The following is a 56,051-nucleotide window of genomic DNA, read 5'->3' as shown; positions in this document are numbered from 1 at the left end:
GGATTGCCTGGTCAGGGGCTCCCGGCGACACCTACGTCAATCGCCCGACCGCGCACACGAGTGGGAGCACCCACATGGTTGCTGCGTACATGGGTCTCACCTCCTCGCGTGAAGTCACGGTCGGGCGCACGCTATCAACCTCGACCGAATCGCGTCCAACCTTTTTCCTGCTGTCGACGTCCCCGTCACGCCACCGATTCCGTCGTCTCGCGGAGAAGTTCGTAGTCGGCGGGATCGACGACGCGAGTGCGACGCCGGTAGTCCCATGACGACCCCGGCCACAGCGCGTGATTGGACCCGTGGGCGTCGAGGTACCAACTGGTGCAGCCTCCCGTGCTCCACACACCGTGCGCGAGGCGCTCGCGCAGTTCCGCGCCGAATGCGTCCTGGGTCTCGGCGCGCACATCGAGGGCGCCGGCGCCGTGGGTGTCGACGAGGCGCATCGCGTCCAGCACGTGCCCGATCTGCGCCTCGATCATCACGATCACCGAGTTGTGGCCCAATCCGGTGTTGGGGCCGGAGAGGAAGAACGCGTTCGGCATCCCGGAGACCGTGACGCCCAGATGGGTTCGCACCCCGCCTCGCTGCCAGCGTTCGAGCAAGCTGACACCCTCGCGGCCCACCAGATGCATCCCATTGAGCGCGCCCGCAACGCGAAATCCCGTGGCGTACACGATCACATCGACGGGTCGGCGGGTGCCGCCCGCAGTGACGACACAGTCCGGGCGGATCTCGGTGATCGCGTCGGTGACGAGCGACGTGTTCGGCCGCATCAGGGTGGGGTAGAAGTCGTCCGACCGCAGGATTCGCTTGCAGCCGATCCGGTAACCGGGGGTGAGGGCGTCGCGCAGGGCGGCGTCGGGCACCTGATCCCGTAGGTGCCGGAGGGCGCGAGCCTGGGTGCGTGCCAGCAGACCCGGACGGCGACTCAGCCCGAGCGCGAGCGTTTCGGCTCCCCAGTAGGTGGCCGCGCGGAACATCCTGCGCGCCATCGTGCTCCGACGGCTCGCCGCCACCACCCCGCGCAACCTCCGACGTGGCAGAATCCATGCCGGCGTGCGCTGGAAGACGTGGAGTTCGCCCGCCCGCTCGGCGAGGTGCGGCGCCAACTGGATCGCGCTCGCGCCGGTCCCGATCAGGGCCACTCGCTTGCCTGTGAGGTCGACGTCGTCGCGCCACGCCGCCGTGTGCATGCTCGCACCCGCGAACGTCTCGGCGCCGGGGATACGCGGGATGCGCGGCACGTTGAGGGCTCCGGACGCGACCACCAGATGCTGCGCCACGAACTCGCGTCCGGACTTGTCGAAAACCTGCCAGCGGCAGGCGGTCTCGTCCCACCGTGCTCCGGCCACCGCGGTGCCGAGTTCGAGGTGGTCGCCCAGCCCGTGGCGGTCCGTCAGTTCGGTGAGGTAGTCCAGGACCTCGGGCTGCGGCGCATGCGACGACGTCCAATCCGGCTTGGGGGCAAACGAGTACGAGTACAGGACCGACGGGATGTCACACTCGGCCCCCGGATAGGTGTTCTGCCGCCACGTGCCGCCCACCGTGTCGGCCTGCTCGAGAATGACGAAGTCGCGCTCACCGCTGCGGGCGAGCCGCAGGGCCATGCCGAGGCCGGCGAATCCGGCGCCCACGATCAGCACCCGGGTATGACGAACCGCCTCCGACACGCTGCATCCCATCCGTGAGGTTTCCGTGCAGCGCCTCCCTCACCGCTTGACGTCAGCAGTGTGCAACTTGAACAGCGTTCAAGACAAATCGCCAAGACCGGTCAGGCCACCTCGTCCTCGCCGCCCGGGGCGACTTTCCGCAGGCCACGGTAGGCTTCCTCGGGAGTTTTTCGTCCGGCGACGACGGCCTCCACCTCGGCGGCGATCGGCATCTCGACGTCGTAGTCGCGGGCCAATTCCATCACTGTCGGCGCGGTCTTGACCCCCTCGGCCACCTGCCCCAGCTTCTCCACCGCCTCGTCGACGGTGAGCCCGCGCGCGATGGCCTCGCCGACGCGGCGGTTGCGCGACGCCGGGCTCATGCAGGTGGCGATGAGGTCGCCGACACCGGTGAGTCCGGCGAAGGTGCGCGGGTTGGCGCCCATCGCCTCCCCGAGTCGCGTCATCTCCGCGAGACCGCGGGCGAGGACCATCGCGCGGGTGTTGTCTCCGACGCCCAGCCCGTCGGCCATGCCCGACGCGATCGCCACGATGTTCTTGAGTACGCCGCCCAGCTCGCAGCCGAGGACGTCGGTGTTGCGGTATACGCGAAAGACCTTGGACGCGAACAGCGGTTGTAGCGCCGTCGCGACGTCCACATCCTGCGTCGCGACCACCGACGCGGCGGCCAGGCCGTCGGCGATCTCCCGGGCGATGTTGGGGCCGGCCAGCAGGCCTACCGGGTGGCCGGGCAGGCATTCGGAGATCACCTCGGTGGGCCGCTGCCGGGTGCCGGGCTCGAGGCCCTTCGCGAGCGAGAGCACCGGCACCCATGCGCGGACCTCGTTGGAGATCAGGCCCAGCGTGCTGCGGATCGCGTGCGACGGCACCCCCACCACCAGGACGTCGGCCTCGTTCGCGGCCTCGACGATGTCGGACGTCGCCCGCAGGCTCTCGGGCAACTCGTGGTCACCGAGGTAGCGCGTGTTGCGGTGCTCGGTGTTGATCTCGTCGGCCGTCTCGGGGTTACGCGACCACAGCAGCGTGGGGGTGTTGTGGGCGGCGAGCTTGGCCACGGTGGTGCCCCACGACCCGGAGCCGAGGACGACGACGCGGACGGGTCGGGCCATCAGTGATCACCTCGTGCTGGGACGGTCTCGGGACTCATGGATTCAGGTTGGCACTGCGGTTGGTCTCGCGTGGACGAATCGGGAACTCCGGCGACGTGCCGACCACGGTCCGGCGGCCCGTCCGATGCCACAGTTTCGTCGAGTCGATCGTGTGGTCCCGGCCGACGAGGTCGATGTGCCGAGCGGTGAGGCCGACGGAATCGGCACGGGCGAGGGCCTCCGCGTACGAGCAACTGGAGTGGGGGAGACCTGAACCGTCGGCGGCCAGGCGGGTTGCGATGTCGGACACCGACAGCGGCTGCGGTGAGGCCGCGTGGAACAGGGCGCCGCTGTCGTCGTCGGAGCAGGTGAGCGCGAGGTGGGCGATCAGTTCGCCGAGTTCGTCGACGGCGATGGTCGACAGCATCGCGGTACCGTCGTCGATCCACGCCCCGGTCCGCGCCAGGATGTGCCGAAGCCCGGGCAGGAACCAGCGATCGCCCAGTCCGTGGATGAATCCGGGTCGGACAGTGATCCCACCGTCGGCGCGGACCATCCGGTCGGCCGCAGCCCGGGTGGCGCTGAGCGTGGTGACGGGGTTCGGTTCGCGGGCGTCCTCGACGATGTCCCGGAACGGGCCCTGGCCGTAGACGCCGATAGTGCTGAGATTGATGACGGAGTCGACCGACCGGGCCGCGGCCGCCGTGAGCACGTTCCGCGTGCCGTCGTAATTGATCTGCTTGCAGAGGTTCTCGTCCGAACCGGTGTAGCCGGCCGCGTGAACTATCACGTCGATGCCTTCGAGCGCCGGGAGCAAGGTCGAGGGATCGCCGATATCAGCCAAGACATATCGGACATTTTCACGCGGGAAGTCCGGAGGTCGCCGGACGAGCGCGGTGACTTCGCCGCGAGACTGGACAAGTGCCCGTAAAGTGGCATCGCCGATGAAACCGGCTGCCCCGAACAGCGCTACGCGGGGGCGGGTTTCGTCCGTTTCGTCGTGCGGCGTCATTGCGTGTGTCCGGAGGGGTGTCGAACGGAGAGGGGACGGGCGGAGTGCTCAAGCAGGAGAGGGCGATCGCGACCAGGAAAGAGATCGTCCGGGCGGCGGCCACTCGGTTCGACGAAACCGGCTACGAGCGCGCCAGCCTCGCCGAGATCGTCGAGCTGTCGGGCTTCACCAAAGGTGCGCTGTACTTCCACTTCAAGTCGAAGGACGATCTGGCCGCCGCGATCATCGACGAGCAGCACGCGATCTCGATGAACGCGGTCACCGCGATCCGCGCGACGAATGCGCCGGCGCTCGAGCAGGTGGTGATGCTGTCGTACGAGATGGGCCGCGAGATCACTGAGGACCCTGTCGTTCGGGCCGGTATCCGTCTGACTCTCGAGATGAGTGCGGAGGCCGGGCCGTCGACGCCGTATCAGGACTGGATCGAGGGCCTTCGCCACGTGTTCGGAGCGGCTATCGAAGAGGGCGACGTCTCGGACACCCTCGATCCCGCGGAGCTCGCGCGCTACTTCGTCGCGGCATTCACCGGCGTCCAGCTCGTGTCGAACGTGCTCACCCGCCGCGAGGATCTCGGGGCTCGACTCGATCAGATGCTGTTGTTCATCCTGTCGGCGATCGTCGCACCTCGTCGCCGTCACAAGATCGACCGCTACATTCATACGCGATGGAGCCCGACGAACGCGTGACTCGGTTCGGCGGTCGGCGTCGGCACAGCCAGCCGTATCGTTCCCGATGCCTTGGTCTCGCCCCACTGCGCGAATTCGATGTCGACGCAACCGTCCTCGCCAGGTCTGAGTTCGGTGGAAACCGTCGTCGGCTCATCCAATTCGAGGAACCGACGGAACCGCAGCTCGAGCGATTCGACGTCTGCACACGACCAGCCGAGCCGTAGTCGTGCGCTCTGCCGGGCCGCCTCCAGGATGACGACGCCCGGCACATGATCGGATGGATGGTCGAACAACACCGGATGGGTCGGGTCGACCCGGAGCAGCCAGCGCCCACCCCCGTCCCCCGACGGGTGTGCGCCGAGCACGACCGCCCGCGCATCGGGAACGCACACCGTCGACGGCGGTACCGAAAGGGGTTGCGGGATACGGCCCACCGTGGGTGCACGGTCTCCGCTCCAACGGATCCGGGCATAGTCGTCCGGGGTGAGAACACCGGCGACGGCCATGCCGCTTCCCGCCACCACACCGTCGACGCGGAAGTCCACGTCGACACTGAATGCCGACAGGCGGCCACCCCGACGGGCGTGCTCGGTGACGCGGGCGTCGATTACGACCTCGGCCGCGGACGAGCCGATGGTCAACCGGTCGAGAATCGCCTCGATTCGCATCGTCTGCATCGTGAACAGGTGCCCCAGGGGAACTGCGTAGTGCATGTGCCCGAGATAGATGGCGCACTGACGGACCGTCTCGCCGAGGAGCATCGTGTCGTAGCGGTCGGTGCACGTTCGATAGAAGGCATGTTGGCGCGGCCATTGCGCACCCAGCCGAAACCGGCCGCCCTCCCCGAGGGGAATACCGTCCGTCAGGTAGACCTCGGACACGGACTGACGATGTACGAACCGCCTCGGCACCGTCGATTCAAAGCTCAACGCCTGCACCATGTCACGGACAGTAGCGGGGGAAATCGCCTGGCATGAGTGGTTTGAGCGGAAAATTTGTACCTCGATCCACAATCGGCGCGCCTACAGTCGGAGGGGTACGAGGCGGACCCGATCTTCGAGACGATAGCGAGCGCCCAGTGTCGAACGACCTCCCTCTGCGCGACGTATACGCCGAGCCCACGCTCGCCGACGTGCTGCCCTCGGTGCTCGCCGCACTCGGGGTGCCCGGTGAGAACGACGCACTCGGTCTCCCCGAGGGGGACCGCACCGTCGTGCTGCTGATCGACGGGTTGGGCTGGAATCTGCTGCGCCACAACGTCGATGCCGCACCGTTCCTCGCGGAAGCCACGGGGCGTCCGATCCGTGCGGGGTTTCCCACCACGACCGCGACCAGCCTCGCGTCGTTCGGTACCGGTCTGCCGTCGGGGCGGCACGGCGTCACCGGCTACGTTTCCGACGTCGAGGAGGCGGGCGGCCCGTTCAACTGGCTGCGCTGGCAGCGCGTCGGCGATCACCGCGACATGCTCGGACAGGTGGTGCCGGAACGGATCCAGCCGTCGCGCACGGTGTTCGAGCGGGCGGTGGCCGACGGCGTCCGCACCACCACGGTGCTGCCGCGCGAGTTCCACGGCACCGGACTCACCCGCGCCGTGCTGCGCGGCGCCAGCTTCGCCGGAACCGTCGCGTACGGCGACCTTCTGCACTCGACGGTGCACGCCGCGAACGCAGCGGAGCGGACCCTCGTCTACTGCTATCTCAGCCAGATCGACACCCTCGGCCACGTGTACGGCCCCGGTGCCGACGCCTGGGTGGCGCAGTTGACCATCGTCGACCGGTTCGTCGAGGACCTCGTCGCGCATCTCGGGTCCGACGTGAACCTGCTCGTGACGGCCGATCACGGCATGGTTCCCGTCGATGCGGCGGACCGCATCGACGTCGACGGCAACGCGGCACTGTCCGACGGCGTCGTCGCCCTCACCGGCGAGGCCCGCTGCCGGTACGTGCACGCCGAGCCCGGACACGCCGACGCCGTGCTGCGGCGCTGGCGCGGCGAACTGGGCGACCGCGCGTGGGTGGGCACCCGCGACGACGTCGTGGCCGCCGGACTGCTCGGCCCGGATCCGTCGGACACCGCCCGACGCCGGATCGGGGACGTCGTGGCGATCGCCCGCGGCGGCGCGGCGATCGTGCGCAGCCAGGCCGAACCGCGCATGTCGATGCTGGCGGGCCAGCACGGCGCCCTCACCGACGACGAACTCCTGGTTCCGCTGCTGCAGGTGTGATGTCGCTGCGGGCGGCGGCGTCGGACTCTAGGGTGGCGGGCGGGGTGGGCCGAGCCACCCCGTGCGGAACGGACGACTGGGGGCGGGATGCGAACGCGCGAGACGACGATCATCAGGCACTGGAAGGTCACCTGGCGGGCGTGGCTGGTGTTCTGGATCGCCCGGATCTTCGTCAAACCGCTGTTTGCGGCGTGGCCCACCACCGACCGTGGCGTCGCGGCGCTCGGGCACCTCGAGAAGGTGGTCGACCGGCTGCCCCGGCCCAAGGGCGTCACGATCGAACCAATGACGCTCGGTGGGGTGCCCAGCGAACGAATCAGCCACCACCGCAAGGCGTCCGACGCACTGGCCGGTGCCACGATCCTGTACTTCCACGGCGGCGGATTCGTGTTCTGTGGCTTGGCGACTCACCGCAGCCTGTGCGCGTTGCTCACCGCTCGGGCCGGCGTCCCGGTGATCTCCGTCGAGTACCGGCAGTTGCCGTACGGCGGGATCGGCACGTCCATCCACGACGCGATGGCCGCGTACACCGAACTGCTCGGCACGTGCGAAGACCCGTCGAAGATCGTCCTCGCCGGCGACTCGGCCGGCGGCTACCTGGCGATGAAGGTGGCGGAACTCGCGGCGACGCGCGGCATGGTGACCCCGGCCGCGGTGATCGGGTACTCGCCGCTGCTCAACCTGGCGCTCGAGAAGCACGACCCCGACTACATGCGCCGAGACGCCTACCTGCCGATGAGCCAGGTCGAGGCGCTCAAGGATCGGTGGGCAGGCGGCCCCGACCCCATCGTCGGCGCCGACTCCCCGATCGAGGCCGACCCGCGGGTGTACCCGCCCGCGTTCTTCAGCGTCGCGCAGTACGAGCTGATGCGCCCCGACGTCGAGGCGATGACCGCGCTGCTCGAGGACGCCGGTCAGGCTGTCGAGACGCACGTGTGGAGCGGTCAGATCCACGCCTACCCGGTGATGGGCACGGTGTTGAAGGAGAGCACCATGACGATCGCGCTGAGCCTCGACTTCGTCCGACGCGCAGTGGGTTACCGCGGTCGGCACTCCGCCTGACCTAGCGGTTCAGCGCCTCGATCTGCCCCCGCAGGTTTGCCTCGGTCTGCTTGATCGCGGTGGCGACGAACGGCTCGATCAGCTTGCCCAGCGCCCTGCCGGCCAGCCCGCCGGGCAGTTCGTAGCCGAAGTCGACGGAGAGTTCGGTGCGGTCGTCGTCGACCGGGGTGAACTGCCAGCTGGACCGGTTCCCGAATCCGGCGACCGAGGACAGCGTGATGAGCCGATCGTGCTCCCACTCGGTGATCTCGACCGTCGACTTCAACGCCTTGGGGCCGAGCTGCATCGTCGCGTCGTAGGTGGCGCCCAGCCCGTGGTCGAGCGACCCGATCGGGTCGAAGCGGCTGATCCCGAACATCCAGTCGGGCACGTTCCGGTAGTCGTCGATGTGCGCGAACGCCAGATCGACGGGAACGATGGCCACTGCCTTGTGTCGAACGTGGATCATGTGTTCTCCCTCCCCCTGAACTCCCCGGAGATCGGACGTTAGTACACCCCGGATGTGACCCCGGTCACCGGCGCCCCGAAAGCCGGAATTCGGCGATTTCCCGGGCATTGTCGATGGCGTCCGCCAGCGCCCGGTGCCGGTCGTCGGCGTGGTCGGCGCCGAGGACCGCGAACTTGTCGGCCGCGCCCATCGGCACCCACGCCGCGAGCGCGTAGAGGTGGTCGCCGGGCTGCTCGAGCACGTCGTACATGCGCGGCGGCGCGGGCGGCGGGTCGTCGCGCAGTTCCCGGATGCGGGTCAGCAGGATGTACAGCTCGGTGATCTTGTCGGTGAGGTGCTGAAGCTGCGCCTCCGAGACCCGGCCCGACGCGTCCACCGGCCACGACTCGATCTCGGCGTTGGGATACGGATCGTCGCCGAGCCACCTCGCGATCCGGATCCGCTCCTCGCCGACGCACTCGAGCGCGTATCGGCCGTCGCCGATCCCGATATGGGAGACGATCCGCACCGCGGTGCCGACATCGTTGCGGACGTCGCCGCCGCCCACCTCGTTGCCGCGCGCGATGAGCACGGTGCCGAACACCGGGCCCTCGGTCGCCGTGAGGCAGTCGCGCACGAGCGCCTGGAAGCGGGGCTCGAACACGTGCAGCGGCAGCCGTTCCCCGGGCAGCAGTGCGGAGCCGAGGGGGAACATCGGCAGAACGGTCATTTGACCAGAATGGGCCATCAGGGCATCCGGAGACGCGGAACCGGGATCGTGTCGGGCGGGGTGTCGCGGTCCAGTTCGACGATCAGATGGTCGGCCCACGCAACCAGTCCGGTGATGTCGAGGGCGTGCGGAGGGTTGTCCTCGAACGGGACGATGCGGTGCCGACCCTGCCGGAGCAGTGAGACGGCACCGGCCGGATTGCCGCGCATCTGATGGGTCACGGCGACCGCGAGCTGGGCCAGGCCCTGCCACAGCCCGCGTTCCTCGTGCGGCGCCTTCTTCCACGCCGCCTCGAGTACCTCGTGCGCGTGGAACGGCAGATCGTGGTCGAGTAGCCGCTGCGCCTCGGTGATCGCCTCGCCGGGATCCAGATCCAGGTCGTCGGGCATCGTCGGAAACCCCTCCTCGCCCCACTCCAGCGGCCGGCCCAGGCGATCCCGGGGCCGGGCATTGCGCGGCTTGCCGAGGGTGTCCCGATCGCGGTCGGCCATAGAAGCAATCTAGCGCCGATGAGGGTGGCGGGGGAGGGTAGTCGGCGCGGCCGGGTGCTGGTCCCGCTCCCGAACTCGTCTCCTGCCCGCGCAATCGCGTCCGCGGGAGGTCATTTCGGGAGCGGTGTGTCGACATCGGGGCAAAAGAAAAGACCCGGTATCGCTGGTGCGATACCGGGTCTCTCATTTGTAGCGGGGACAGGATTTGAACCTGCGACCTCTGGGTTATGAGCCCAGCGAGCTACCGAGCTGCTCCACCCCGCGTCGGTAATTACAGACTACACGAGGTTTCGGGTCCGATTTACCATCGAGGCGATCCGCGGCTGTGTTCCCGGTCACCGGTACGACGCCCCGCGGGGTTGAGCCACCGCCTTAATCTGCGGAGAGACTGCACGACGAGGGATCCGGAGGGATTCGCATGGCACTGCTCGAGAACAAGGTCGCCTTCATCACCGGCGCGGCACGCGGACAGGGGCGCAACCACGCGGTGCGCTTCGCGCAGGAGGGCGCCGACATCATCGCGCTCGACATCTGCGCGTCCGTGTCCGACGACGTCGGTTACCCGGCGGCCACGCCCGAGGATCTCGAGGAGACCGCCCGCCTGGTGCGCGCCGAGGGGCGCGAGATCGTCACCGCGATCGGCGACGTCCGCGACCAGGCCGACCTGCAGGCGGCCGTCGACGCCGGTGTGGAGCGCTTCGGTCGCCTCGACATCGTGGTCGCCAACGCCGGCATCTCGACGTGGAACCGCTTCTGGGAGATGCCCGAGGAGCAGTGGACCACGATGATCGACATCAACCTCAACGGCGTGTGGCGCACGCTCAAGGCGGCGGTGCCCGCGATGATCGACGGTGGCCGCGGCGGCTCGATCATCGTCGTCAGCTCCGCGGCCGGCATCAAGGCCAGCCCGGGCACGTCGAACTACACCTCCGCCAAGCACGGCTTGGTGGGTCTGACGAAGACCGCAGCGATCGAGTTGGGGGAGTTCGGCATTCGCGTCAATTCCATTCATCCGGGCGCGGTGGACACCCCGATGGGTCAGGACGCCAACGTCGGCAAGATCCTCTCCCAGTTCCCGCGCTACCTGGACAACTACAAGTGGCCGCTCGCCGGGCTCAGCAAGTGCAGCGTCGACGACGTCTCCGAGGTGGTGCTGTACCTGGCCAGCGATCGATCGCGCACCGTCACCGGTTCGCAGATGTCGTTGGATCTGGGCCTCACGTCCATCTGACGCATCCGGGGAGCGGCGCGGTCACAGGTTGCCGCGCCGCTCCTGCTCGCGTTCGATCGCGAGGAACAGGGCCTGGAAGTTGCCCTTGCCGAACCCGAGCGAGCCGTGGCGCTCGATCAGTTCGAAGAACACCGTCGGCCGATCGCCGATGGGTTTGGTGAAGATCTGCAGCAGGTAGCCGTCCTCGTCGCGGTCGACGAGGATGCCGCGGCGCTCGAGCTCCTCGATGGGGACGCGCACCTCGCCGATCCGGGCCCGCAGCGCCGGATCCTCGTAGTACGACGCCGGTGTCGGCAGGAACTCGACGCCCGCCGCCGACAGCCGGTCCACCGCCTCGAGGATGTCCGACGTCGCCAGCGCCAGGTGCTGCGATCCGGGGCCGCGGTAGAACTCGAGGAACTCGTCGATCTGGGACCGCTTGCGGCCCACGGCCGGCTCGTTGAGGGGAATCTTGATGCGGTGGTTGCCGTTCGCGACCACCTTGCTCATCAGCGCGGAGTACTCGGTGGCGATGTCGTCGCCGACGAACTCGGCGAGATCGGTGAACCCCATGACGTGGTGGTAGAAGTCCACCCACTCGTTCATCTTGCCCAGTTCGACGTTGCCGACCACGTGGTCGAGCGCCTGGATCACCTGCGGCACGGCGCTCCGGGTGCCGGTGCGCTCGACATAGCCGGGCAGGTACGGGCCCGTGTAGCGGGACCGATCGACGAGCGTGTGCCGGGTCTCGCCGTATGCGGCGATGCTCGCGGTGCGGACGGTGCCGTGCTCGTCGGTGACGTCGTGAGGTTCGACGAGGGTGCGCGCCCCCTGGCCGCGGGCGTGCGCGATGCAGCGGTCGACGTCGGTGACCTCGAGGGCGACGTCGTAGACGCCGTCGCCGTGTCGGCGGTGATGGTCGTGGAGGGGGCTGGACGGATCGACGCCGCCGGTGAGCACGAATCTGACGGCGCCGCTGCGCAATACGAAGGCGCGGTGATCGCGATTGCCGGTCTCGGGGCCCGAGTACGCCTCGAGTTCCATCCCGAAGACGGCTCGGTAGTAGGCGGCGGACTGCGTCGCGTTGCCCACCACCCACACGATCGCGTCCCACCCGACCACCGGGAACGGATCGGCGGACGGATCGTGCTCGACGAGTCCGAGCAACTGGCGCAGCGTGGCGTCGTCGAGCCGGGTGAGTGACTGGTCGACGGTCATGATCGGACCTCCCGTGACGGGTACGGGTCGATCACAGCGCGCTGTGTGCGCGTTGGCAACATCGGTCGGTACGGCTGGCCAGGCTGGGCAATTCGCGTGAGGGGAGGCGATGTCGACTGTGCAGTTTGTACAGCCGCCGAAGTATCCCGGTTCGGGGCAGGAGCAGGACACGGGCGGCTCGTGAGGTGCGTCGCCCAGGATCGAGGATTGCACTCGTGTGGACTACTCCGCGGCCTCTGTGGATATTTGCGAAAAGCCTCCCAAAGGGGATGTGTACGAGTTAGTTTCCTTTGATCACGGCCGCGAAGGGGTGTTTATGGGGTTCGCCGACTGGCTCACGGCGGGAGCGCGACGGATTCCGAGCAAGGATGCCGAGTTCATCTACGGGGAGGCCGATGGCCACCTCGGGCACTTCGTCGTCGTGTACGTCTTCGACACCACACAGTTTCCGGATGCCGAATTCACCCAGGAACGCGCGGTCGAGTGGGTCCGGGCGCGACTCGGCCACCACCACATGTTCACGCACCACATCCGTCGGATACCGCTGGGTCTCGATCATCCGTATTGGATTCCGGACCCCGACATCGACCTGAGCGCTCACGTGCACGTCACCGCGATCGACGAACCCGGATGGGCGCCCCTCGAGGCGCCGTTCTCCGAATTGCTGTGCTCGCGTATGGATCTCACGCGACCGCCGTGGGAGCTGCACTTCTTCACCGGTGTCAGCGGAATCGTCGACCAGCCCGGCCGGCTCACCGCGGTGGCGCTCAAGGCGCACCACAGCGTCGGCGACGGTTTGGGGGTGTTGCAGACCGTGGAGAAGGTCTTTTCGGACCGAACGGCCGCGCCGATCGCTGTTCGGCCGGCGCGGCTCCTCCGGACCCGGGTGTTCGCCAGGTCCGTGGTGGGTTTTCCTCGTCAGCTGATCCGGTTCGCGAAGGATGTTCCCGGCAACCGTGCAGTCGATCGAGCACTGAAAGAGGCGAAGGCGTCCGGTGCCTGGTCGGCGAACACCGAACAGCCGGGCATTCGATTCAACGGGAAGGTGAGCGGATCGGGCGCCATGGTGCCGATCACTCTGCCCACGGAGTCGCTTCGCCGCATCAGGGAAGCCGTTCCCGGTGCAACCGTGAACGACGCCCTGCTCGCCGTCGTCGGCGGTGCGCTAGCGCGCTACCTCGCCGAGAAGGGGGAGCCGCAGCGGGGTTCGATCGTCGCGATGGTCCCGCGCTCCATGCGCAAGCTGGAGGAGTGGGAGTCGGGGAACCAGCTGGCAATCATGAATGTCGATACCCACACCGACACCGAAGATCTGCTCGAGCGGGTGGCGCGCGTCGCCGAATCTTCGAAGTCCGAGAAGACCCGCACCTCGCACATCGCCGTTCGCAGGGCTGCGGCGGTAGTGGACACCCTGCCCCCGCTGATGATGCGAATGTTCATGTACGCGGGCAGGAAAGCCACGAATTTCGACCCCCAGCGCCCCCGCCACAGGCACACCATGATCAGCAACGTGGCATTCGGCGTGGCGAGCCTCACGCTCGAGGGCGCGCCGTCGGTGGCGGTATTCGGCGGGCAGCCGCCGGTGGACGGAGACGGCCTCCGTCACTTCCTCGCGGCCGCTGCCGGTGGTGACCTGACGCTGACGGTGATGGCCGATCGCGCGATGATGCCCGACACCGACAGGTACATCGCCCTGATCCGCGCGAGTCTCACCGAGTTCGAGAACGCGGCTGCGGGTCGGACGAATCAGGATCCATCGGACGAAATCGCCTCCTGACCGTATCCACGATCACCGTTCCAAGCTCACGCCACCGACTGGGTTTCGCCGTTAGTCTGATACCGAACGTGCACACCACACGCGCCGATCGGAGTGGACGATGTCACCAGCGAACGAGACCAGGCCCGTGATCGTGGGCGTCGACGGATCCGATGCCGCGATCCATGCCGTCAAGTGGGCGGCCGTCGAGGCACACGCCCGCAAGGTTCCGCTCGAACTGGTGCATGTCATCGACACGGAAAACGACTTCCCGTTCGTCGCCGACGACCTCGAGGAAGAAGAGGCTGCCGGACGGAAGGCTCTCGAGGCTGCTCGGGAGGCAGCCACCATCGAGGACTACACCGTCGACGTCCAGGTGGAACTGCTTCGGGGGCGGGTGAATCGGACGTTCGTCGACCTTTCGGAGAAGGCGAGTCTGCTGGTGGTCGGCTCGGTGGGCGCAGGTTTCTTCGAGCGCATGGTGCTCGGTTCGACGGCTCTCTCGCTCGCGCACCACGCCAAGTGCACGGTCGCGGTGGTGCGCGGCGCCGACGGCAGTCCCGTCCCGCCCATGTCCGGTCCCGTCGTCGCCGGCGTCGACCACTCGGACAGCGCCGACATCGTCGTCGGCACGGCGATGCAGGAGGCGTCTATCCGGCATGCCGAGATGACGGCCGTGCACGCGCGCCGCCGCCGCGGCACCAAAGAGGCCGACGAGGAGGCTCGCGGCCGGATCGAACGGTTGATCGCGACCCTGGGCGCCAAGTTCCCCTCGGTCCGGGTCGAGACTGTGATCGCGGAGGCCGGCCCCACCAAGCACCTCGTCGCGCTCAGCGCCACCGCCCGCTCGATGGTTATCGGCAGCCGCGGTCGCGGCGGCTTCGAGAGCGCACTGCTCGGGTCCACCAGTCAGTCGCTGCTGTACCACGCGCAGTGCCCGGTGATCGTCGCCCGCTCTCGCGTCACACCGTGACATCGCCATGGATCGGGGCGGGCACCGACTCGATGCGCTCGACGTCGACCTGATCACCCGCCTGCGGGACGAACCGCGGATCGGGATCCTGGAACTGTCCCGCCGTGCCGGGGTCGCCCGCGCGACCGTGCAGGCTCGGCTGCGTCGACTCGAGGAGGCCGACATCGTCGTCGGTTACGGGCCCGAGATCGATTTGCACACAGCGGGATACCCGGTACAGGCGTTCGTCACACTGGAGATCGCACAGGGCTCGCTCGGGCAGCTGACGGAGGAGCTCGAGGCGTTCCCCGAGGTGGTCCAGGCGTGGGCCACCACCGGCGTCGGCGACGTCTTGTGCCGGGTTGCCGCCGCGTCGCACGACGATCTCCAGTCGCTGCTGATCGAACTGCACCACTCGTCGACCGTCGCGCGGTCGATGTCGGTGGTGGTGCTGTCGGAGATCGTGCCGTTCCGAACGTTGCCGTTGCTCACGAAATCCGTTCGCGCGCAGGATCACGACAACGTCACCGGTCGGCGTGGCTGATCGGGTGCGCGGACGACGGTCCCTACGCTTCGCCGCGTGGACAGACGACGATTTCTCACCGTGTTGGCGGCCGGTGCCGCATCGCTGACGACCGGGTGCACCATCGCGCACGGCGAGGAGATCGCGGTGCCGTCGTCGGCCGTACCCGCGCCGCCTCCGCCTCCTCCGGCGCCGTTCCTGCTGTCGGGACCGCCGCCGTCGACCGCGCGGGTCGCACTGCCGCCCGGCGCCGTGAGCGCGATCCCCGGTCCAGGTAGCAACGTCGCCCTGACCGTGGACGACGGCACCAGCGCGGACGTGGTGGGCGCCTACATCCAGTTCGCGAAGGACACCGGTGCCCGGTTCACGTTCTTCGTCACCGCCGTCTACGACTCGTGGACCGTCCACAAGGATGCCCTGCGGCCGCTGGTGGAGAGCGGTCAGATCCAACTCGGCAGCCACACGTGGGATCACCCGGACTTGACCAAACTGTCGACTACCGCAGCCGCGTCACAGTTTCAGCGCACCAAGACGTTCCTGCACAACACCTTCGGCGTCGACGGCACTCCGTACTACCGTCCGCCGTTCGGGTACCGCAACCCCGCCGTCGACAGGATCGCCGCCGACCACGGCTACACCGTGCCGACGCTGTGGCACGGTTCGCTGTCGGATTCGGGCCTGATCACCGAGCAGTATCTGCTCGAGTGCGCGCGTAAGTACTTCGTTGCGCAGTCGATCGTGATCGGGCACGCCAACCACCTGCCGGTCACCCGCGTCTACGGCCAACTGGTCGACATCATCCGGGAACGGAACCTGTCGATGGTCACCCTCGACGACGTGTTCCTCCGGCGGGGGGCGACCGCCTAGCCGAGACCCGCGGCCAGGTCTCGGTAATACCCGGCCTGGGACGGGAAGTAGTCCGCGAACTCCGGCAGCGGCCGGGCGTCCCGCGCAGCGACCAGCATGTCGAGGTAGTACTCCCAGCCGGGGCCGACCTCGCTGACGGCGCTCCGCGCGATGTCGTGATGAGTGAGGATGACTTCGGTGGTGCCGCCTTTCTCGTGCAGGTCGGCGGACAGTCGCCAGGCGCCGGCGTCGTCGCTGGTGGACAGTGCCAGGTGCCGCGGTGGCTCGCACGCGTCGATGCGCATCTCGCTCCACGGAGCTTCGTCCTCGAACGACATCTGCACGCGGATCGTGTTGCCGGCACCCGGTTCTCCCTCCCACGGACCGAACCACGCTGCAGTGCGGTCGGATTCGGTGATGCTGGCCCAGATGTCGTCGATGGGTGCATCGAACGCGCGGGTGATGCGCAGGTCGACGCCGTCGGACGTGCGGACGAGCGTGCCGTGCGGTTGCGGATCCATCGGCTCTGCCTTTCCTGACGTGGAACTGCTGAACGGGAACCTACGGCACGCAATCGCGTTGCGGGCGTGCTCCGGGCTCCCGTTCGCGGCCTAGTCGCCCTCGCCCAGCTTGTCTTCGCCCCGACGACGGAAGAACCCGAACCCGGGAACCCCGATGATCGCCTGCCGCACGTCCTTGACGACGTCGAGGAGTTCGTGGATCTCCGGGGACACCGTGTCGAGCGTCGCGAGGATCGGCATCAGCGCCGCCATCCGGTCGGTCAGCTCGGGCAACTGGTCGAGCAACTTGACCGCGGCGTGCACCTCGTCCTCGCTGATCTCGTCGACGAACCGCGTCGCCAGCGGTGCTGCCGTCAGCGCCAGCGGCCGGTAGATCGCGAGTAGTTCGTCGGCGACGGCGGCCGAGCGCGCCGCGGATCCGACGACCACCTCGGTCTCGTTCGCCACCACCGCGGTGCGGTCGACCAGCGCGGCGCACGCGGCGATCACCGCGTCGGCCGCTGCCACGGCGCGGGCCGCGCCGTCGACCACGCCGGACACCTGCCGCACCAGGCCCTCCGCCTCGTCGAGCAGCGCGGACACGCGCGTGGGGAGGCCGACGATGAATGTGGTGGTGTCCAGGGACCACTGCAGGGACGACTGCGCCGCCTTCTGGACCGTCGAGACGAGCTGGAGCGGGCTGGGGAGAAGCGGCATCCTGCAATCCTGCCCGAACTTCGCGGACTGTCGGTGGTTGCTGGAAGGATCGGAGCCGTGGATGCCGAACACACCGTCGTCGATTCGCCTGTCGGGCCGCTGACGCTGGTCCGTAACCCGGAGGGCCTGTGCGGGCTGTACATGCACCTGCAGCGGCACCTGCCCGCCAGCGAGCGGTTCGGCCCGCGCGTCGATTCCGGCTTCGACGATGTCACCGCGCAGCTCGCCGGGTACTTCGCGGGCGAGCGCACCGAGTTCACGGTGCCCCTCGCGCCGCGGGGAACCGAGTTCCAGCAGCGGGTGTGGACCGCGCTGCGGACCATTCCGTACGGCCAGGCCTGGACGTACCTGCAGCTCGCGGAGCATCTCGGCAATGTCGCCGCGATCCGGGCCGTCGCCGCGGCCAACGGTCGGAACCCGATCGGCATCATCGTTCCGTGCCACCGCGTCGTCGGCAGCGACGGCTCGCTCACCGGCTACGCCGGCGGTCTCGAGCGCAAGCAATTCCTGCTGGATTTGGAGAGCCCGGCGTCCGTGGGAATTCAGGATGGACTCTTCTGACGCGGATCGAACCTCACGTTCCGGCAGCCCGGAGCGTCTACCCGGTGTGGGACTGAAACCGTTCGAGAACATCGTCACCGAGCACGGGCCGGTGGTGCTGCGAGTATGCCGGGCACTGCTCGGTCCCGTCGACGCCGACGACGCGTGGTCCGAGACGTTCCTGGCGGCGCTGCGGGCGTACCCCGATCTGGCGCCCGCCGCGAACGTCGAGGCGTGGTTGGTGACCATCGCGCATCGCAAGGCCGTCGATGTATATCGCGTGCGGCAGCGCACGCCGGTCCCCACCGACGACCTGCCGGACCGCGCGTCGGCGCGCGATCTGCCCGGCGCGTGGAACCACGAACTGTGGGACGCGCTGGCCGATCTGCCGTTCACGCAGCGGGCCGCCGTCGTCTACCACCACCTGGCCGGACTGCCGTACGCGGAGGTCGCGGCGATCCTCGGCAACAGCACCGACGCGGCCCGTCGCGCCGGCGCCGACGGTATCGCCCGCCTCCGCCGTACCTACCCAGCCGACACCGCACCATTCGCACAGGAAGGAGCCGTCCGATGAGCGTCCTCCCCACCCCGAGCGTGGATCCCTCGGATCTGAGCCGCCTGCACGCCCGCCTCGCCGCGGCCGCCGAGCGCGACGGACTGCTCGACCTCGCCTACCGGTCCGTCGACACCCCCGTCGGACGGCTGCTGCTCGTCGCCACCGACGTCGGCCTGGTCCGCGTCGCCTACCCGCGTGAGGACCACGACGCCGTGCTGGCGATGCTGGCCCAGCAGGTGAGCCCGCGCATCCTCGAGGCCCCGGCCCGGCTCGATGCCGCGACCCGGCAACTCGACGAGTACTTCGCGCACCGGCGCACCCACTTCGACGTCGCGCTGGATCTGCGGCTGTCGAGCGGCTTCCGACGCACCGTCCTCACCCGGCTGCCCGACATCGCGTACGGCAGCACCGCCAGTTACGCGCAGGTGGCCGAGGCCGCCGGCAGTCCGCGCGCGGTCCGCGCGGTCGGCACGGCGTGCGCCACCAACCCGCTGCCGCTGTTCGTGCCGTGCCACCGGGTGGTGCGCAGCGACGGCAGCATGGGTCAGTACGCGGGCGGCGCCGACACCAAGCGCGCACTGCTCACGTTGGAGGCGGCGTGAGCGCGCTCGCGGATCGCGTCGATGCCCTCGACTGGACGTCGCTGCTCGACGAACTCGACCGGTTCGGTGGCGCCCAGAGCGCGCGGCCGCTCCTCGACGCCGACGAATGTCGGGATCTCGCCGAGCTTTTCGACGACGACGCGCTGTTTCGTTCGACGGTCGACATGGCGCGGCACCGCTACGGCGCCGGCCGGTACCGGTACTTCGACTACCCACTGCCGCCGTCGATCGCCGAGATGCGGGCCCGGTTCTACGTGAAACTTCTGCCGGTGGCGCGGGAGTGGGCGTGGCGGCTTGGCCGACCGGCGCCGTGGCCCGACAGCCTCGACGAGTGGCTCACGATGTGCCATGTCGCGGGGCAGGTGCGGCCCACCCCGCTGATCCTGCGTTACGGGCCGGATGACTGGAACGCACTGCACCGGGACCTGTACGGCGAGTTGGTGTTTCCGTTGCAGGTGGTGATCGGACTCGACGAGCCCGGCGTGGACCACCAAGGCGGGGAGTTCCTGCTGGTCGAGCAGCGGGCCCGCGCCCAGTCGCGTGGCACCGCCGCCGTGCTGCGACAGGGGCACCCGTACGTCTTCACCACCAACGACCGCCCGGTGCAGTCGGTCCGGGGATGGTCCGCGGCCCCGATGCGGCACGGCGTCAGCACCGTGCGCAGCGGCACCCGGCGCACCCTCGGTCTCGTCCTGCACGACGCGGAGTGAGGCAGGCATGTACACATTGATCGGCAGGAACGGGAAGCCGTACGCGAGTGCCGCCCCTGGCACGTTGGGCGGTCACCGCAAGGACCGCATCTACGGCACGCTCGACTGCCCCGGCGCCGCCCGCGCCATCGGCCGCGGCGGCTACGTGACGCAGCGCGTGTTCTTCGCCGACGAAGACACCGCGATCGCTGCCGGCTACCGGCCGTGCGCGGTGTGCCTGAGGGAGAAGTACGACGACTGGAAGATGTTGCACGGGAAAGGGAAGAGGTAGATGTCGGCACTCCTGCCCCGACCGCGACGGACCGTCGCCGACGGCGCCGTGCTGGTCCCGGACTGGCTCGACCTCGGCGAGCAACGCCGTTTGGTGGAGGCGTGCCGAGGCTGGGCGCGCGGACCGGTGCCGATGCGGGCCGCGCGCCTGCCCACCGGACACGCGATGTCGGTGCAGACCGTGTGCCTGGGCTGGCACTGGCAGCCGTACCGCTACAGCCGGACCGCCGACGATGCCGGTGGCGAGCGGGTGCTGCCGGTTCCGGAATGGTTGGCGCAGTTGGGTAAACGCGCCGTCGCGGACGCGTACGACGCTGCGTCGGGTGCCGCGTACGAGCCCGATGCCGCGCTGATCAACCTCTACGACGACGCCGCCCGCATGGGCATGCACCGCGACCAGGAGGAGCGGGCGGATGCCCCGGTGGTGTCGCTGAGCATCGGTGACACGTGCACGTTCCGATTCGGCAACCCCGACACTCGGAACAAACCGTACGCGGACGTGGAACTGCAGTCGGGAGATCTGTTCGTCTTCGGTGGCCCGTCACGGTTCGCGTACCACGGTGTGCCCAAGGTCTTTCCGGGCACCGCGGACCCGGACTGCGGGTTGACGAGTGGTCGGCTCAACATCACACTGAGGGTCACCGGGTTGGAGGGCGAGCGATGACCGGCGCGATCACCCTGCCGTTCCGCCCGCCCTTCACCACCGCGCCCATGCTCGGCGCCCTGGCCGCGCACGCGGTCGACGGCCTCGAGCGCCACGATGGCGACACTGGGACGCACACCCGCGTGGTCCCCGCGCCGCACGGGCCGTCGGTAGTGGGCGTCCGGTTCGACGGTTCCGGCCACGTCGCGGCGGAGATTCGAGCAGCGCACCCCGACGACGTCCCGCACGTCGAGCTATCGGTTCGGCGCTGGCTCGACCTCGACGCCGATCCGCACGTCGTCGACGCTGCCCTTTCCCGTCACGCACTGCTTGCGCCGCACGTCGCGGCCCGCCCCGGGTTGCGCGTGCTGGGTTCCGTCGACGGGTTCGAGACGGCGGTTTTGACAGTGCTGGGGCAGCAGGTGTCGCTCTCGGCGGCAAGAACATTCGGATCACGCTTCGTGGCCGCGTTCGGCACCCCGACCGAGTTCGACGGGTTCGTCGGCTTCCCCGAACCCGAGACACTGGCCGCTCTCGATCCGTCGATCATCCAGAAGGCAGTCGGTCTCACCGGCGCTCGGGCCCGGACCGTGCAGGCGCTGGCCGCCGCCGCGACCGACGGGTTGCACCTCGGCGCCGGCGCCGACCCGGTCGAGTTCCGGGCGCGGCTGCTGGCGCTGCCCGGCATCGGACCGTGGACCGTGGACTATCTTGCGGTACGGGTACTCGGCGACCGCGACGCCTATCCGTCCGGCGATCTGGTTCTGCGCCGCGCGCTGGGTGTGAAGACGCCGCGTGAGGCCGCCACGCTGTCGGAGCCGTGGCGGCCGTGGCGGGCGTACGCCCTGTTTCATCTGTGGACGAGTCAGGCGTTCCTGTGATCCGTCACGCCTTGGCCTGCGCCGAGGATCGCGCCGGGTTCGCCTGCCCCGCAGCCTTGGGGTCCTTCTCGCCCTGCTTGGCGCGGACGCCGTCCTCGACGCGGTCGCCGAGGCTCTTGTCCACGTTGCGCCAGTAGTCGAACGCGCGCATCAGGACCGGTTCCGTCACCCCGTTGAGCAGGTGGCCCACGATGTTCGACACCAGCCGCTCGCGGGCCGCGTCGTCGAGGACGTCGCGCACCATCGTGCCGGCCTGGCCCCAGTCGTTGTCGTCCCTGCGGAGTGTGTACGCCTGGTGCACCATCTCGCCGTCCGTGTACCAGCCCGGGGATTCACCCGACACCGAGACGTCGGCGTGCGGGCCGCCCTTCGAGTTCGGCACGTACACCGGATCGCCTGGATTGTGGTGCCGCAACTGCCCGTCCTTGGTGTACGAGCCGCGCGGCGCCGCGTGCGGCGAATTGACCGGCAGCTCCTTGTAATTGGATCCGATTCGGTATCGGTGCGCGTCCGGGTACGAGAACCAGCGGCCCAGCAGCATCTTGTCCGGGCTGGGGCCGGTGCCGGGCACCGAACTGCTGGGCTCGAACGCGGCCTGCTCGATCTCACAGTGGTAGTCGGCCGGGTTGCGGTCGAGTTTCATGGTGCCGACGTCGATCAGCGGATAGTCGGCGTGCGGCCACACCTTCGTAAGATCGAACGGATTGAACCGGTAGGTCTTCGCGTCCTCGTACGGCATGATCTGCATCTTCAGCGTCCAGGTGGGGTAGTCGCCGCGGTCGATGTGCTCCCACAGATCACGCTGGTGGTAGTCGGTGTCGATCGCGGCCATCTGGTCGCCCTCGTCCTGCGTGAAGAATTCGATGCCCTGGTCGGTCTTGAAGTGGTACTTCACCCAGAACCGTTCGCCCTTCGCGTTGACCCACATGTACGTATGGCTCGAATACCCGTTCATGTGCCGCCACGAACGGGGAATGCCGCGGTCGCCCATCAGCCACGTCACCTGGTGCGCCGACTCGGGGGACAGCGTCCAGAAGTCCCACTGCATGTCGTGATCACGAAGGTTGTTGTCGGCGCGACGCTTCTGAGAGCGGATGAAGTCCTGGAACTTCATCGGATCCCGCACGAAGAACACCGGGGTGTTGTTGGCGACCATGTCGAAATTGCCCTGCTCGGTGTAGAACTTCAGGGCGAAGCCGCGCGGGTCCCGCCACGTGTCCGGGCTGCCGCGCTCGCCCGCGACAGTCGAGAAGCGAGCCAGCATCTCCGTTTTCTTGCCGGGCTGGAACATATCGGCCTTCGTGTAGGCGCTCACGTCGTTCGTGACCTCGAAGGTGCCGAAAGCGCCCGCGCCCTTGGCATGTGGCTGCCGTTCGGGCACCCGCTCGCGGTTGAACTGGGCCATCTTCTCGATCAGGTAATAATCTTGGAGCAGGATCGGCCCGTCGGGTCCGACGGTCAGCGAATGCTCGTCGCTGGGTACCGGGATTCCGGAGTCGTCGGTGGTGTAGTTCGGATCTGGCATCTCATTCCTTCCCTACGAGTCACGGTGACGTGCAGTAGAGACTGCAGTGCTGACGATGCCCTGAAATAACCTGGGCTGCAGGGCATCGCCGGTGGAGTGGCTGCCGGTAGGTGGAGCGCGCACGAGGACTGGCGCGGTGTCGAAATGCGTCCACCGCACTCCTGCGCGGCGCGTACCGAGCGCGCCTTCCATCAATTACCACCCGACCACTTCCGGGCCGATCCGTCAACCGTCGACCGGCTGCACCCGACAGGCAGACCTGCTACCGATCACCTGCGCGGGTCACCTAGCCCACCCAGGTGATCGCGTGAAACTCCTCGTCCCCGTAGAACGCCTTCAGGATGTCGTTCGCCGACTGTTGGCCGTTCGCGCTGTTCCAGGTCATGACGACACTCTCGTCGCGGTCGGGGAAAGTCATGAAGAACGCCTTGCGGGTTCCGTTGTCGCCCCAGTGCCAATATGCGGTCCCGAGGTCGTTGTCCTCGATTCCGATCCCCAGCCCCCAATTGATGTACGGATTGGCCGGATTGGCGGGGTCGCGGTCGGCATCGGAGGAAGCGGTGAGCCAGAGATCGTGGATCTCGGGGCTCAGTCCTTCGCCGCCGATGACGGCGCGCTGGAGAAACGTCGTGTAGTCCAGGGCCGTCGTCTGCAGCGTGTACGCGGTGTTGCCGCGGGGGTAGAGGCTCATCGGCTGGGCGACGCCGCCGGCGTTGTGACCGACAACCGTGCGGGCGGCGTCCTCGGCGCGGGACTGAAGCGTCGAGTTCGTCATCCCGAACGGACCGAAGACCTCGTCGTCCAGGATCTCGGTGAACGTCTTCCCTTCCAGATGCTCGATCGTCGTCTGCAGCAGGAAGAAGCCGTCACCGGAGTACCCGAACGCCGTGCCCGGGGCCGCGACAGTCGGGGCGAGCTCGGTGGTCTCGGAGCCGGACGCGCCCGCCCAGTTCGGGAATCCTGTCGTGTGGTTGAGCACCATCCGAGCGGTGACCGTCTTGGCAGCTTCGCTGTTCGCGATACGCGGCGATTGGTAGTAGTCCCACAGAGGTGTGTCGAGATCGATGACGCCCTCGTCCACGCGCTTCATGAACACGTACGAACCGACCACTTTGCTCAGCGACGCAACGTGGAAGAGGGTCTCGTCGTTCACCGGGACGCCGGTCGCGGCGCTCTGCACGCCGTACGTGTAGTTGAATGTGGAATCCCCCCTTCGGTGAACGACCTGGGCGCCGGGAATGTTGTGTGACGACAGTGCCTCGTCGAGCGTCGCGGCGATGTCGGCGGAGGGCGTGAACGACCCCGACGACAGCGATCCGGACGCCAGCGATCCGGACGCCAGCGATCCCGACGACAGCGATCCCGACGCCAGCGATCCGGACGCCAGTGCCGTGATGTCCGCGGCTGCGACCGAGCCCGAGGACAGGGTGACGCCGGCGCTCAGTGTGGCTGCGATACCTAGTGCGACCAGGCGCTTCCGCCGCGTCGATGGAATTCTCACGTTTTCTCCTAACAGAACCTCGGCTGAGGGTTCTGCCAGCTAAACGCCTGCATATTTCGCGTAAGTAACGTTCGCGTTAGTGCCTGTTTCCGTCCGCACAACGCCTCCGCGTGGTGTCGCCCGAGACTTCCGGGCCGGCGGGGTGAACGAGCAGGGCCGGTCAGTCCGCGGCCTGCGCCAGCGTCGACGGCCACCAGATCGGCTTACCGATGTCGTGCGAGAGCGCCGGCACGAGGACGCTGCGGACGATGATGGTGTCGAGTAGGACGCCGAACGCGACCGCGAAGCCCACCTCGGCGAGGAACACCAGCGGCAGCACGCCGAGGACCGCGAACGTGCCGGCGAGCACCACACCCGCAGACGTGATGACCCCGCCGGTCACCGCGAGTCCGCGCAGCACCCCCGAGCGGGTGCCGTGCTGGACGGTCTCCTCGCGTACCCGCGTCATCAGGAAGATGTTGTAGTCGATACCGAGCGCCACCAGGAACACGAACGCGAACAACGGGAACGACTGGTCGGCACCGGCGAAGTGGAAGACATGGGTGAAGAAGAATCCGCACACCCCCAGCGTCGCGGCGAAGCTCAGCACGACGGTCCCGATGAGGATCAGCGGCACCAGCAGCGCGCGCAGCAGCACTGCGAGCACGATGAAGATCACGACCAGCACGATCGGGATGATCAGGTTCCGGTCGTGCACCGACGCGGTCTGCACGTCGAGGGTCGCGGCGGAGCTGCCACCGACGAGCGCGTCGGCGCCCGGCACCGCGTGCAGCGTGTCGCGCAGGCGTTCCACCGTCTGCAGCGCTTCGGGGGAATCGTACGAATCGGCAAGGGCAACATTGATAATCGTGCGACCGTCGATCGGTGCGACGTTGAGCAGTGACGGTGGGCACCCAGGGGGCAGCTGCTGCGGCACGTTGCCGCCGGAGTTCTGCAGCAGCGCCGTCACCTTCTCGACGTCCACCTGCACGCACACCGATCCCGGGCCCTGACGCACACCCTCCACGCCGCTGGCGGCGGTGATGACCGCGTCGACGGCGGAGGCGTTGGTCGCGACGACGGCGGGCGCCCCGGCGCCCTGGTCGAAGTTGGCGTCGTACAACTCCTGCCCGACGACTGCGTCGGGCTTGTTGGTGAAGTTCTCCGATGCGGTGAGTCCGCTGGTTTGCAAGCTGCCGATGCCGACCGCGAACAGGATTGCCAGCAGCGCGGTCGCCCCGATCCACGCGGGCCGGTCGCGCCGTCCCACGACATCCGCGATCCGCCCCCACAAGCCATGTGTAGCAAGGTCTGTCGCACCGTCGACCCTCGGCTTGCGTGGCCAGAACACCCACCGGCCCACCGCGGACAGCGCGACGGGCAGGAACGTCATCATCACCAGGTACGTGCACGCAATGCCGATCGCGGCGACCGGGCCGAGGCTCTTGTTGGAATTCAACTGGGAGAAGCCAAGACACAGCAGACCGAGAATGACGGTGATCGCGGACGCAGTGATCGCGGGCGCGGATTCCCTCCAGGCCTTGATCATTGCGTCGAAACGGTTGTCGTGGAAGTGCAGTTCCTCCCGATATCGTGAGATCAGCAGCAGCGCATAGTCGGTGCCCGCGCCGATCACCAGAACGAACAGGATGCCCTGGCTCTGACCGGTGAGCGTGAGGATCTCGTGGTCCGCGAGCAGATAGATCACCATCGACGACAGACCGAGCGCGAGCAGCGCCGAGAACAGCGGGAAGAACCACAGGACCGGCGACCGGTACACCACCAGCAGAATCAGGATCACCACCAGCAGCGCGACGCCGAGCAGCGTGCTGTCGAGACCCTCGAACGCGTCGATGAACGCCACCAGCAGACCGCCCGGGCCGGCCGGTAGCACCTCGAGATCGGAGGGCACCGCGTTCTGCGCGGCATCGATGACGTCCTGCTCCGCGGCGGCCAGATCGTTGCCCTGGACGGTGATCCCGTCCTGTTTGGCGATGAGCGGCACGAACACTGACGCGGTGGTGCCGTCGGCGGAGATCTGGGTGGGTGTGACGCCGTCCGCGTCGACGCCCTCGACCGACGCCATCGACACCCGGGCCTGGTCGATCGCGGCCTTGTCGGCGTCCGTCAGACCGCCGTCGCGGTGGAACACCACCGCCCCCGGAATCGTCTCCACCTTCAGGAATTTCGCGCTTTCGTTCGCGACGATCGTCGACTCGGCCGACCCTGGAAGGTAGGACGCGTTGTCGTTCTTCTGGACCTCGGCGAGCTGGCCCTGGAACGAACCGCCCACACCGCCGAGGATGAAGGCGACGATCGCGATCGCGATGACGGTGAACACCGGCCAGCCGCGGCGGACACGGGACGCCGTGCCGGGTGGGGTGCCACCGGAGGACTCCACTCGTGTCATCGGTGCTCCTCGTGCGCTATCGCGGACGGACGACCAATGCAGACCAGTACAACACGCCACATCGTCGGCTGTGGGGGATCAGGCTGTCCGGCTGTGAGAATCGGACAATGACTCTCCAGGAGCGGCGCGAGGAGTGGACCGAGCCTTCTGACGGGTGGTCGGCGGCGTTCTGGGTCGCCGTGGCGTCAGGGGTGGCTTGTGCACTGCTGCCGACGGCCACTGTCGGCCGCCGGGCTGGCAGTGTTCGAAACCCGGACCGCGCGGGTGGACAGCGTCGACCAGCGCGAACTCGTCTGCGGATCCGTCGTGCATCCGACGTCCGAAGTTCGCTGGACGGTGCCCGACGAGTGGGTGTGTCAGGACCGATTGGGTCATGCGGCCAACGCTGCTACGGGGGCAACTCTTGTGGGCCTGCTGCTCGCGATTCGCGCGGTGGGCCATGTGATTCCGCGGCGCCCGTTCAGCGCAGTTTGATGCTGCCGCCGTCGACCATGAGCGTCTGCCCGGTCATGTACGACGCGTCGTCGCTCGCGAGGAACACCGCGACCCGTCCGACGTCCGACTCCGGATCGCCGAAGCGGTGCAGCGGGGTTCGCGAGAGCAGCGCCTCCTCGACGCCCGGATTGGCCGCGATGTACGCCTGGATGCCCTCCGTGAGGGCCAGCGGAGAGATGAGATTGACGTTGATGTTGTCGGCGGCCCATTCGTTGGCCGCGACGCGGGAGATGGCGCGGATTGCCTCCTTCGCCGCCGCGTAGGACGCCTGGTTTGCCTGGCCGTCGATCCCGGCTCCCGACGCGAAGTTGATCACCGAACCTTCGGTGGCCTTCAACTGCTCGTAGCACGCCTTCATGAGCCAGAAGGTGGGGTAGAAGCCCGTACCGAACGACAGGTCCATCATCTCCTGAGTGGTCTGCAGCAGGGGTGCCTGCCGGGAGGCGTGGGCGTTGTTGACGAGCACGCTCACCGAGCCGAACGCGTCGACGGCGGCCGCGCAGATCTCGGCGGCGCTGGCCTCCTTCGAGATGTCTGCATTGAGATAGCGGACCGAGTCGCCGAGTTCCGACGCGAGCGCGGTGCCCGACTCGTCGTTGATGTCGACGACCAGTACCTTGGCGCCCTCCTTCGTGAACGCGCGCGTAATCCCGCGCCCGATCCCACCGGCACCACCGGTGATGATCGCGACTTTTCCGTCAAGCCTCATGATTCTCTCCGATGTGTCTGTCGTCGTGAATGATTCGTCGAGCACGCCTCGCAGTCTCGACCCTACGGATCTGCGTCGAATCCAGGTAGGGGACGAGGGCGGCGCCGCGGCGCTAGTCTCGGGGAGTGAACGGCGGCACTCTCCTGAACTTTGTTCTGGTCGTTGTGTTCATCCTGATCGGCGGCCTGTTCGCGGCCACCGAGATCGCCCTCGTGTCGCTGCGGGAAGGTCAACTCCGCGCGCTGGAACAGCACGGCCGGCGTGGCGAGCGCGCGGTCGCTCTGGCCCGGAACCCGAACCGCTTCCTGTCGTCGGTACAAATCGGTGTGACGGTCGCCGGCTTCTTCTCGGCCGCCTACGGCGCCTCGACATTGGCGCCGAGTTTCTCTCCGACGCTGAGGGGCTGGGGCCTGTCGGTGGCGGCCGCCGACGTGGTGGCGCTCGTGGGCACCACGCTGGTGATCTCCTATCTGTCGCTGGTGCTGGGCGAGCTCGTCCCCAAACGCATTGCGCTGCAGAACGCCACCGGCGTGGCGTTGATGACCGCACCTCCACTCGACCGGTTCGCCCGGCTGGTCCGGCCCGTGATCTGGCTGCTCTCGCTGTCCACGAATGCGCTGGTGCGGATCCTCGGTGGTGACCCCGCGCGTAAGAGCGAGGAGATCACGCCTGCGGAACTCCGTGAACAGGTGTTGGGGCACAGCGGGATCGCCGACGATCAGCGGCGCGTGCTCGCCGAAGTGTTCGACGTCGGTCAGCGGAGCCTGACGGAGGTGATGCGTCCACGCACGGAGGTGGACTTCTTGGCTGCCGACACTCCGATCCGACGAGCACGCGGCGAAACGCTCGCGTTGGGACACTCGCGCTACCCCGTGGTGGGCTCCTCGCTCGACGACGTCGTCGGGTTCGTCCACGTTCGTGATCTCCAACTGGCCGATCCGGCCCGCACAGCCACGGTCGGGGATCTCTGCCGTCCGATCCTCGCCCTGCCGGGTTCCAAACCCGCGCTGGCTGCACTCGCGCTCATGCGCCGGGACAATGCGCAGATCCTGCTCGTTATCGACGAGTACGGCGGCACTGCCGGCATCGCGACGCTCGAGGACATCGTCGAGGAAGTCGTAGGCGAGATCGGCGACGAGTTCGATCCGCTGCCCCGGGCCCCCGCCCCGGGTGAGCGAGTGGACGAACAGGAGATAGAGGGCACACTGCTCGTCGAGGACTTCGAGAAGGAAACCGGCGCAACCATTCCCGACGGTCCGTACGAAACGGTCGCCGGCTACGTGTTGAATCGCCTGCAACGGATGCCGCGCGTCGGCGACCACGTCGATACCGACGGGTGGCGGCTCACGGTCGAGGCCCTGGACGGCCGCCGCATCGCGACACTGATTCTGGCGCCTACTGCCCCGTTACGCTCCTGAGCCCTGCAAAGCGAGCGGTCGCCCGAGGATCTGACGTAGCGTGGCTTCTGTCCCGCACAGGAGGCCGGCATGAATCTGACGCCGCGTGAACTCGACAAACTGACCATCCTGATGCTCGCCGAGGTGGCACTCAGGCGGAAGGCGAAGGGCCTCAAGCTCAATCACCCCGAATCTGTCGCGGTGATCTCGGCCGCCGCTCTCGAGGGGGCCCGGGAAGGGAAGACGCTCGAGGAAGTGATGGCCGACGCGTCCCACGTGCTCACTGCGAACGACGTCATGGAGGGCGTACCTGAACTGATTCCTCGGGTGCAGGTCGAGGCGGTGTTTCTCGACGGGAGTCGACTGGTCACGGTGCACTCGCCGATCCACTGAGGCAAACGAAGAGGCCGTTGCGATGAGCAAGTCGAGTAAAGCAGGCAAGGCGGAGAAGCCCAGCAAGCCGGCCAAAGCCGCCAAGCCGGCGAAAACCGTCAAGACCGGTAAGGATTCCCCGCCAACGCATTCGGTGCCGGTGGGCGGATATGTGTTGCGCGACGAACCGGTCGAGCTGAACGCGGGGCGTCCGCGACAGAAGGTGACGGTCCGCAACACCGGCGACCGCCCCATTCAGGTCGGCTCGCACTTTCATTTCATGGAGGTCAACCGCGCGCTGGCGTTCGACCGTGAGGCCACCTTCGGATGGCGACTCGACATCGCCGCGGGCACGGCCGTCCGGTTCGAACCCGGTGACGAGAAGGAAGTCACCCTGGTGCCGTTCGGCGGCAAGCAGCGCGTCCACGGGTTCAACGGATTCGTCGACGGCTGGGGTCCGACCCACGCGACGTACCGTCCGCGGCTCGCCAGGGCGGTGGCCCTCGCGAAGGAGTACGGCTTCGAAACCGACTGAGCAGCAAATATTTCGGTGTACCTCCGAGGTGAGGAAGAGGTTCAGGAACCATGACCAAGATCTCGCGGCTGGAGTACTCGGGTCTGTTCGGCCCCTCCGATGGCGACAAGATCCGCCTCGGCAACACCGATCTGTTCGTGGAGGTGGAGCAGGATCTACGGACCATCGGTGACGAGGCGCTGTACGGCGGGGGAAAGACACTGCGGGACGGGATGGGTCAGGACTCCACATCCTGCAGTGCGGACGGTGCTCTGGATCTGGTGATCACGAACGTGGTGGTGATCGACGCGTTGCTCGGGGTCGTCAAGGCTGACGTCGGGATCAAGGACGGGAGGATCGTCGGCATCGGCAAGGCCGGAAACTCGGGAACGATGGACGGTGTGACGCCGGGGCTGACGACGGGACCGGCCACCGACGCCATCTCGGGCGAGCAACTGATCCTCACGGCTGCGGGCATCGACCCGCACGTGCACCTGGTTGCACCCCAGCAGGCGTACGCGGCGTTGAGCAACGGTGTGACCACACTGTTCGGCGGTGGCTTCGGGCCGACCGACGGCACCAACGGCACCACCATCACCTCCGGCACCTGGAACATGGAGATGATGCTGCGGGCCAACGAGGGGCTTCCGATCAACATCGGGATGCTGGGCAAGGGCAATTCGTCCGGAGACCAGTCTTTGATCGAGCAGATCGAGGCCGGGGCGGCGGGTCTGAAGGTGCACGAGGACTGGGGGGCGACCCCGGCCGCCATCCGCGCCGCATTGCGGGTGGCCGACGACATGGACCTCCAGGTGGCCATCCACACCGACACTCTCAACGAGTCCGGCTACGTGGAGGACACCATCGCCGCCTTCGAAGGTCGCACGATCCACACGTATCACAGTGAGGGCGCCGGAGGAGGGCACGCGCCGGACATCCTGCGGGTCACCGGAGAGGACAACGTGTTGCCCGCGTCGACCAATCCGACACTGCCGTACGGCATCAACACTCAGGCCGAGTTGTTCGACATGATCATGGTGTGCCACAACCTCAATCCGAAGGTACCCTCGGACGTCTCGTTCGCGGAAAGCCGGGTCCGCGCCGAGACGATCGGAGGTGAGAACGTCCTCCAGGACATGGGCGTGATCTCGATGGTCTCGAGCGACTCGCAGGCAATGGGGCGTGTGGGCGAGAACTGGTTGCGGGCGATGCAACTCGCCGACTGCATGAAGCGAGCGCGCGGCAAACTGCCGGAGGACGCCGACGGCAACGACAACTATCGGGTGCTCCGGTACGTCGCGAAGGTGACGATCAATCCTGCACTGACATTCGGGATCTCGCACGTTCTCGGATCGGTCTCGCCGGGGAAGATGGCCGATCTGGTGCTGTGGGAGCCGGGCTTCTTCGGCGCCAAGCCCAAGATGGTGATCAAGGGCGGGATGATCAACTGGTACGCGATGGGAGATCCCAACGCCTCGCTGCCGACCCCGCAGCCGGTGATCTACCGGCCGATGTTCGGCGCGCACGGCAAGGCCCTCGCGGAGACTTCGGTGTCGTTCGTCTCGCGGGCCGCCCTCGACGGCGGGATCAAGGACCGACTGGGTCTCGAGCGTCAGGTGATGGCGGTGCAGGGAACCCGGACCGTCACCAAGCGAGACCTGATCCGCAACACCGCTACACCGAGAATCGAGGTGGACCCGGAAACGTTCGCGGTGAAGGCCGACGGTGTGCACGCCTATGTGGAGCCCGCGGAGTCCATTCGTTTGAACCAACTCTACTTCTTCAGTTAAGGGGTGTTCTCGTGGCGGGAAAGCAACTGCAGGAGTGCCCGATTCGGGTCGAGGCCGTGCTCGGAAATGCTGACGACCCGCGCTGGGAAAGCCTCCTGGAGAACGCGAAGATCGACCTATTGGTCCTCGACCAGTGGGAGGCGCAGAAGAGCCGGCTCCGGCGCGCCACACAGGGCGGTCTCGAGATAGCGCTCTCGCTCGACCGGGGTGTCCAGCTGCGCGACGGTGACGTCCTGGTCCGCGACGAGGCCGACGACACCTTGGTGGTGGCGCGGATCGAGCTCAAGGACGTCATGGCGATCGACCTCGGTGGCCTGCGTGATGCGGCGCCGGAAACGCTGATGGAGACGTGCCTGGAGTTGGGGCACGCGATCGGCAACCAGCATTGGCCGGCGGTGGTGAAGGGAACCATCGTGTACGTCCCACTGACCGTCGACAAGGCGGTGATGGGGTCGGTGATGCGCACGCACGCATTCGAGGGAATCGAGTACGAGTTCCGACCCGGCGCCGAGGTGATCCCGTATCTTGCCCCGCACGAGGCGCGCCGACTGTTCGGCGCGGCAGCGCGTGAGGGCGAAGGGCACACCCATGCCCCGCAGGTTTGAGACACGCGACACCGGCGCGGTAGCGGCCGCCGACATCACGCGGACGATGCGGCTGATCCAGTTCGCGGACTCGATGTTTCCGGTCGGAGCGTTCTCCTTCTCCAACGGCCTCGAAACGGCGGTATCCGAGTCGGTGGTGACCGACGCCGCGACACTGCGCGAGTACGTGCTGACCGTCGTCAGCCAAGCGGCCGCCTGTGACGGCATCGCCGTGCTGGCCGCACATCGCGGGGTGGTGGGCGGCGACTTCGACCGGGTACTGGCTGCGGACCACGCAGTGCTCGCCCGCAAGCTGAGCGAGGAGGCCCGCACGATGTCGACGCGCATGGGTAAGAAACTCGCCGAGCTGGGCAGCGATCTCACCGGGGGTGTGACGTTCGGCAAGTGGCTCGCGGCGGTGAAGTCGGGTGAGGCGCCGGGGACCTACCCGGTGGGGGTGGGAATAGCGTTCGCCGAGATGAACTCTCCGGAGCAGGACGCCTTCGCCGCGCACCAGTACGGCGCCGCGACGACGGTGCTCGGTGCCGCCCTGCGTCTGCTTCGGGTGGACCACGTTGCGACGCAGCGCATCCTGTTCGAAGTCAACGCGCACACCGCGCGGGACTACGCGGACATCGCCGATCGCACGATCGACGACATGTCCACGTTCGCGCCGATGGCCGACATCCTCGCTGCCGTCCACGTGCGCGCTCACGTCCGAATGTTCATGACCTAGGAGGGTCGACGATGAAGAAGACCACGCGCATCGGAATCGGCGGTCCGGTGGGATCGGGCAAGACGGCCCTCATCGAGGCGATCACCCCCGAGTTCATCGACCGCGGCACAAGCGTGCTGGTGATCACCAACGACGTGGTCACGACCGAGGACGCCAAGCACGTGCGCCGCGCGCTCAAGGGTGTCCTGATCGAGGAACGGATCGTCGGGGTCGAGACGGGCGCCTGCCCGCACACCGCGGTGCGTGAGGACCCCAGCATGAACCTCGCAGCGGTCGAGGACATGGAACGGATGTTCCCCGGTACCGATGTGGTGTTCATCGAGAGCGGCGGCGACAACCTGACCCTCACGTTCAGTCCGGCGCTGGTCGACTACTTCATCTATGTCATCGACGTCGCCGCCGGGGACAAGATCCCCCGGAAGAACGGCCCCGGCATATCGCAGTCCGACATCCTGGTGATCAACAAGACCGATCTGGCCCCGTACGTGCACGCCGATCTCGGGGTGATGGCACACGATTCGGCGCTGATGCGAAACGGGAAGCCGTTCATCTTCACCAACTGCATGACCGGTCAGGGAATTTCGGACGTGGTCGACCAGATCGTGCACGGCGTGCTTTTCGACAGCCCGGGCACGCCGGAGACGGCCTCGACGTGAAGGTTCCGTCCGTCCCCGAACTGGACCCGTATCAGGACGAGCCGCGGCAAGCGCCGTCCGGGCGGATCGGCAAGACCGGAATTCTCGAGATGCGATTCGAGGATCGAGGCGATCGGTCGATCCTGGCGCACCTGTATCGCAAGACCCCACTGTTGGTGCAGCAGGCGTTGTACTGGGACGAGGCGCTGCCCGGGATGCCGTGTGTGTACATGATTTCCACGTCCGGGTGTGTGCTGCAGGGTGATCGGCTTCGTATCGACATCGATATGGGCCCCGGATCGATGGCGCACGTGACAACGCAGTCCGCCACCAAGGTGCACGAGATGGACGCCAACTTCGCATTCCAGCAGCAGACGGTGACACTGGCGTCGAACTCCTACCTGGAATTGATGCCGGGCATGACGATTCCGCATCGGCACGCCCGCTTCGTTGCATGCACCGACGTCACGGTGGAGCCCACGGCGACGCTGCTGTTCTCGGAGATCACGATGCCCGGCCGCAAGCACCAGCGCGGCGGGGAACTGTTCGAGTACGACGTGTACTCGACGGCGGTCACCGCGAAACGTCCCGCCGGAGAACAGTTGTTCGCGGAGAAACTGCTGATCGAACCCGCCCACCGGCCGATCCGCCTCGCCGGGGTCATGCGGGACTACGACGTGTTCGCCAACGTTGTGCTGCTCACCCCGAAGGAGCACGCGGATGCTGTCCTCGACCGCATCGCCCCGGGCCGACACGACGCGGTGATCGCGGGCGCGAGTCGATTGCCCCACGATGCCGGGCTGATCTACAAGGTACTGGGACCGGAGAGCGCCCCGGTGCGCGCGCAGGTGCGCAAGTTCTGGGCGTCGGTACGCGCAGTGGTGCTCGATGAGCCCATTCCTCCTGTACCGCTCTGGGGTTGATCGTCGTGTCCACGATCGGAACGGCCTGGAACCGGGCGGCGGAACGAAACGCCGTCGTACGTTTCGTGGACACCAACCTCGAGGGCGCCGGTCAGGTGATGCTGCAGGGCAACGCGGCCACCGGTCTGCTGTTCGTGATCGGCATCTTCTGGGGTGCGATCGCCACCGGTTCGGTCCCGGTGGCGATCGGCGCCGTGGTGGGTCTGATCGTCGCCACGGTCACGGGCATGCTGTTGAACTCCGACGATGCATCGATGCGGGCGGGACTGTACGGGTACAACGGAATTCTCGTGGGTGCCGCGATTCCCACCTTCCTGGCCGGCGGCTTGATGCTGTGGGTGTACCTGGTGGTGGGTGCCGCGGCTTCGACCGTCGTGTTCATGGCGACCGCCAACGTGTTCAAGACCTGGGGTGTACCGGCCCTGACGTTCCCCTTCAACCTGGTGATGTGGTTTCTCGTCCTGGCCGCCTTCCAGTTTCTCCGCGTCCGGACGTCTCCGCTGGCCGCGGCGCAGTTCCCCGAGCCCATCGAAAGCTCCGCGGCCCACACGGACATCACCGTCGGATTTCTGTGGAACACGCTGTTCCGGAACGTCTCCCAAATCTTCCTGATCAACGACACCGTCACCGGGATCGTCTTCGTGATCGCGCTGCTGGTCGCGTCGCGGTGGGCAGCACTGTTCGCTCTGATCGGATCGGCGGTCGCGATGACGGCGGTCCTCGTCCTCGGCGCCGACACCGCCGCGATCGGCAACGGACTGTACGGGCTCAGCGCGGTCCTGACCGCGATCGCACTCGGTTCGGTGTTCTACGAACCGTCGTGGCGGGTGCTGGTCTACACGATCTTCGGGGTCCTCGTGACGGTCGTCGTGCATGCCGCGCTGCTGTCCGCGTTCGCGCCGATCTCGCTGCCGGTGGGCACCGCCGCGTTCGTGTTCGCCGCGTGGCTGTTCCTGCTCCCGAAGAGACAGTTCGTCCCGGTCCAGCACGCCACCATCCGGGGTGGCGCCGCGGAGTCGGGCCGAAGCCTTCCGGCGGCGGAACGACCGGAATAAAATCGACGGCGCGGCGGACACATCGAGACGGCGAATCCGGGGGCACCGGTGAGTGACGAACGAGAGATTCCGGACGAAGAGTCCGATCTGAAGGACAGTGTCGACGAACTCACGACGTCCTTCCAACAGTTGTCGAGCCTGCTCGACGACCTCGGTGAGTTGGAGCGCGTGCTCCAGTGCCTCGTCGAGTGCGCGATCCGGATCGTGCCGGACGCCGACATGGGCGGGGTCACGCTGCTGCGCGACGGCAAGGCGGAGACCGTCGCGGCGACAGATAGTCGGGTACGCGAAATCGACAGTACGCAATATGATCTCGGTGACGGGCCGTGCCTCCTGTCCGCTCGTGAACAGGAGGTCCAGAACGTCAGCCGGGAGGAACTTCGCCGCCGATGGCCCGAACTGGCCGAGGCGGCGGACGGCCACGAGATCGGCAGCATCATCGCATCGCCGCTGACCCTCGACGACCACGTGAGCGGATCGTTCAATCTGTACAGCGCTGCCGACGACGGCTTCCGCACGCTGGACGAGTCGCTGATCGAGGCGTTCACGACCGCGGCGATGACTGCGCTGCGTCAGACGCAGCGTTACGACGGGGCGCGGCGGTCCGTCCGCCAGTTGCAGGCTGCACTGCAATCGCGGGCGTCGATCGACCATGCGATCGGGGTGGTGATGGCGCTGCACGGGGTGGGGCCCGAGGCGGCCTTCGACCGGATCGTCACGACGTCCCAGCAGAGCAACACCAAACTGCGCGACGTCGCTCAGCAACTCCTCGACAAGATCGATCGGTCGTAGCCCGCGTCCGCCGGTCAGATGAGAACTGCAGCGGCCACGACACTGAGCAGAATGAGCGCGGCGGCGGTCGCGGCGAGAAGGGGCGAGCCGCCGAACAGCAGTGTCACCGCAGTGACGGCCGCGGCCGAGAGGAGCGCGATCCGCAGGGCGCAGCACCATTCGCGCGCGACAGTGTCGCGGCCGTCGGGCACTCGGGTGTCGGGTCCGGAGGACGTCGTCAGCTGCCGACCTTCCGGCCGAGACGGCGACATGTGCGATGACGGGACAGAGAACGTTTGGGTCATGGGTGCCCTCACTGAGTACCTACACGGAGGGGACGCGAGCGGCAGCTCATCGGCGGCACGTGCTCCCCTGGCGCCGGCTGTCTGCCCAACCTGCATCTCAACGGTAACGGTCGAGCGTGACCTGGGGCAATGCGCCGCCACCGAATCGTTATCCAGCGTTCGAAGGCGCCGGTGCGGCGTAACAATCCCGAATCTCCACGTCCATGGGAAACCGTACGGGCGTATCGCCGAACAGGAGTCGCGTGGCCGCTTCGGCTGCGGCGAGGACGTGCGCGGCCGCGGCGTCGGGGTGGCGGCTGTGCACCATCACCTCGTCGTGCTGGAAGAACACGAGTTCGCCGTCGCCAGGTGCGGCGGCGAGGCGTCGGCGCAGATCCGCGAGCAGACACAGCGCCCACTCCGACGCCGTGGCCTGCACGACGAAGTTGCGGGTGAAGCGGCCGCGCGCGTGCGCGTCCCCGTTCGACCACCACTCGGAATCCGGCGGGGGACAGGCGCGCCCGAGCCGGGAATGGACCACCTCGCCGCGCTCGCCGGCGCGGGCGGCGTCCTCGACGAACTGCACGGCCGTCGGAAAACGCTTGCGCAGCATGGCCAGGAGTGCGCGGGCGTCCCCGGCGGTCGCCCCGTACAGGACGCCGAGGATGGCGACCTTCGCCTTCGCGCGGTCCCCGTTGAAAGCCTCCGCTGCGACGGGGGAGTACAGGTCGTCGGCGCCTGCGGCGGCCATCATGCGCGGGTCGGCCGACATCGCGGCCAGGATCCGCGGCTCGAGCTGTCCGGCGTCGGCGATCACGAGGGTGTGGCCGGGTTCGGCGATCACGCTGGTGCGCAACGCCTTCGGAATCTGTAGTGCGCCGCCGCCGCGGCTGGCCCAGCGTCCGGACACCACGCCGCCGGGCACGTACACCGGCCGGAAGCGGTCGCCCCGGACCCACGCGTCCAGCCATGTCCAGCCGTTGGTGCTGTGCAGCTTGGCCAGGTCGCGGTAGCGCAGCAGCGGTTCGACGGCCGGATGATCGATCTCCCGCAGCAGGTACGCCCGGGTCGACTGCAGTTCTATTCCGTCGCGGGCGAAGGCGGCGACCACCTCGAGGTGCGACGCCGGATTGACCTGTCGTCCGAACGCGGCGCTCACCTCCTCGGCGACCGCGCGCAGACGGTCCGGCAGCATGTCGTCCGGCACGCGCGTTCCGAGCGCGTTCTCGAGCAGTGCCCGATGCGCGGCCGCCGAGAACGGCAGGCCGTCGAAACCCATCTCGGCCGCCGCGAGCCCACCCGCGGATTCGGCGGCCACCAGCAGTCGCAACTGCGGATCGCCCTCGACAGCCTCGGCCTGCCGTCGGTGCCGCCCGAGCACCACGTCGGGTGCCGTCCACGGGATCGCGTCGAACAGCCCCAGTCGGTCGTCGACAGGCGCCTCGGCGACCGGAACGAACCGTCCGGCCCGCGCGTCCAGCAAAGCCCCGGTGAGTGCCAGATCGTGGCTGCGCTGCACGCGCACACCGGCCGCCAGCAGCAGTGGGTACACCCGGGCGGTGTCCTCCCACACCCAGCGGGGATGCTCGGTCGCCTCGATCTCCCGGACCGTCGCCGCGACGTCGGCCGTGCGCCGCGGCGCTTCCACCGGATCGCCGGACTCGTCGGTCCGGATCAGCGTGGCACCGTCGCCGTCGGGGACCAGCACTGTTCTCACAGCGACCAGTGTGCGCGACGGCACCGACACGAGGGTGTCGGGAGGGCGGGGCCACCTTCGCCGGGCCGATCACCTGGGCCGGGTACCGTTTCGTTCGAGCCGCGATCGGCTCAGCGCATCCGAACCCGGGAGGTTCCCTTGGCTGGTGGTCTAGTCGCCCTCTTCGACGACGTCGCAGCGATCGCGAAAGCGGCGGCGGCATCCATCGACGACGTCGGGGCTGCTGCCGGCAAGGCCAGCATCAAGGCGGCCGGGGTGGTCGTGGACGACACCGCCGTCACGCCCCGCTACGTGCACGGCTTCTCGCCGAAGCGGGAGCTGCCGATCATCCGCAAGATCGCGATCGGATCGATCCGCAACAAGCTGCTGATCATCCTGCCGGTCGCGATGATCCTCAGCCAGTTCCTGCCGCAAGCACTGCCCTATCTGCTGATCGCCGGTGGTCTGTTCCTCTGCTACGAGGGCGCCGAGAAGGTCTACGAGGCGCTCACCGGTGGTCATCACGAGGACGAGGACACGACGGCGCCGCAGGACGGACCCGAGCGCGAGAAGGCGATGGTCGGCAGCGCCATCCGCACCGACCTGATTCTGTCCGCCGAGATCATGGTGATCTCCCTGTCGTCGGTCGAGGACGAACCGTTCTTCACCCGACTGATGGTCCTCATCGTCGTCGCGATCCTCATCACCATCCTGGTGTACGGCGTCGTCGCGCTGATCGTGAAGATGGACGACGTGGGCCTCGCACTCGCCCAGCGCAACTCGACCGTCAGCCAGCGCGTCGGTCGTGGCCTCGTGGCCGCGATGCCGAAGGTGATGTCGGTGCTCACCGTCGTCGGGATCGCCGCGATGCTGTGGGTCGGCGGCCACATCCTGCTCGTCAACGTCGGGGAGGCCGGATTCCATTGGCCGGCAGACCGCCTCCACGATCTCGAGCACTGGTTCGGTGAACTCGTGCACGGCGGCTTCGGCGGCGTCCTGTCCTGGACCGCGGGCACCGTGGCATCCGCAGTTGTCGGACTCGTCATCGGCGCGATCGTGGTCCTGGTCGCGCATCTGATTCCGAAGCGGAAGAACGCCGCGGCGCACTGACGGGGGAGGAGCCGCCGTCATCACGACGTTGAGGCGGCTCCCTCGACGGTCGCGGTCGGGAATCGGCGCGCCAGGTTCGCCTCCGTCGACGGCCCCGGCGCCCAGGAAGCGATCCACGGCCCGGTGCCCTCGGTCTGGTCGAGCACACCGGCTTCGAGCCAGGTGAACTCGCCGCCGAGGACGCTGCGTGCGACCCGGTGGTCGGTGTCGTCGGTGTTCTCCCACAGCGCCGCGAACAGGCGGTCGATCCGCAGTCGCGACTGCTGACAGAACGCGTCGGCGAGATCCACGGCGGACGCACCGCGGACGGAATCCTCGGTGCGGTCCATCTCGGCGCGCACGCAGGCAGCGGACATCGCGAACAGTTCGGCCCCGATGTCGACGACGCGACCCAGGAACGACTGGTGCTTCTCCATCCCGGCCTGCCAGCGCGCCATCCCGTAGAACGTGGACCGCGCGAGCTTGCGGGCGTTGCGCTCGACGAAGCGCAGATGCGTCGCCAACGAACCGAATTCACCGTACGACGTGGGCAGCTGGCCCTTTCCCGAGATGAGATGCGGCAGCCACTTGGCGTAGAAGCCGCTGGCCCCGAGTGCCGCTCTGGCCTTGTGCTGCAGGTCGGCGTCGGGATCTGCGAGGTCACCGGCCGCACTCAGGTGCGCGTCCACCGCCTCGCGCGCGATGAGCAGTCGCATGATCTCGCTGGAGCCCTCGAAGATCCGGTTGATCCGCAGGTCGCGCAGCATCTGCTCGGCCGGCACGGCGCGCTCGCCCCGCGCCGCCAGAGACTCGGCGGTCTCGTAGCCGCGGCCGCCGCGGATCTGGACGAGTTCGTCGGCGATCGTGCACGCCATCTCACTGGCCCACAGCTTGGCCAGCGCCGCCTCGATGCGGATGTCGTTGCGGCCCTCGTCGGCCATCTGGCCCGACAGCGTCAGCGTCGCCTCGAGCGCGAACGTGGTGGCCGCGATGAACGAGATCTTGGACGCGACCGCGCCGTGTTCGCCTACAGGGCGGCCCCACTGCACTCGCTCGGCAGACCACTCGCGGGCGATCTTGAGCGACCACTTCCCGGATGCGGTGCACAGTGCCGGGATCGCGAGCCTGCCCGCGTTGAGCGTGGTGAGCGCGATCTTGAGGCCGTCGCCCTCGCGTCCGATCAGATTCTCGGCCGGTACCCGCACTCGGTGCATGCGGGTGACACCATTCTCGATTCCACGCAGGCCCATGAACGAGTTGCGGCGTTCGACGGTGACGCCGGGGGAATCGGCCTCCACCACGAAGGCGCTGACACCCCCGCGATTCCCCTCAGTCCGCGGCACCCGCGCCATCACCACCAGTAGTTCCGCCACCACGCCGTTGGTGGTCCACAGCTTGACGCCGTCGAGCAGGTAGGCGCGCCCGTCCTCGACGGGAGTGGCAGTCGACGCCATCCGGGCGGGATCCGAGCCGACGTCGGGTTCGGTGAGCAGGAACGCCGAGATCGCGCCTTTCGCGCAGCGCGGCAGGAACTTTCGCTTCTGCTCGTCGGTTCCTGCCAGTTTCAGCGGTTCCGGGACGCCGATCGACTGGTGTGCCGACAGCAGTGCCCCCAGGCTCGCGTGCACCGAACCCACGAGCATCAGTGCCCGGTTGTAGGCCACTTGCGACAGGCCAAGGCCGCCGTACTCCTCCGGGATCTTGAGCCCGAAGCAGCCCAGTTCGGCGAACCCACGGACGTAGTCGTCGGGGATCAGCGAGTCCCGCTCGATCACCGACCCGTCCAGGCCGTCGCAGTAGTCGCGAAGTTTCACGAGAAACCGCTCGGTGCGGGCGGCGTCGTCGGGCGTCGGCACCGGGAACGGATGGACGAGATCGAGTCGGAACCGGCCGAGGAACAACTCCTTGGCGAAGGACGGTTTGTCCCACCCGCTCTCGCGGGCCTCCTCGGCGACCGCCCGCGCCTGTTCCTCCGTCACCTCGGTCGGTGCAACCATGACCCGCCTCCTCGAAGAGCGCGATCAGAGAACCTATCGACAAGCTACTGGCGAGTATTCCCCTCGGCGGGCATCGGCGAAAGGGATCACCCCGTGCGGGTGAGGCGGTCGGGGTCCGATCGGCGTCCACGGTCGGCGCAAAATTCCGGCGAATCGGGGAGGTGCGGATATGCACGTCGTGGACGACTTCTGGTTCCGGTACGTCGCCGACATGGGCATCGCTTCGGACTACGACACCCAGACACGGTCGCTGCTGCGGACCGACAACCCCTACCCGAGTCCGATGAGTCCGAGCGGCACCGTCGTGCCCGAGGACGACGGGTCGTTCGTACTGTGGTTCGACCGCACGTGGGCACCGAGTGAACTAGTGGAAGCCGAGCCGGACCGGGACCGACCGGGCCTGGGTGCCCGCGTTCCCGCCGGTCCGGCCCGTCCGGCGGGGTGCGAGAATCGGTGCCTGGGAGGTAACCGGTGCCTGGGAGGTAACCAATGGTCAGCTCGGCAAGACCCCCGGCGTACACGATGCGTCAGTTGTTCGTGTTCGTCGCGGTCGCCGAGACCGGCACCATCCGTGCCGCGGCGGACCGGCTGCACGTGTCCCAGTCCGCGGTATCGCTCGCGATCACCGAACTCGAACGCGGACTCAAGTCGCAGTTGTGCGTACGCCGCCGTGCACACGGCGTCCAGTTGACCCCGACAGGCGAGCGGGTGTTGCTCCGCGCCCGAGCGCTGCTCGAGCAGGCCGGCGATCTCGCGTCCGAAGCGTCCGGAGCCGAAGGCGTGCTCACCGGACCGTTGGCGATCGGCTGCTACTCGTCGCTCGGTCCGACGCTGCTGCCGCGACTGCTCTACGAGTTCAACCAGCTGCATCCGCGGATCACGGTCGACTTCGTCGAGGACACTCAGGACCGGCTCGAGCAGCGACTGATCTCCGGTGAGTTGGACCTCGCGATCGTCTACGACCTCGACCTCTCGCCCGAACTGCGCCGCGCCCGCATGGACACCCGGCAACCCGCGATCCTGCTCCCCGCCGACCACCGTCTGGCCGACGCCCCGGTCGTCGAACTCGCCGAACTCGCCGACGAGCCGATGGTGCTGCTCGACGCCCCGCCCAGCTCGTTCCACGCACTGCAGATGTGCAGCCGCGCCGGATTCACACCGCAGGTGCGGTTTCGCCCCAAGAACTTCGAGACGGCGCGGGCCCTCGTCGGTCGCGGGTTCGGCTGGACCCTGCTGATCCAGCGGCCGCAACTCGACGTCACGTACGAAGGGCTCGGCGTGGTCGTGCGGCCGGAGGTGGAGCCGCCCGTGCCCGAAGTCGACATTCTCCTCGCGTGGTCGCAGGACGCACTTCTGAGTAGGACGGCCCGCGCCTTCGTCGAGTACGCCGTCGACGGCGAACCCGTCCCGTTCGGCCCCGGCGCGTAGGGATCCGCGGGACAATCGAACGGCCAGCGCGACCGCTCGGGAGACCGGGGCGGGACGACGAGGAGGCGCGATGACCGCACGACCCGCTGCTCTGACCGATCCCCTCCGCAACCGCGGGACAGCCTTCACTCTGGAGGAACGGGCCCGGCTGGGCCTCACCGGACGACTCCCCGCGGCGGTCGAGACGCTCGACCAACAGGTCGCCCGCGCGTACGGCCAGCTGGGGCGCTACGAGACCGCTCTCGAGAAGTACATCTATCTCGACCAACTGCACGACCGGAACGAGGTTCTCTACTACCGCGTCCTGGTCGATCACCTCACCGAACTGCTGCCCGTGGTCTACGACCCGACGGTGGGGGAGGCCATCGAGAAATGGAGCCAGGACTATCGCCGTTCCCGGGCGGTGTACCTCTCGATCGACAGGCCTCAGGATGTGCGGGCCTCGTTCGAGACCCTCGGCCTCGGCCCCGGCGACGTCGACCTGATCGTCTGCTCGGACGCCCAGCAGATCCTCGGCATCGGTGACTGGGGCGTCAACGGCACCGACATCTCGATCGGGAAACTCGCGGTGTACACGGCGGCCGCCGGGATCGACCCGGCGCGCGTCGTCGCCGTCAACCTCGACGTCGGAACCGACAACGAGCGACTCCTCGACGACCCGGCCTATCTCGGGAATCGGCACGCCCGCGTCACCGGCAGGCGGTACGACGACTTCGTCGCCGAGTACCTCGCGACGGCGTCCGACCTCTTTCCCCGCGCGCTGCTGCACTTCGAGGACTTCGGACCCGGCAACGCCCGACGCATCCTCGTCGCGAACGCGGCCACGTACCGAATCTTCAACGACGACCTGCAGGGGACAGGGGCGATCGTGCTGGCCGCCGTCATCTCGGCACTGAAGGTCACCGGGCAGTCGTTCGCCGAGCAACGGCTGCTCGTCTACGGCGCCGGGACCGCGGGCACCGGGATGGCCGATCAGATCCACGCCGCGATGATGCGGGACGGGCTGTCCGCGCAGGAGGCGTCGGACCGGGTGTGGCTCGTGGACGTCGACGGTCTCGTCATCGACGACATGAGCGGACTGCCGGACTACCAGCAGGTGTACGCGCGGCGTTCGGCCGAGGTCTCCGACTGGGAACGTCGCGACGGCCGGATCGATCTGCTCACCGTAGTGCGCCGGGCGCGGCCGACGATTCTCATCGGTACGTCCACCGACCACGGCGCCTTCACCCGGGACGTGGTCGAAGCGATGTGTGACGCCACCGACAGACCCGTCGTACTGCCGCTGTCCAATCCGACCGAGCGGATCGAGGCGCAGCCCTCGGACGTCATCGCGTGGTCGCGAGGCCGGGCCCTCGTCGCCGCCGGAATCCCGGTGGATCCGGTCCTGTATGGCGGCACCGAATTTCGGATCGGGCAGGCGAACAACGCACTCCTCTATCCCGGCCTGGGCCTGGGTGTGGTGCTCGCGGGAGCCTCCCGGGTCACCGACGGAATGCTGCGCGCGGCGGCGGAGGCGGTCGCCGGACAGGTCGACCCGACCACTCTCGGGGCGTCGTTGCTGCCTCCGGTCGACGACCTGCGTGCGTCCTCGGCGCTCGTCGCCTCGGCCGTCGCCGCGGCTGCCGCCGCCGACGGTGTCGCCACAATCACAGGAGACATCTCGGTCCGCGACGTGCAGGATTCGATGTGGAAGCCCGTCTACCCGGAACCGGACGCCGAGTGATCTCCAAACCTCGGAATTCCTGAGCATTTACCCCGCATTCTTGCGCTTTTCACTAGATGTGATCCAGGTCAAGATGTCCTGCAGGCCGCTCCGTCGGCATGCGTGCAGGTGGGGGTCTTCCCTGCGCGCCTCCAGAGTTGAAAGGCACACCGAACCATGACGGCAACCATGGCTGCGGCTCCGCCGCAGGAGCTGCACCGCAAGGCCCGCAAGGCCGCGCTCGGCAGCTTTGTCGGCACCGCGATCGAGTGGTACGACTTCTTCATCTACGGCACGGCTGCCGCGCTCGTACTCGGTCACCAGTTCTTTCCGAACTCCTCGGATCTGGCCGGCACGTTGGCGTCGTTCGCAACGCTGGCCGTCGGTTTCATCGCGCGCCCCATCGGCGGCGTCGTCATGGGCCACTTCGGTGACCGTGTCGGCCGCAAGTCGATGCTCGTCATCTCGCTGCTGCTCATGGGCTTCGCGACGGTCGGCATCGGCGTGCTCCCCAACTACGAGGCGATCGGCGTCTTCGCGCCGATCCTGCTGGTGACGCTGCGTTTCATCCAGGGTCTCGGCGTGGGCGGTGAGTGGGGCGGCGCTGTGCTCGTCGCCACCGAGAACGCCCCGGAGGGCCGCAAGGGCCTCTACGGCGCGGCGCCCCAGATCGGCGTGCCCGCAGGTGTCCTCGTCGCCAATCTCGTGTACCTGCCGCTGACCGCGTTCATGAGCGACGAGACGTTCAAGGCGTGGGGCTGGCGCATCCCGTTCCTGCTCAGCGCCGTCCTCGTCCTGGTCGCGATGTGGATCCGACTGGGCCTCGAGGAAAGCAACGAGTTCAAAGAGGCCAAGGACGACGAGAAGCCCGAGAAGCTGCCGATCGTCGAGGTCCTCACCAAGCACTGGAAGACGGTCCTGCTGGCCGGTGGCACGTTCATCGCCACCAACGGCATCGCGTACGCGTACATGGTCTACGTCCTCAAGTACGGCGAGAAGGAACTGGGCTTCAGCAAGACCACGATGCTGTTCCTGCTGATCGGCTCGTGCCCGTTCTGGATGGCCGGTATGGCGTTCAGTGCCTGGAAGTCGGACACCCTCGGCCGTCGTCCGGTCTACGTCCGCAGCTCGATCGCCCTGGTGATCGCCGCCGCCGTGTTCTTCCCGCTCATGGACACCGCTGTGCTGCCCGTCATGGTCGTCGCGATGATCGGCCTCGGCTTCACTCTCGGCTGCTGCGCGGGCCCGCAGTCCGCGCTGTTCGCGGAACTCTTCCCGCCGGCGATCCGCTACTCGGGCGCCTCGCTCGGCTACCAGATCGGCGCCATCCTCGGCGGCGGCCTCGCCCCGATCATCGCCACCGCGCTGTACGCGAGCTTCGAGACGTCGCTCGCGATCACCGGGTACTTCGTGCTGATCGCGCTGATCAGCCTCGCCAGCATCCTCGTGCTGAAGGTTCCCGGTACCAAGACCTCCCGTCCGATCGAGCAGGAAGCGGTCTGAGCATGTCGACCTACTACCAGCCCAAGAAGTACCCGGCCTCGGCCTTCGATTCGATGGCCGCCACCGCCGAGACGCTGCCCGTGGTCATCGTCGGTGCCGGCCCGGTCGGCATGGCCGTCGCCCTCGGTCTCGCGCAGCGCGGCATCCCCGTCACGATCATCGAGGCCGCCGACCAGGTGTCGTTCGGCAGCCGCGCGATCTGCATCTCCCGCCACAGCCTCGAGGCTGCCGCGCGCCTCGGCTTCGGCGCCGAGCTCGAGAAGATCGTCCTCCCGTGGGTGGGTGGCCGCAGCTTCTACCGCGACCAGCAGGTGCTGCACTTCCAGATGCGCAACGCCGACCACGATGTCCGCCCGCCCATGATCAACGTCTCCCAGTCGGAGTTCGAGCAGATCATGGTCGACACGATCGAGGCGAACCCGCTCATCACGCTGCACTGGTCCGCGAGCATCGCCGGCGTGCTGCGCGCCGACGACGAGGTCACCCTCGAGGTCGACTGCGCCGACGGCAAGCGCCACCTGCGCGCCCGCTGGGTCGTGGCCGCCGATGGTGGCCGCAGCCGCATGCGTGAGCTCGCCGGACTGCGCCTGCAGGGCAACAACTACGACGGCCGCTACGTCATCGCCGACATCCACTGGGAGTCGGAACTGCCGGCCGAGCGCATGGTCTGGTTCGATCCGCCGAGCAACCCGGGCTCGACGATCATCATGCACAAGCAGCCCAAGAACATCTGGCGCATCGACTACCAGCTCGATCCGTCCGAGGACGCGGAGATCGAGACCCAGGAAGACCGCATCCGGGATCGCATCACCAAGCACCTGGAGTGGCTGCAGAACGACCTGCCCTGGACGCTCGAGTGGCACGGCTTCTACAGCGCCCGCGCGCTGGCGCTGCCCGACTTCACGCACGGCCGCCTGCTGTTCGCCGGTGACGCCGCGCACCTGGTGCCGATCTTCGGTGTCCGCGGGCTCAACTCGGGCATGGAAGACGCCGAGACCCTCGCGTGGCAGCTCGCCGCCGTCATCCACGGCAATGCGAGTGCCGAACTGCTGCAGGCATACTCGGTGGAGCGTCACGACGCGTGGCAGCAGAACGTCGCCAACGCCGGCAAGAGCACGCTCATCATGTCGCCCGGCAGCCACGGCTACATGACCACCCGCGACGCGATCCTTGCGCTGTCGGTGACTCGCCCCGAGTTCAGCCACCTCATCAACCCGCGCCAGTCGAGTGCCACCAACGCGCGGATCTCCCCGCTCACGTGGCCGACGCCGGCCGACGTCGAGGGCATCGCGTCGGGCGACCCGGTCGACGACCGTCGCGTCGTGACGGTCGACGGCACCGAGACTTCGCTCAACATGCTGCGCGGCAGCGGCTTCGCGGTGCTCGGCGTGAACGTCGACGCCGCCGCGCTGGCCACCGCGACCGCCACTCTCGCCGGTGCTCTGGCGCCGGAGTCGGTGCGCGCGATCCTGATCGGCAGCGACACCTCCGCCACGTCCGTCGCCGTCGTGCCCGACGCCGACGGTGGTGTCGTCGCGGCGCTCGGCGCGCGTGCCGGCGAGGTGTTCGTGATTCGCCCCGACGGTGTGCTGCTGTGCCGCATCGACAGCGTCGGACGGATCGAGGACGTCGTGCGCCACCTGCGCTTGGGTAACGCCCCGGCCGGTGCGTCGGCCGCGGTGGACAGTGGTCCCGCGATCGACCCGGCCGAACTGCGCCGCGAGAACGTGTGGATGGGCCTGTCCGACGCCCTCGACCAGGTGGCCGAGAACGACCGGGAGGGCTTCCTGGCCCGTCTCGCGCTCGTGCTCGGATCTCAGGTGGGACAGCGCGAGTTCGAGGAGGCCATCGCGGCCGCCACCGACCCGACGCTCACCGTGCCGGCCGACGAAAACGCGGACACCGCCGTCGGTGCCTGAGCAAGTCTCCGAATCCAGCGCCGTCCGGCAGCAGCCGGCGGCGCTGGATTCGTCTTCGTGGGGCGTGGTGACGGTCGCGCTGCTCGCCGGAGTCCTGGCCGCCAGCCAGGTCGGCAAGGTCATCGTCGCGCTGCCGACGGTCCGTGACGACCTCGGCATGAGCCTGACGGCGGCCGGAGTGCTGCTGTCGTCGTACACATTCGTGGGCGCCCTGTTGGGTAGCGTCGCAGGCGGATACGTCGACCGGTGGGGCAGGCGCCGCATGTTGACGTCGGCGCTGCTGGTCCTCGCGGCCGGCGCCGGGCTCGGTGCGCTCGGCCCCGGGATCCCGGTCCTGCTGTTCTCCCGGGTCCTCGAAGGACTCGGTTTCATGGGTGTCGCGGTGTCGGCGCCCGCACTCATCGCGTCCGCGGCCGCCGCGCGTCATCGACGGCTCGCTCTCGGACTGTGGGGCATCTACATGCCGCTCGGTCAATTCGTCGCGATCGTCGCCGGACCGTGGCTCATCTCGGCGATCGGATGGCGCGGCCTGTGGGGCGTCAACGCGGCCGCGCTGGTGGTGTGTGCCGTGCTGGTGCTCGCCGTGGTGCCGGGTCCGACTGCCGGGCCCACGGCTGTGGTCGGTTCGGGTGCGAAACCCACACGCGTGTGGCGCAATTCCGCAGCGCTGCTCATCGCGCTCGCATTCGGCACCTACTCGTTGCAGTACCTCGCGGTGATCGGATTCCTGCCCACGATGTACTCCGCCGGCGGCTGGGCGGACGGCTCGGCGGCCGTGCTGACCGCGCTCGTCGTGCTGGGCAACATCGTCGGCAACATCAACGCCGGACTGCTGCTGCACCGCGGCGTGCGCCCGGGGACACTGATCGCGTTCGCCGCCGTCTCGATGGGTGTGGCCGCGATCCTGATCTATGCGAACTGGGCGCCGTTCGGCCTCTCGTACACTGCGGCAGTGGCTTTCGCGCTGCTCGGCGGTCACCTGCCCGCCGCCGTGTTCGCGGCGGTGCCGGCGGCCGCGGCGGCGCCTGGCGACATCGGACCGGTCAACGGTCTGGTGGTGCAGATGTCGAACGTCGGGTCGATCGTGGGACCGCCCACCGTCGCGTTCGTCGCCACCCAGGCGGGTGGCTGGTCGCTGAGCCCGCTCGTGCTGAGCTCCGCGGCCGTCCTGTGCCTCGTCGCCGGACTCACGTTGCGGGCCCGGGATTCTCGCTGACCCGCATCGCGCCGGTCAGCGGAGCAGCAGCGCTCCGAGTCGTCGGGCAGCGGCCATGACCGCCTCGCCCAGCTTCTGCTCGTCCGACGAGTCGAACACCGAGACACCGATACTGACGAGATCGGCCGGGCGGCGATTCGGCACCGCAGCCGAGATGCCCGTGACCGAGTGAGTCACCTCCCCCGAGGTCACCGCGAACCCGCGCTCGCGGGCGCGGGTGACCTCGGGTCGCTCGCCCTCCTGAGGCGGTAGCGCGGCGAGCATCGCCAGTCCCGCCGAGCCCCGGTTCATCGGATCGACCTGACCGGGATCGAAGCCGACGTGTGCGCGTGAATTGCGCGGCTCGATGACCATGAGCGCGCGGACCGAGTCCTGGCCCTCCCGGACCGCGAGGTGTGCCGTCGCCTCCACGGCGTCTGCCAATTCCTCGAGGATCGGGCGCGCGAGTTCGCGAAGATCCTGCTCCACCGAGCCGGCGAGCGTGACCAGTCCGGCGCCCAGCAGAATGCGCTTGCTCTCGGTTCGCCGGCACAGCCGGTGCGCCTCGAGGGTGCGCACCAGGCGGTCCGCGACCGTGCGGTGCACGCCGATTCCCTCCGCGATCTCGGTGACAGTCAGCCCGTACTTGTGCTGCGTCAGCAACTCGAGGATCTCGAGACCGTTGTGCAGCGTCTTCGACATGCGCGAATCGAGCAGGACGCCACTGGTTCTCCCAGGACTTTCGTTCATCTGATCATCGGAACCGACAGATTCCATGAAGCCCTCCCTTGACGCGTGTGAGGCGAGACACCTAGTCTTCTTCTTAATCGCACTATGCGTTCGATTATCGCACACATGGCGGGGCGGTGCAATCCCGAACGGGGTGCGCCGGAGAGTGACCGAGGAGTTCGTCATGACAGTGATCGAGGCCCGCGCCGACGTCGGCGCAATGGCGTTCGTGGAGATCCACCAGCTGTACGGCCGGCAGAGCCACCTCATCGACGAGGGGCACGCGGTCGAGTGGGCGGCCACCTTCACCGCCGACGGCGAGTTCCACTCGCCCAGCTACCCCGCCCCGGTCGTGGGGACGGCCGCACTCACCGAGTTCGCGGACACGTTCTTCGCGAATGCGTCCGTGGCGGGCGAGGTGCACCGGCACGTCCTCACCAACATTGCCGTCGACCGCGTCGGCGACGACGAACTCGACGTCCACGCCTACCTGCAGATCGTTGCAACCCGCATCGGTGACGAGTCCCGCCTCGTGCGGTTCACCACCGTCGCCGATCGCGTGGTGCGAGTAGGCGGGCAGTGGCGCATCGCGCGCCGCGTCGTCCGCCGCGACGATCAGGGCCCACCGGCCTGATCTCTCGGGCCTCGGCCGACGAGCGTCTCGAATCTTTTGCAGAACATTGTTTTTGGAGGAACACCCGATCATGACCGAAACTGCTGATACTCAGAACCCCGGCCGCACCGACGCGTCGCAGATGAGCGCTCTCTACCCGGAGATGGCCGGCAAGGTCGCCGTCGTCACCGGAGCCGCCCGGGGTATGGGCGCGGCCTTCGCGGCCGGCCTCGCCACCCGCGGCGTCAACGTCGTCGGCGCCGACATCAACGATGAGCAGATGACGGCCACCGCGGACGAGATCAACTCCGCGCTCGCCGCCAACTCCCTCGCAGAGACCCCCGGCCGCGTGGTCGGTGCCCGCATCGACGTCACCAAGGCCGACGAGCACGAGGCCCTCGCGCAGATCGCGCTGAAGGAGTTCGGACGCATCGACTTCTGGATCAACAACGCCGGCATCTTCCCGTTCGCGCTGGTCGAGGAGATCTCGCCGGAGCAGATCGCCGCGGTACTGGACGTCAACGTCCAGGGAGTGCTGTTCGGCGCCCAGGCGGCGGCCCGTCACATGGCGGTCGGCAGCGCGATCGTGAACATGTCGTCGGTCTCGGCGCTGCGTATCCGTCGCGGCCGCGGCGCGTACTGCACGTCCAAGGCGGCCGTCGCGCACCTCACCGAATCGCTCGCGGTCGAGCTGGGCGACAAGGGTATCCGCGTCAACGCGATCGCCCCCGGTTACATCGACACCGAGATGACCCGCTGGGTCCGCGAGGACCCGGCCGCGCTCGAGCATGCACTCGACGTCGTGCCGCTGCACCGACTCGGCTCGACCGAGGAGGTCTTCGGACCGCTGCTGTTCCTGCTCTCGGACAGCGCCCGCTACGTCACCGGTCACTCCATCGCCGTCGACGGTGGGTCGCGCCATGTCTGAGTCGATGGGTCGTTCCGCAGGCTCCGCTCCTGAGACTTTCCCGAACGTCGTCCTCGTCACCGGCGCCGCCGGCGGCATGGGCGCCAACCACGCCAGGGCGCTCGCTGCGCAGGGTGTGCACGTGTGCGTCGCCGACGTCGCGGACACCTCCGCGGTCATGGCCGAGATCGCGGACGCCGGCGGCAGCGCGTCGGCGCACCGACTCGACGTCGCCGACTCGGCCGCGTGGACGAGTGTGATCGACGAGATCCGTTCCACCAAGGGCGAACTCGGAGGACTGGTCAACAACGCCGGCATCAGTCGTCGGCGTGAGTTCATGGACACCCCGGACGACATCTGGGAGCTGACCATGAAGATCAACCTGTTCGGGCCCTTCTACGGGATGAAGGCCGCCGCACCGTTGATGCGGGACAGCGGCGGCGGATCGATCGTGAACATCTCGTCGATCTCCGGTCAGGTCGGGTACTTCTCGCCGGCGTACGCGTCGAGCAAGTGGGGCCTGACCGGGCTGTCGAAGTCGGCGGCCGGACAGTTCGCGCAGTGGGGCATCCGGGTGAACTCCGTGCATCCCGGACTGGTGGGCACCGCTCTCGTCGGGGGAGCGGACGCCTTCGTCAAGGCCTCGCTGGAGAGCATTCCGGCCGGACGCATGGGCACCGTCGACGAGATCACCGACGCGGTGCTGTTCCTGCTGTCCGACCGGTCCACATACATGAACGGCAGCGAGGTGACCGTCGACGGCGGCCTGGTGTCCAACGGCCTGTATCACCGGATCCTCGCCGAAACGGGAGGAGTCCTCTCATGAGTGAAGACAACTGGGACGTCGTCGTGATCGGCGGCGGCGGAGCGGGACTCGCGGCCGCGGTGTCCGCGGCCGAGCTGGGCGCGTCGGTACTGCTGTTCGAGTCGCAGACCGAGCTGGGCGGCTCGACGCAGCTGTCGGCGGGACTGTTCACCGCCGCGGGCACGAGCGTCCAGCGCGGACTCGGCATCGAGGACACCGCCGAGAAGTTCTTCCAGCACTACATGGACCTCAACCACTGGATGCTCAAGCCGGGCCTGGTCCGGGCGTTCTGCGAGAACGCAGGTCCCACGCTCGAGTGGCTCCTCGACCTCGGAGTCGAGATTCCCGCCCGGGAGTCGGCCAACGCACACATGCCAGGTCTGGCCCAGGCGGGTGTCGAGGACGTCTGGCGTGGTCACGTGCCCAAGGACCAGGGCTACGGCCTGGTCCGAGTGCTCGACAAGGCCCGCCGCGAACGAGGCGTCGAGGTGGTCTTGAACACCCGTGTGCAATCGCTGATCGTCGAGGACGGTCGCGTGGCGGGTGTCGTCGCCGACGACATCGAGGTCCGGGCGACGTCGGTGGTGATCGCCAGCGGCGGGTTTGCGCAGAACAAAGATTTGGTCGATCGGCTGTATCCGTTCGCGAACCGGGGCGGGGATTCCCTCTTCGTCGTGGCCGCTCCGGGTAGTCAGGGCGATCACCTGACCTTCGGTGAACAGGTCGACGCGTCCGTCGCGGGCGAGGGCTGGGGTCTGATGCTCCCGACGGTCTACTTCCAGCGCTACCACCACTGGCAGTCCGGTTTCCCGCCCAAGTCGCGGATCTACGTCAACGGTCACGGGCGTCGGTTCATGGACGAGGACGCGTCGTACGCGGTCTCGACCGGCATCATCGACGCGCAGCAGGGTGGCGCCTGGGTCGTGTTCGACGACAGGGCTAGACTGAATCTGCCTGCGGGCTATACTGATTGGGCTCCGGAGCGGGTTCTCGACGAGGCCGAGTCCGGACGTACTCTCCGAGCGGACTCGCTCGTGGACCTTGCCGCCGGAATGGGCGTGCCCGCCGATGCGCTCGAGGCGGCCGTCGCGCGGTGGAACGATCAACTCCCCAACGGTGTCGACGACGATTTCCTGCGTCATCGCACCCTCTCGAACAAGGGATCGACCGCCGACCCGGACCCGATCGACCAGGGCCCGTTCTACGCTGCCCGGTTGCTGCCTGCCGAACTCGTGTGCACACACGCGGGCGTCGAGATCGACAGCAACGCATCCGTACTGGACCGGACCGGACGTCCGGTCGACGGACTCTTCGCGGCCGGCGAGGCCGGAGCCGGAATCCTCGGCCTCCGGTACGTGGGCGGCGGCAACGCCGTGGCGAACGCCCTCACGATGGGCCGGATCGCCGGACTTGGCGCCGCGCGCACCGCACGCGGCGAGTCGATGACCTCGACGGCACTGACAACTGCAGGAATCTGACACCGAGCGTGTTGCGTACCAGACACTTACAAAGGACCATCCATGGCAACGAACGACATTGTGGAGCCCGCGGTTCGTAACCCCGGGCCCACCCGAGGACCGGATTCCGTGCAGACCCAGGACCAGCCGAAGCAATCCACCGTCAAGGTGGTGCGTGCGGCCATCGTGGGCACCGTCGTCGAGTACTACGACTTCGGTATCTACGGCTACATGGCGACCATCATCGCGTCGCTGTTCTTCGTCTCGGAGAACGACACCGCCGCGCTGCTCGGCACGTTCGCGACGTTCGCCGTCGCGTTCTTCCTGCGGGTGCCCGGTGGCATCTTCTTCGGCCACATCGGTGACAAGTACGGCCGCAAGAACGCGCTGTCGTGGACGATCCTGCTGATGGTGATCGCGACGGCGGCGATGGGCATGATGCCTACCTACGTCACGCTCGGTGTGTGGGCGACGGCGATCCTGGTGCTGGCCCGCTGCCTGCAGGGCTTCGCGGCCGGCGGCGAGCTGGGTGGCGCCAATGCGTTCGTGTCGGAGTCCGCTCCGGCCAAGTGGCGCGCGTTCCAGACCTCGATGGTCAACTCCGGCACCTACATCGGCTCGCTGGTCGCGTCGCTGACCGCACTGGCGCTGACCTCGGTCTTCACGCACGACCAGATCATGTCGTGGGCGTGGCGCATTCCGTTCCTCCTCAGTGTCGTCATCGGTGTCGTGGGCATCTGGATCCGGAACCACATGGAGGACACCCCGCAGTTCAAGGAACTCGAGGACAAGGGTGAGACCGCGAAGGTGCCCGTCAAGGAACTGCTCTCCAGTTCCGGACCCGCGCTCGTGAAGATCATCTTCCTCGGTGCGCTCATCACCGGTGGCTACTACATCGCCTCGGTGTACGCGGCGACGTACCTGCAGAAGGCCGGCGGGCAATCGTCGACCGTCGCGTTCCTGTCCACGTCGCTGGCGCTGGTCCTCGGTGTCATCACGCTGCCCGTTGCGGGCTACCTGGCGGACAAGTACGGCCGCAAGCCCGTGCTGTTCACCGGCACCGTCGCCGCAGTGGTGCTGGGCGTCCCGATGTTCATGCTCATGGCCGGCGGCAGTATCTGGCAGGCGGTCCTCGGTCAGTCGGTCCTGTTCATCGCAGTGTCGGTGGTCAACGGCGCGTCGTACGTGACATATGTGGAGATGCTCAAGGCATCGGTCCGCTACAGCGGTCTCGCCCTGGGCAACAACATCACCAACATGGCGCTCGGTGGCACGGCCCCGTTCATCGCGACATGGCTGATCGACGTCACCGGCAACAACCTCGCGCCGGCGTTCTACTTCGTTTTCTGTGCGCTGCTCACCCTCGGAGCGATCTTCTTCGTCAAGGAGACCAAGGGCATCGAACTGCGCGCCGACTAGCCCGGCCCGACACGGCCCTGCCGGTGGCGACGCCGGCAGGGCCCTTCGTTCGACAGGAGATGCACGTGTCGCTCATCGACAAGCAGGAGATCGCCGAGGTCCTGTACCGCTACGCGCGGGCGGTGGACCGCAAGGACTTCGACCGTGTCGCCGACTGCTACTTCCCCGACGCGATCGACAACCACGGCGGCTACATCGGCACCGTGGACGGCCTCGTCGAGGACATGAAGTCCCGGCACGCGACCATCGACTCGTCGCTGCACTACATCACGAACGTGCTGATCGACCTCGACGACGACGCGGCCGACGTCGAGTCGTACTGCCTCTGCTACCTGCGGCAGGCGCCCGCGGTCCCGGGTGGCCCGCAGTCACGCGCCACCGTCAAATGCCGTTACGTCGACCGCTTCGAGCGGCGCGACGGCGAGTGGCGCATCGCCGATCGGATCGTCGTGTTCGACGAGTCCGTGACCGACGAGATCGTGGACGCCCTGTCCCCCTCCTGGGTTCGATCTCGCCGCTCCTTCGAGGATCCGGTATTCACCGGAAAGCCCTGACCGGCAACGCTTCCGGGTTCGCGAAGACGGCAGCGCCGGCGCCCCGCCTGTGGGGGTGCCGG

The 56,051-nt window shown here is 67.9% G+C and carries 56 protein-coding genes and 1 tRNA gene; 38 read left to right on the top strand and 19 right to left on the bottom strand.

The features are described from left to right. Nucleotides 1–185: 185 nt before the first annotated feature. From C8K36_RS18810 to C8K36_RS18800, 3 genes are all read right to left on the bottom strand, one after another. Entirely contained in the window at nt 186–1,682 is a 1,497-nt protein-coding gene (locus tag C8K36_RS18810; RefSeq protein WP_107986030.1) for a flavin-containing monooxygenase, read from the bottom strand. Nucleotides 1,683–1,771: 89 nt separating this feature from the next. After that, complete coding sequence (locus C8K36_RS18805; protein ID WP_107986029.1) at nt 1,772–2,779, bottom strand: NAD(P)H-dependent glycerol-3-phosphate dehydrogenase; 1,008 nt, start codon at nt 2,777–2,779, stop codon at nt 1,772–1,774. Nucleotides 2,780–2,813: 34 nt separating this feature from the next. Further along, on the bottom strand, nt 2,814–3,770 hold the full coding sequence (locus C8K36_RS18800; protein WP_107986028.1) for an NAD-dependent epimerase/dehydratase family protein: 957 nt from the start codon (nt 3,768–3,770) through the stop codon (nt 2,814–2,816). Nucleotides 3,771–3,814: 44 nt separating this feature from the next. Between C8K36_RS18800 and C8K36_RS18795 the strand changes: the two genes are divergently transcribed. Then, complete coding sequence (locus C8K36_RS18795) at nt 3,815–4,456, top strand: ScbR family autoregulator-binding transcription factor (RefSeq protein ID WP_107986027.1); 642 nt, start codon at nt 3,815–3,817, stop codon at nt 4,454–4,456. On the opposite strand, the gene C8K36_RS18790 is transcribed toward C8K36_RS18795, so the two are convergent. Next, nucleotides 4,426–5,379, bottom strand: a complete 954-nt coding sequence (locus tag C8K36_RS18790; RefSeq protein ID WP_107986026.1) for a ScbA/BarX family gamma-butyrolactone biosynthesis protein — start codon at nt 5,377–5,379, stop codon at nt 4,426–4,428. The genes C8K36_RS18795 and C8K36_RS18790 overlap by 31 nt on opposite strands. A 137-nt stretch (nt 5,380–5,516) precedes the next feature. On the opposite strand from C8K36_RS18790, the gene C8K36_RS18785 reads away from it, so the two are divergent. Then, on the top strand, nt 5,517–6,662 hold the full coding sequence (locus C8K36_RS18785) for an alkaline phosphatase family protein (protein WP_258195488.1): 1,146 nt from the start codon (nt 5,517–5,519) through the stop codon (nt 6,660–6,662). Between the two features lie 87 nt (nt 6,663–6,749). After that, nucleotides 6,750–7,724 carry an alpha/beta hydrolase fold domain-containing protein gene (locus C8K36_RS18780; protein ID WP_107986024.1) on the top strand — a complete coding sequence of 325 codons (975 nt, stop codon included), beginning with the start codon at nt 6,750–6,752 and terminating at the stop codon, nt 7,722–7,724. Between the two features lies 1 nt (nt 7,725). Here C8K36_RS18780 and C8K36_RS18775 read toward each other — a convergent pair whose 3' ends face one another. The 4 genes from C8K36_RS18775 to C8K36_RS18760 form a co-directional block, all read right to left on the bottom strand. Next, nucleotides 7,726–8,172 (bottom strand): SRPBCC family protein, encoded by a 447-nt coding sequence (locus C8K36_RS18775; protein ID WP_107986023.1) that lies wholly within the window; start codon nt 8,170–8,172, stop codon nt 7,726–7,728. A 64-nt stretch (nt 8,173–8,236) separates the two neighbouring features. Continuing rightward, a complete protein-coding gene (locus C8K36_RS18770; RefSeq protein WP_107986022.1) occupies nt 8,237–8,881 on the bottom strand; it encodes an LON peptidase substrate-binding domain-containing protein in 645 nt (214 codons plus the stop codon). Nucleotides 8,882–8,898: 17 nt separating this feature from the next. Further along, the gene (locus C8K36_RS18765; RefSeq protein WP_107986021.1) at nt 8,899–9,372 is read right to left on the bottom strand and encodes a DUF309 domain-containing protein; all 474 of its coding nucleotides are present in this window, start codon (nt 9,370–9,372) and stop codon (nt 8,899–8,901) included. A gap of 190 nt (nt 9,373–9,562) precedes the next feature. Continuing rightward, nucleotides 9,563–9,636: transfer RNA gene (locus C8K36_RS18760), tRNA-Met, on the bottom strand. A gap of 154 nt (nt 9,637–9,790) precedes the next feature. Between C8K36_RS18760 and C8K36_RS18755 the strand changes: the two genes are divergently transcribed. Then, nucleotides 9,791–10,603 carry a mycofactocin-coupled SDR family oxidoreductase gene (locus C8K36_RS18755; protein ID WP_107986020.1) on the top strand — a complete coding sequence of 271 codons (813 nt, stop codon included), beginning with the start codon at nt 9,791–9,793 and terminating at the stop codon, nt 10,601–10,603. Nucleotides 10,604–10,624: 21 nt separating this feature from the next. Here the strand turns inward: C8K36_RS18755 and hppD are convergent, their stop codons facing one another. Continuing rightward, entirely contained in the window at nt 10,625–11,800 is a 1,176-nt protein-coding gene (gene hppD / locus C8K36_RS18750; RefSeq protein WP_107986019.1) for a 4-hydroxyphenylpyruvate dioxygenase, read from the bottom strand. 316 nt (nt 11,801–12,116) lie between these two features. On the opposite strand from hppD, the gene C8K36_RS18745 reads away from it, so the two are divergent. The 4 genes from C8K36_RS18745 (at nt 12,117) to C8K36_RS18730 (ending at nt 15,898) form a co-directional block, all read left to right on the top strand. Continuing rightward, nucleotides 12,117–13,577: a wax ester/triacylglycerol synthase domain-containing protein gene (locus C8K36_RS18745; RefSeq protein WP_107986018.1), complete on the top strand. Its 1,461-nt coding sequence runs from the start codon at nt 12,117–12,119 to the stop codon at nt 13,575–13,577. 100 nt (nt 13,578–13,677) lie between these two features. After that, nucleotides 13,678–14,529 carry a universal stress protein gene (locus tag C8K36_RS18740; RefSeq protein WP_107986017.1) on the top strand — a complete coding sequence of 284 codons (852 nt, stop codon included), beginning with the start codon at nt 13,678–13,680 and terminating at the stop codon, nt 14,527–14,529. A 7-nt stretch (nt 14,530–14,536) separates the two neighbouring features. After that, complete coding sequence (locus C8K36_RS18735) at nt 14,537–15,052, top strand: Lrp/AsnC family transcriptional regulator (protein ID WP_107986016.1); 516 nt, start codon at nt 14,537–14,539, stop codon at nt 15,050–15,052. A 36-nt stretch (nt 15,053–15,088) separates the two neighbouring features. After that, nucleotides 15,089–15,898: a polysaccharide deacetylase family protein gene (locus tag C8K36_RS18730; protein WP_258195487.1), complete on the top strand. Its 810-nt coding sequence runs from the start codon at nt 15,089–15,091 to the stop codon at nt 15,896–15,898. Here the strand turns inward: C8K36_RS18730 and C8K36_RS18725 are convergent. Further along, a complete protein-coding gene (locus C8K36_RS18725; protein WP_107986015.1) occupies nt 15,895–16,398 on the bottom strand; it encodes an SRPBCC family protein in 504 nt (167 codons plus the stop codon). The genes C8K36_RS18730 and C8K36_RS18725 overlap by 4 nt on opposite strands. Nucleotides 16,399–16,488: 90 nt before the next feature. After that, nucleotides 16,489–17,094: a ribulose 1,5-bisphosphate carboxylase large subunit gene (locus tag C8K36_RS18720; RefSeq protein ID WP_107986014.1), complete on the bottom strand. Its 606-nt coding sequence runs from the start codon at nt 17,092–17,094 to the stop codon at nt 16,489–16,491. A gap of 48 nt (nt 17,095–17,142) precedes the next feature. Here C8K36_RS18720 and C8K36_RS18715 point away from each other — a divergent pair, with 48 nt between their 5' ends. Genes C8K36_RS18715 through C8K36_RS18685 form a run of 7 tightly spaced genes read left to right on the top strand, consistent with a single transcriptional unit; the run spans nt 17,143 to nt 21,296 of the window. Further along, the gene (locus C8K36_RS18715; protein WP_219910026.1) at nt 17,143–17,655 is read left to right on the top strand and encodes a methylated-DNA--[protein]-cysteine S-methyltransferase; all 513 of its coding nucleotides are present in this window, start codon (nt 17,143–17,145) and stop codon (nt 17,653–17,655) included. Continuing rightward, nucleotides 17,642–18,208 carry an RNA polymerase sigma factor gene (locus C8K36_RS18710; protein ID WP_420910906.1) on the top strand — a complete coding sequence of 189 codons (567 nt, stop codon included), beginning with the start codon at nt 17,642–17,644 and terminating at the stop codon, nt 18,206–18,208. The genes C8K36_RS18715 and C8K36_RS18710 overlap by 14 nt, the downstream gene beginning before the upstream one ends. Then, complete coding sequence (locus tag C8K36_RS18705; protein ID WP_107986011.1) at nt 18,205–18,792, top strand: methylated-DNA--[protein]-cysteine S-methyltransferase; 588 nt, start codon at nt 18,205–18,207, stop codon at nt 18,790–18,792. Before C8K36_RS18710 ends, C8K36_RS18705 begins: the two co-directional genes overlap by 4 nt. Continuing rightward, complete coding sequence (locus C8K36_RS18700; RefSeq protein ID WP_107986010.1) at nt 18,789–19,502, top strand: 2OG-Fe(II) oxygenase; 714 nt, start codon at nt 18,789–18,791, stop codon at nt 19,500–19,502. The genes C8K36_RS18705 and C8K36_RS18700 overlap by 4 nt, the downstream gene beginning before the upstream one ends. A gap of 7 nt (nt 19,503–19,509) precedes the next feature. Further along, nucleotides 19,510–19,773, top strand: a complete 264-nt coding sequence (locus C8K36_RS18695) for an Ada metal-binding domain-containing protein (RefSeq protein WP_107986009.1) — start codon at nt 19,510–19,512, stop codon at nt 19,771–19,773. Continuing rightward, entirely contained in the window at nt 19,774–20,436 is a 663-nt protein-coding gene (locus C8K36_RS18690; protein WP_107986008.1) for an alpha-ketoglutarate-dependent dioxygenase AlkB family protein, read from the top strand. It abuts the gene before it with no gap. After that, complete coding sequence (locus C8K36_RS18685; RefSeq protein WP_107986007.1) at nt 20,433–21,296, top strand: DNA-3-methyladenine glycosylase family protein; 864 nt, start codon at nt 20,433–20,435, stop codon at nt 21,294–21,296. The genes C8K36_RS18690 and C8K36_RS18685 overlap by 4 nt, the downstream gene beginning before the upstream one ends. Nucleotides 21,297–21,300: 4 nt before the next feature. Here the strand turns inward: C8K36_RS18685 and C8K36_RS18680 are convergent, their stop codons facing one another. The 3 genes from C8K36_RS18680 to C8K36_RS18670 all read right to left on the bottom strand — a co-directional run bounded on the left by C8K36_RS18680 (nt 21,301) and on the right by C8K36_RS18670 (nt 26,711). After that, on the bottom strand, nt 21,301–22,821 hold the full coding sequence (locus tag C8K36_RS18680; RefSeq protein ID WP_107986006.1) for a catalase: 1,521 nt from the start codon (nt 22,819–22,821) through the stop codon (nt 21,301–21,303). 286 nt (nt 22,822–23,107) lie between these two features. After that, nucleotides 23,108–24,322: a serine hydrolase domain-containing protein gene (locus tag C8K36_RS18675; protein ID WP_107986005.1), complete on the bottom strand. Its 1,215-nt coding sequence runs from the start codon at nt 24,320–24,322 to the stop codon at nt 23,108–23,110. 160 nt (nt 24,323–24,482) lie between these two features. Beyond that, a complete protein-coding gene (locus tag C8K36_RS18670; RefSeq protein WP_107986004.1) occupies nt 24,483–26,711 on the bottom strand; it encodes an MMPL family transporter in 2,229 nt (742 codons plus the stop codon). Nucleotides 26,712–26,975: 264 nt separating this feature from the next. On the opposite strand from C8K36_RS18670, the gene C8K36_RS18665 reads away from it, so the two are divergent. Continuing rightward, a complete protein-coding gene (locus C8K36_RS18665; RefSeq protein WP_107986003.1) occupies nt 26,976–27,185 on the top strand; it encodes a hypothetical protein in 210 nt (69 codons plus the stop codon). On the opposite strand, the gene C8K36_RS18660 is transcribed toward C8K36_RS18665, so the two are convergent. Then, nucleotides 27,172–27,915: an SDR family NAD(P)-dependent oxidoreductase gene (locus C8K36_RS18660; protein ID WP_107986067.1), complete on the bottom strand. Its 744-nt coding sequence runs from the start codon at nt 27,913–27,915 to the stop codon at nt 27,172–27,174. The two genes, C8K36_RS18665 and C8K36_RS18660, sit on opposite strands and share 14 nt — an antisense overlap. Before the next feature lie 125 nt (nt 27,916–28,040). On the opposite strand from C8K36_RS18660, the gene C8K36_RS18655 reads away from it, so the two are divergent. The 10 genes from C8K36_RS18655 (at nt 28,041) to C8K36_RS18610 (ending at nt 36,713) form a co-directional block, all read left to right on the top strand. After that, entirely contained in the window at nt 28,041–29,333 is a 1,293-nt protein-coding gene (locus C8K36_RS18655; RefSeq protein ID WP_107986002.1) for a hemolysin family protein, read from the top strand. 69 nt (nt 29,334–29,402) lie between these two features. Next, entirely contained in the window at nt 29,403–29,705 is a 303-nt protein-coding gene (locus C8K36_RS18650) for an urease subunit gamma (RefSeq protein ID WP_107986001.1), read from the top strand. Between the two features lie 22 nt (nt 29,706–29,727). Then, nucleotides 29,728–30,219, top strand: a complete 492-nt coding sequence (locus C8K36_RS18645; RefSeq protein WP_107986000.1) for an urease subunit beta — start codon at nt 29,728–29,730, stop codon at nt 30,217–30,219. A gap of 50 nt (nt 30,220–30,269) precedes the next feature. Beyond that, nucleotides 30,270–31,988 carry an urease subunit alpha gene (locus tag C8K36_RS18640; RefSeq protein WP_107985999.1) on the top strand — a complete coding sequence of 573 codons (1,719 nt, stop codon included), beginning with the start codon at nt 30,270–30,272 and terminating at the stop codon, nt 31,986–31,988. 11 nt (nt 31,989–31,999) lie between these two features. Beyond that, on the top strand, nt 32,000–32,593 hold the full coding sequence (gene ureE / locus C8K36_RS18635) for an urease accessory protein UreE (protein WP_219910022.1): 594 nt from the start codon (nt 32,000–32,002) through the stop codon (nt 32,591–32,593). Then, entirely contained in the window at nt 32,577–33,308 is a 732-nt protein-coding gene (locus C8K36_RS18630) for an urease accessory protein UreF (RefSeq protein ID WP_219910021.1), read from the top strand. Before ureE ends, C8K36_RS18630 begins: the two co-directional genes overlap by 17 nt. Before the next feature lie 11 nt (nt 33,309–33,319). Beyond that, nucleotides 33,320–33,964, top strand: coding sequence for an urease accessory protein UreG (gene ureG / locus C8K36_RS18625; RefSeq protein WP_107985998.1), 645 nt, complete (start codon nt 33,320–33,322; stop codon nt 33,962–33,964). Beyond that, a complete protein-coding gene (locus tag C8K36_RS18620; protein ID WP_258195486.1) occupies nt 33,961–34,866 on the top strand; it encodes an urease accessory protein UreD in 906 nt (301 codons plus the stop codon). The genes ureG and C8K36_RS18620 overlap by 4 nt, the downstream gene beginning before the upstream one ends. Nucleotides 34,867–34,871: 5 nt before the next feature. After that, nucleotides 34,872–35,921: an urea transporter gene (gene yut / locus C8K36_RS18615; RefSeq protein WP_107986063.1), complete on the top strand. Its 1,050-nt coding sequence runs from the start codon at nt 34,872–34,874 to the stop codon at nt 35,919–35,921. Between the two features lie 48 nt (nt 35,922–35,969). Further along, nucleotides 35,970–36,713, top strand: coding sequence for a GAF and ANTAR domain-containing protein (locus C8K36_RS18610; RefSeq protein WP_258195485.1), 744 nt, complete (start codon nt 35,970–35,972; stop codon nt 36,711–36,713). A 14-nt stretch (nt 36,714–36,727) separates the two neighbouring features. Here C8K36_RS18610 and C8K36_RS24595 read toward each other — a convergent pair whose 3' ends face one another. Beyond that, nucleotides 36,728–36,964 (bottom strand): hypothetical protein, encoded by a 237-nt coding sequence (locus C8K36_RS24595; RefSeq protein ID WP_146176506.1) that lies wholly within the window; start codon nt 36,962–36,964, stop codon nt 36,728–36,730. Nucleotides 36,965–37,145: 181 nt separating this feature from the next. Then, a complete protein-coding gene (locus C8K36_RS18605) occupies nt 37,146–38,693 on the bottom strand; it encodes a bifunctional 3'-5' exonuclease/DNA polymerase (RefSeq protein WP_181319630.1) in 1,548 nt (515 codons plus the stop codon). Nucleotides 38,694–38,831: 138 nt separating this feature from the next. On the opposite strand from C8K36_RS18605, the gene C8K36_RS18600 reads away from it, so the two are divergent. Continuing rightward, nucleotides 38,832–39,782 (top strand): DUF808 domain-containing protein, encoded by a 951-nt coding sequence (locus C8K36_RS18600; protein WP_107985996.1) that lies wholly within the window; start codon nt 38,832–38,834, stop codon nt 39,780–39,782. A gap of 20 nt (nt 39,783–39,802) precedes the next feature. On the opposite strand, the gene C8K36_RS18595 is transcribed toward C8K36_RS18600, so the two are convergent. Next, a complete protein-coding gene (locus C8K36_RS18595) occupies nt 39,803–41,758 on the bottom strand; it encodes an acyl-CoA dehydrogenase family protein (protein WP_107985995.1) in 1,956 nt (651 codons plus the stop codon). 489 nt (nt 41,759–42,247) lie between these two features. On the opposite strand from C8K36_RS18595, the gene C8K36_RS18590 reads away from it, so the two are divergent. From C8K36_RS18590 to C8K36_RS18570, 5 genes are all read left to right on the top strand, one after another. Beyond that, the gene (locus C8K36_RS18590; RefSeq protein ID WP_107985994.1) at nt 42,248–43,186 is read left to right on the top strand and encodes a LysR substrate-binding domain-containing protein; all 939 of its coding nucleotides are present in this window, start codon (nt 42,248–42,250) and stop codon (nt 43,184–43,186) included. 70 nt (nt 43,187–43,256) lie between these two features. Continuing rightward, nucleotides 43,257–44,909: an NAD-dependent malic enzyme gene (locus C8K36_RS18585; RefSeq protein WP_107985993.1), complete on the top strand. Its 1,653-nt coding sequence runs from the start codon at nt 43,257–43,259 to the stop codon at nt 44,907–44,909. Nucleotides 44,910–45,065: 156 nt separating this feature from the next. Beyond that, nucleotides 45,066–46,391, top strand: a complete 1,326-nt coding sequence (locus C8K36_RS18580) for an MFS transporter (RefSeq protein ID WP_107985992.1) — start codon at nt 45,066–45,068, stop codon at nt 46,389–46,391. Nucleotides 46,392–46,393: 2 nt separating this feature from the next. Then, nucleotides 46,394–48,310: an FAD-dependent monooxygenase gene (locus tag C8K36_RS18575; protein WP_107985991.1), complete on the top strand. Its 1,917-nt coding sequence runs from the start codon at nt 46,394–46,396 to the stop codon at nt 48,308–48,310. Then, the gene (locus C8K36_RS18570) at nt 48,303–49,526 is read left to right on the top strand and encodes a CynX/NimT family MFS transporter (protein ID WP_107985990.1); all 1,224 of its coding nucleotides are present in this window, start codon (nt 48,303–48,305) and stop codon (nt 49,524–49,526) included. Before C8K36_RS18575 ends, C8K36_RS18570 begins: the two co-directional genes overlap by 8 nt. 15 nt (nt 49,527–49,541) lie before the next feature. On the opposite strand, the gene C8K36_RS18565 is transcribed toward C8K36_RS18570, so the two are convergent. Beyond that, a complete protein-coding gene (locus tag C8K36_RS18565) occupies nt 49,542–50,255 on the bottom strand; it encodes an IclR family transcriptional regulator domain-containing protein (protein WP_181319634.1) in 714 nt (237 codons plus the stop codon). A gap of 163 nt (nt 50,256–50,418) precedes the next feature. Here C8K36_RS18565 and C8K36_RS18560 point away from each other — a divergent pair, with 163 nt between their 5' ends. From C8K36_RS18560 to C8K36_RS18535, 6 genes are all read left to right on the top strand, one after another. Further along, nucleotides 50,419–50,868, top strand: a complete 450-nt coding sequence (locus C8K36_RS18560; protein ID WP_107986061.1) for a nuclear transport factor 2 family protein — start codon at nt 50,419–50,421, stop codon at nt 50,866–50,868. 70 nt (nt 50,869–50,938) lie between these two features. Then, a complete protein-coding gene (locus tag C8K36_RS18555) occupies nt 50,939–51,775 on the top strand; it encodes an SDR family NAD(P)-dependent oxidoreductase (RefSeq protein WP_107986059.1) in 837 nt (278 codons plus the stop codon). Next, nucleotides 51,768–52,580, top strand: coding sequence for an SDR family NAD(P)-dependent oxidoreductase (locus C8K36_RS18550; RefSeq protein ID WP_107986060.1), 813 nt, complete (start codon nt 51,768–51,770; stop codon nt 52,578–52,580). The genes C8K36_RS18555 and C8K36_RS18550 overlap by 8 nt, the downstream gene beginning before the upstream one ends. After that, nucleotides 52,577–54,037 carry an FAD-dependent oxidoreductase gene (locus tag C8K36_RS18545; protein ID WP_107985988.1) on the top strand — a complete coding sequence of 487 codons (1,461 nt, stop codon included), beginning with the start codon at nt 52,577–52,579 and terminating at the stop codon, nt 54,035–54,037. The genes C8K36_RS18550 and C8K36_RS18545 overlap by 4 nt, the downstream gene beginning before the upstream one ends. Before the next feature lie 42 nt (nt 54,038–54,079). Then, nucleotides 54,080–55,435 carry an MFS transporter gene (locus tag C8K36_RS18540; RefSeq protein WP_420910905.1) on the top strand — a complete coding sequence of 452 codons (1,356 nt, stop codon included), beginning with the start codon at nt 54,080–54,082 and terminating at the stop codon, nt 55,433–55,435. A gap of 65 nt (nt 55,436–55,500) precedes the next feature. Continuing rightward, nucleotides 55,501–55,989: a nuclear transport factor 2 family protein gene (locus C8K36_RS18535; RefSeq protein WP_107986058.1), complete on the top strand. Its 489-nt coding sequence runs from the start codon at nt 55,501–55,503 to the stop codon at nt 55,987–55,989. The last annotated feature ends 62 nt before the right edge of the window (nt 55,990–56,051 follow it).

The organism is Rhodococcus sp. OK519, assembly GCF_003051005.1.
Taxonomy (GTDB): Bacteria; Actinomycetota; Actinomycetes; order Mycobacteriales; family Mycobacteriaceae; genus Prescottella.
This window is presented reverse-complemented; position numbering and strand designations above follow the sequence as displayed.

Bases quoted from the DNA above. Each gene is read 5' to 3' on its own strand.
- C8K36_RS18810 (WP_107986030.1), bottom strand. From the start codon at position 1,682: ATGGGATGCAGCGTGTCGGAGGCGGTTCGTCATACCCGGGTGCTGATC.
- C8K36_RS18805 (WP_107986029.1), bottom strand. From the start codon at position 2,779: ATGGCCCGACCCGTCCGCGTCGTCGTCCTCGGCTCCGGGTCGTGGGGC.
- C8K36_RS18800 (WP_107986028.1), bottom strand. From the start codon at position 3,770: ATGACGCCGCACGACGAAACGGACGAAACCCGCCCCCGCGTAGCGCTG.
- C8K36_RS18790 (WP_107986026.1), bottom strand. From the start codon at position 5,379: ATGGTGCAGGCGTTGAGCTTTGAATCGACGGTGCCGAGGCGGTTCGTA.
- C8K36_RS18780 (WP_107986024.1), top strand. From the start codon at position 6,750: ATGCGAACGCGCGAGACGACGATCATCAGGCACTGGAAGGTCACCTGG.
- C8K36_RS18775 (WP_107986023.1), bottom strand. From the start codon at position 8,172: ATGATCCACGTTCGACACAAGGCAGTGGCCATCGTTCCCGTCGATCTG.
- C8K36_RS18770 (WP_107986022.1), bottom strand. From the start codon at position 8,881: ATGACCGTTCTGCCGATGTTCCCCCTCGGCTCCGCACTGCTGCCCGGG.
- C8K36_RS18765 (WP_107986021.1), bottom strand. From the start codon at position 9,372: ATGGCCGACCGCGATCGGGACACCCTCGGCAAGCCGCGCAATGCCCGG.
- C8K36_RS18755 (WP_107986020.1), top strand. From the start codon at position 9,791: ATGGCACTGCTCGAGAACAAGGTCGCCTTCATCACCGGCGCGGCACGC.
- hppD (WP_107986019.1), bottom strand. From the start codon at position 11,800: ATGACCGTCGACCAGTCACTCACCCGGCTCGACGACGCCACGCTGCGC.
- C8K36_RS18745 (WP_107986018.1), top strand. From the start codon at position 12,117: ATGGGGTTCGCCGACTGGCTCACGGCGGGAGCGCGACGGATTCCGAGC.
- C8K36_RS18740 (WP_107986017.1), top strand. From the start codon at position 13,678: ATGTCACCAGCGAACGAGACCAGGCCCGTGATCGTGGGCGTCGACGGA.
- C8K36_RS18735 (WP_107986016.1), top strand. From the start codon at position 14,537: ATGGATCGGGGCGGGCACCGACTCGATGCGCTCGACGTCGACCTGATC.
- C8K36_RS18725 (WP_107986015.1), bottom strand. From the start codon at position 16,398: ATGGATCCGCAACCGCACGGCACGCTCGTCCGCACGTCCGACGGCGTC.
- C8K36_RS18720 (WP_107986014.1), bottom strand. From the start codon at position 17,094: ATGCCGCTTCTCCCCAGCCCGCTCCAGCTCGTCTCGACGGTCCAGAAG.
- C8K36_RS18710 (WP_420910906.1), top strand. From the start codon at position 17,642: ATGGACTCTTCTGACGCGGATCGAACCTCACGTTCCGGCAGCCCGGAG.
- C8K36_RS18705 (WP_107986011.1), top strand. From the start codon at position 18,205: ATGAGCGTCCTCCCCACCCCGAGCGTGGATCCCTCGGATCTGAGCCGC.
- C8K36_RS18695 (WP_107986009.1), top strand. From the start codon at position 19,510: ATGTACACATTGATCGGCAGGAACGGGAAGCCGTACGCGAGTGCCGCC.
- C8K36_RS18690 (WP_107986008.1), top strand. From the start codon at position 19,774: ATGTCGGCACTCCTGCCCCGACCGCGACGGACCGTCGCCGACGGCGCC.
- C8K36_RS18685 (WP_107986007.1), top strand. From the start codon at position 20,433: ATGACCGGCGCGATCACCCTGCCGTTCCGCCCGCCCTTCACCACCGCG.
- C8K36_RS18680 (WP_107986006.1), bottom strand. From the start codon at position 22,821: ATGCCAGATCCGAACTACACCACCGACGACTCCGGAATCCCGGTACCC.
- C8K36_RS18670 (WP_107986004.1), bottom strand. From the start codon at position 26,711: ATGACACGAGTGGAGTCCTCCGGTGGCACCCCACCCGGCACGGCGTCC.
- C8K36_RS18660 (WP_107986067.1), bottom strand. From the start codon at position 27,915: ATGAGGCTTGACGGAAAAGTCGCGATCATCACCGGTGGTGCCGGTGGG.
- C8K36_RS18650 (WP_107986001.1), top strand. From the start codon at position 29,403: ATGAATCTGACGCCGCGTGAACTCGACAAACTGACCATCCTGATGCTC.
- C8K36_RS18645 (WP_107986000.1), top strand. From the start codon at position 29,728: ATGAGCAAGTCGAGTAAAGCAGGCAAGGCGGAGAAGCCCAGCAAGCCG.
- C8K36_RS18640 (WP_107985999.1), top strand. From the start codon at position 30,270: ATGACCAAGATCTCGCGGCTGGAGTACTCGGGTCTGTTCGGCCCCTCC.
- C8K36_RS18630 (WP_219910021.1), top strand. From the start codon at position 32,577: ATGCCCCGCAGGTTTGAGACACGCGACACCGGCGCGGTAGCGGCCGCC.
- ureG (WP_107985998.1), top strand. From the start codon at position 33,320: ATGAAGAAGACCACGCGCATCGGAATCGGCGGTCCGGTGGGATCGGGC.
- C8K36_RS24595 (WP_146176506.1), bottom strand. From the start codon at position 36,964: ATGTCGCCGTCTCGGCCGGAAGGTCGGCAGCTGACGACGTCCTCCGGA.
- C8K36_RS18595 (WP_107985995.1), bottom strand. From the start codon at position 41,758: ATGGTTGCACCGACCGAGGTGACGGAGGAACAGGCGCGGGCGGTCGCC.
- C8K36_RS18590 (WP_107985994.1), top strand. From the start codon at position 42,248: ATGGTCAGCTCGGCAAGACCCCCGGCGTACACGATGCGTCAGTTGTTC.
- C8K36_RS18585 (WP_107985993.1), top strand. From the start codon at position 43,257: ATGACCGCACGACCCGCTGCTCTGACCGATCCCCTCCGCAACCGCGGG.
- C8K36_RS18580 (WP_107985992.1), top strand. From the start codon at position 45,066: ATGACGGCAACCATGGCTGCGGCTCCGCCGCAGGAGCTGCACCGCAAG.
- C8K36_RS18575 (WP_107985991.1), top strand. From the start codon at position 46,394: ATGTCGACCTACTACCAGCCCAAGAAGTACCCGGCCTCGGCCTTCGAT.
- C8K36_RS18565 (WP_181319634.1), bottom strand. From the start codon at position 50,255: ATGAACGAAAGTCCTGGGAGAACCAGTGGCGTCCTGCTCGATTCGCGC.
- C8K36_RS18560 (WP_107986061.1), top strand. From the start codon at position 50,419: ATGACAGTGATCGAGGCCCGCGCCGACGTCGGCGCAATGGCGTTCGTG.
- C8K36_RS18555 (WP_107986059.1), top strand. From the start codon at position 50,939: ATGACCGAAACTGCTGATACTCAGAACCCCGGCCGCACCGACGCGTCG.
- C8K36_RS18550 (WP_107986060.1), top strand. From the start codon at position 51,768: ATGTCTGAGTCGATGGGTCGTTCCGCAGGCTCCGCTCCTGAGACTTTC.
- C8K36_RS18545 (WP_107985988.1), top strand. From the start codon at position 52,577: ATGAGTGAAGACAACTGGGACGTCGTCGTGATCGGCGGCGGCGGAGCG.
- C8K36_RS18540 (WP_420910905.1), top strand. From the start codon at position 54,080: ATGGCAACGAACGACATTGTGGAGCCCGCGGTTCGTAACCCCGGGCCC.